This is a genomic window from Seonamhaeicola algicola (genome assembly GCF_007997385.1).
Classification (GTDB): Bacteria; Bacteroidota; Bacteroidia; order Flavobacteriales; family Flavobacteriaceae; genus Seonamhaeicola; species Seonamhaeicola algicola.
In genome coordinates this window covers 461370-519040 of sequence record NZ_VOSC01000012.1, presented here as the reverse complement: position 1 = coordinate 519040, position 57671 = coordinate 461370, and the positions used below count along the sequence as shown (strand labels likewise).

52 protein-coding genes (2 of these 52 cut by a window edge) are annotated in these 57671 nt (G+C 32.0%); 26 read left to right on the top strand and 26 right to left on the bottom strand.

What is annotated here, in order from left to right; translation table 11 throughout:
- From FUA26_RS04745 to FUA26_RS04730, 4 genes are all read left to right on the top strand, one after another.
- Window positions 1–198 carry the 3' end of a metal ABC transporter ATP-binding protein gene (locus tag FUA26_RS04745; RefSeq protein ID WP_147132260.1) on the top strand. The gene continues 558 nt to the left of window position 1, outside the view, so 198 of the gene's 756 nt are visible here — the last part of the coding sequence; its start codon lies beyond the left edge, outside the window; its stop codon occupies window positions 196–198.
- Window positions 199–217: 19 nt separating this feature from the next.
- Complete coding sequence (locus tag FUA26_RS04740; RefSeq protein WP_147132257.1) at window positions 218–1345, top strand: metal ABC transporter permease; 1128 nt, start codon at window positions 218–220, stop codon at window positions 1343–1345.
- Window positions 1338–2498 (top strand): metal ABC transporter permease, encoded by a 1161-nt coding sequence (locus FUA26_RS04735; RefSeq protein WP_147132255.1) that lies wholly within the window; start codon window positions 1338–1340, stop codon window positions 2496–2498. The genes FUA26_RS04740 and FUA26_RS04735 overlap by 8 nt, the downstream gene beginning before the upstream one ends.
- A gap of 117 nt (window positions 2499–2615) precedes the next feature.
- The gene (locus FUA26_RS04730; RefSeq protein ID WP_147132252.1) at window positions 2616–2975 is read left to right on the top strand and encodes a YraN family protein; all 360 of its coding nucleotides are present in this window, start codon (window positions 2616–2618) and stop codon (window positions 2973–2975) included.
- A gap of 5 nt (window positions 2976–2980) precedes the next feature.
- Here FUA26_RS04730 and FUA26_RS04725 read toward each other — a convergent pair whose 3' ends face one another.
- Together FUA26_RS04725 and mfd are read right to left on the bottom strand one after the other, a co-directional pair.
- Window positions 2981–4312: a TlpA family protein disulfide reductase gene (locus tag FUA26_RS04725; RefSeq protein WP_147132249.1), complete on the bottom strand. Its 1332-nt coding sequence runs from the start codon at window positions 4310–4312 to the stop codon at window positions 2981–2983.
- Window positions 4313–4331: 19 nt separating this feature from the next.
- On the bottom strand, window positions 4332–7688 hold the full coding sequence (gene mfd, locus FUA26_RS04720) for a transcription-repair coupling factor (RefSeq protein WP_147132246.1): 3357 nt from the start codon (window positions 7686–7688) through the stop codon (window positions 4332–4334).
- A 245-nt stretch (window positions 7689–7933) separates the two neighbouring features.
- On the opposite strand from mfd, the gene FUA26_RS04715 reads away from it, so the two are divergent.
- Window positions 7934–8365, top strand: coding sequence for a tellurite resistance TerB family protein (locus FUA26_RS04715; RefSeq protein ID WP_147132243.1), 432 nt, complete (start codon window positions 7934–7936; stop codon window positions 8363–8365).
- Between the two features lie 77 nt (window positions 8366–8442).
- Here the strand turns inward: FUA26_RS04715 and FUA26_RS04710 are convergent, their stop codons facing one another.
- From FUA26_RS04710 to FUA26_RS04670, 10 genes are all read right to left on the bottom strand, one after another.
- A complete protein-coding gene (locus FUA26_RS04710; RefSeq protein WP_147132240.1) occupies window positions 8443–10077 on the bottom strand; it encodes a sulfatase family protein in 1635 nt (544 codons plus the stop codon).
- A 217-nt stretch (window positions 10078–10294) separates the two neighbouring features.
- Window positions 10295–12094 carry a RagB/SusD family nutrient uptake outer membrane protein gene (locus FUA26_RS04705; RefSeq protein WP_186826856.1) on the bottom strand — a complete coding sequence of 600 codons (1800 nt, stop codon included), beginning with the start codon at window positions 12092–12094 and terminating at the stop codon, window positions 10295–10297.
- A 13-nt stretch (window positions 12095–12107) separates the two neighbouring features.
- Window positions 12108–15482: a SusC/RagA family TonB-linked outer membrane protein gene (locus FUA26_RS04700; protein ID WP_186826855.1), complete on the bottom strand. Its 3375-nt coding sequence runs from the start codon at window positions 15480–15482 to the stop codon at window positions 12108–12110.
- Between the two features lie 216 nt (window positions 15483–15698).
- Window positions 15699–16811, bottom strand: a complete 1113-nt coding sequence (locus tag FUA26_RS04695) for a FecR family protein (RefSeq protein ID WP_147132232.1) — start codon at window positions 16809–16811, stop codon at window positions 15699–15701.
- A 102-nt stretch (window positions 16812–16913) separates the two neighbouring features.
- Complete coding sequence (locus FUA26_RS04690; protein WP_186826854.1) at window positions 16914–17501, bottom strand: RNA polymerase sigma-70 factor; 588 nt, start codon at window positions 17499–17501, stop codon at window positions 16914–16916.
- 197 nt (window positions 17502–17698) lie between these two features.
- Entirely contained in the window at window positions 17699–18067 is a 369-nt protein-coding gene (locus FUA26_RS04685) for a cupredoxin domain-containing protein (protein ID WP_147132227.1), read from the bottom strand.
- 32 nt (window positions 18068–18099) lie between these two features.
- A complete protein-coding gene (locus FUA26_RS04680) occupies window positions 18100–18648 on the bottom strand; it encodes a carboxymuconolactone decarboxylase family protein (protein WP_147132224.1) in 549 nt (182 codons plus the stop codon).
- A 129-nt stretch (window positions 18649–18777) separates the two neighbouring features.
- Window positions 18778–18936, bottom strand: a complete 159-nt coding sequence (locus tag FUA26_RS15655; RefSeq protein WP_186826853.1) for a hypothetical protein — start codon at window positions 18934–18936, stop codon at window positions 18778–18780.
- Between the two features lie 91 nt (window positions 18937–19027).
- Window positions 19028–19870: a helix-turn-helix domain-containing protein gene (locus FUA26_RS04675; RefSeq protein ID WP_147132222.1), complete on the bottom strand. Its 843-nt coding sequence runs from the start codon at window positions 19868–19870 to the stop codon at window positions 19028–19030.
- Between the two features lie 35 nt (window positions 19871–19905).
- Window positions 19906–22029, bottom strand: a complete 2124-nt coding sequence (locus tag FUA26_RS04670) for a Tex family protein (protein WP_147132221.1) — start codon at window positions 22027–22029, stop codon at window positions 19906–19908.
- A gap of 267 nt (window positions 22030–22296) precedes the next feature.
- On the opposite strand from FUA26_RS04670, the gene FUA26_RS04665 reads away from it, so the two are divergent.
- From FUA26_RS04665 to FUA26_RS04645, 5 genes are all read left to right on the top strand, one after another.
- Window positions 22297–23826, top strand: coding sequence for an alpha-L-fucosidase (locus FUA26_RS04665; RefSeq protein ID WP_147132218.1), 1530 nt, complete (start codon window positions 22297–22299; stop codon window positions 23824–23826).
- A gap of 162 nt (window positions 23827–23988) precedes the next feature.
- Window positions 23989–26427 carry an MORN repeat-containing protein gene (locus tag FUA26_RS04660; RefSeq protein ID WP_147132215.1) on the top strand — a complete coding sequence of 813 codons (2439 nt, stop codon included), beginning with the start codon at window positions 23989–23991 and terminating at the stop codon, window positions 26425–26427.
- Window positions 26411–27427, top strand: coding sequence for a hypothetical protein (locus FUA26_RS04655; RefSeq protein ID WP_147132212.1), 1017 nt, complete (start codon window positions 26411–26413; stop codon window positions 27425–27427). The genes FUA26_RS04660 and FUA26_RS04655 overlap by 17 nt, the downstream gene beginning before the upstream one ends.
- Before the next feature lie 10 nt (window positions 27428–27437).
- On the top strand, window positions 27438–28439 hold the full coding sequence (locus FUA26_RS04650) for a hypothetical protein (protein ID WP_147132209.1): 1002 nt from the start codon (window positions 27438–27440) through the stop codon (window positions 28437–28439).
- Between the two features lie 58 nt (window positions 28440–28497).
- Window positions 28498–29118: a hypothetical protein gene (locus tag FUA26_RS04645; protein WP_147132206.1), complete on the top strand. Its 621-nt coding sequence runs from the start codon at window positions 28498–28500 to the stop codon at window positions 29116–29118.
- Window positions 29119–29197: 79 nt separating this feature from the next.
- Here the strand turns inward: FUA26_RS04645 and FUA26_RS15650 are convergent, their stop codons facing one another.
- From FUA26_RS15650 to metG, 5 genes are all read right to left on the bottom strand, one after another.
- A complete protein-coding gene (locus FUA26_RS15650) occupies window positions 29198–29374 on the bottom strand; it encodes a hypothetical protein (protein ID WP_186826852.1) in 177 nt (58 codons plus the stop codon).
- A 143-nt stretch (window positions 29375–29517) separates the two neighbouring features.
- The gene (locus FUA26_RS04640; RefSeq protein WP_147132204.1) at window positions 29518–30213 is read right to left on the bottom strand and encodes an OmpA family protein; all 696 of its coding nucleotides are present in this window, start codon (window positions 30211–30213) and stop codon (window positions 29518–29520) included.
- Between the two features lie 12 nt (window positions 30214–30225).
- Window positions 30226–30696 carry a lipocalin family protein gene (locus FUA26_RS04635; protein ID WP_147132201.1) on the bottom strand — a complete coding sequence of 157 codons (471 nt, stop codon included), beginning with the start codon at window positions 30694–30696 and terminating at the stop codon, window positions 30226–30228.
- 235 nt (window positions 30697–30931) lie between these two features.
- Entirely contained in the window at window positions 30932–32869 is a 1938-nt protein-coding gene (locus tag FUA26_RS04630; RefSeq protein WP_147132198.1) for a hypothetical protein, read from the bottom strand.
- 18 nt (window positions 32870–32887) lie between these two features.
- Complete coding sequence (gene metG / locus FUA26_RS04625; RefSeq protein WP_147132195.1) at window positions 32888–34972, bottom strand: methionine--tRNA ligase; 2085 nt, start codon at window positions 34970–34972, stop codon at window positions 32888–32890.
- 333 nt (window positions 34973–35305) lie between these two features.
- Here metG and FUA26_RS04620 point away from each other — a divergent pair, with 333 nt between their 5' ends.
- Both FUA26_RS04620 and FUA26_RS04615 read left to right on the top strand, forming a co-directional pair.
- On the top strand, window positions 35306–36334 hold the full coding sequence (locus tag FUA26_RS04620; protein WP_246109069.1) for a S66 peptidase family protein: 1029 nt from the start codon (window positions 35306–35308) through the stop codon (window positions 36332–36334).
- Between the two features lie 45 nt (window positions 36335–36379).
- Window positions 36380–36634, top strand: coding sequence for a hypothetical protein (locus tag FUA26_RS04615; protein ID WP_147132194.1), 255 nt, complete (start codon window positions 36380–36382; stop codon window positions 36632–36634).
- Window positions 36635–36711: 77 nt separating this feature from the next.
- On the opposite strand, the gene FUA26_RS04610 is transcribed toward FUA26_RS04615, so the two are convergent.
- Window positions 36712–37479 (bottom strand): TerB family tellurite resistance protein, encoded by a 768-nt coding sequence (locus tag FUA26_RS04610; protein ID WP_147132191.1) that lies wholly within the window; start codon window positions 37477–37479, stop codon window positions 36712–36714.
- Window positions 37480–37620: 141 nt separating this feature from the next.
- Between FUA26_RS04610 and FUA26_RS04605 the strand changes: the two genes are divergently transcribed.
- The 5 genes from FUA26_RS04605 (at window position 37621) to FUA26_RS04585 (ending at window position 40999) form a co-directional block, all read left to right on the top strand.
- Window positions 37621–38031, top strand: coding sequence for a BrxA/BrxB family bacilliredoxin (locus tag FUA26_RS04605; protein WP_147132650.1), 411 nt, complete (start codon window positions 37621–37623; stop codon window positions 38029–38031).
- Between the two features lie 100 nt (window positions 38032–38131).
- The gene (locus tag FUA26_RS04600) at window positions 38132–38542 is read left to right on the top strand and encodes a hypothetical protein (RefSeq protein WP_147132188.1); all 411 of its coding nucleotides are present in this window, start codon (window positions 38132–38134) and stop codon (window positions 38540–38542) included.
- 48 nt (window positions 38543–38590) lie between these two features.
- Window positions 38591–39328: a lysophospholipid acyltransferase family protein gene (locus FUA26_RS04595; RefSeq protein ID WP_147132185.1), complete on the top strand. Its 738-nt coding sequence runs from the start codon at window positions 38591–38593 to the stop codon at window positions 39326–39328.
- 12 nt (window positions 39329–39340) lie between these two features.
- On the top strand, window positions 39341–40333 hold the full coding sequence (locus FUA26_RS04590; RefSeq protein WP_147132182.1) for an acyl-ACP desaturase: 993 nt from the start codon (window positions 39341–39343) through the stop codon (window positions 40331–40333).
- Window positions 40334–40345: 12 nt separating this feature from the next.
- On the top strand, window positions 40346–40999 hold the full coding sequence (locus FUA26_RS04585; RefSeq protein ID WP_147132180.1) for an HD domain-containing protein: 654 nt from the start codon (window positions 40346–40348) through the stop codon (window positions 40997–40999).
- Here the strand turns inward: FUA26_RS04585 and FUA26_RS04580 are convergent.
- The gene (locus FUA26_RS04580; protein WP_147132178.1) at window positions 40996–41871 is read right to left on the bottom strand and encodes an AraC family transcriptional regulator; all 876 of its coding nucleotides are present in this window, start codon (window positions 41869–41871) and stop codon (window positions 40996–40998) included. The genes FUA26_RS04585 and FUA26_RS04580 overlap by 4 nt on opposite strands.
- Window positions 41872–42073: 202 nt before the next feature.
- Between FUA26_RS04580 and FUA26_RS04575 the strand changes: the two genes are divergently transcribed.
- The 3 genes from FUA26_RS04575 to FUA26_RS04565 all read left to right on the top strand — a co-directional run bounded on the left by FUA26_RS04575 (window position 42074) and on the right by FUA26_RS04565 (window position 44727).
- Window positions 42074–42667: a hypothetical protein gene (locus FUA26_RS04575; RefSeq protein WP_147132175.1), complete on the top strand. Its 594-nt coding sequence runs from the start codon at window positions 42074–42076 to the stop codon at window positions 42665–42667.
- Between the two features lie 411 nt (window positions 42668–43078).
- Complete coding sequence (locus FUA26_RS04570; protein ID WP_147132172.1) at window positions 43079–43675, top strand: hypothetical protein; 597 nt, start codon at window positions 43079–43081, stop codon at window positions 43673–43675.
- Window positions 43676–44130: 455 nt separating this feature from the next.
- On the top strand, window positions 44131–44727 hold the full coding sequence (locus FUA26_RS04565) for a hypothetical protein (RefSeq protein WP_147132169.1): 597 nt from the start codon (window positions 44131–44133) through the stop codon (window positions 44725–44727).
- Window positions 44728–44801: 74 nt separating this feature from the next.
- On the opposite strand, the gene FUA26_RS04560 is transcribed toward FUA26_RS04565, so the two are convergent.
- Complete coding sequence (locus tag FUA26_RS04560; protein ID WP_147132166.1) at window positions 44802–45875, bottom strand: PA0069 family radical SAM protein; 1074 nt, start codon at window positions 45873–45875, stop codon at window positions 44802–44804.
- A gap of 143 nt (window positions 45876–46018) precedes the next feature.
- Here FUA26_RS04560 and FUA26_RS04555 point away from each other — a divergent pair, with 143 nt between their 5' ends.
- Both FUA26_RS04555 and FUA26_RS04550 read left to right on the top strand, forming a co-directional pair.
- Window positions 46019–46603: a Crp/Fnr family transcriptional regulator gene (locus FUA26_RS04555; RefSeq protein WP_147132163.1), complete on the top strand. Its 585-nt coding sequence runs from the start codon at window positions 46019–46021 to the stop codon at window positions 46601–46603.
- Window positions 46604–46788: 185 nt separating this feature from the next.
- Complete coding sequence (locus FUA26_RS04550; RefSeq protein ID WP_246109078.1) at window positions 46789–47469, top strand: type 1 glutamine amidotransferase domain-containing protein; 681 nt, start codon at window positions 46789–46791, stop codon at window positions 47467–47469.
- 82 nt (window positions 47470–47551) lie between these two features.
- Here FUA26_RS04550 and FUA26_RS04545 read toward each other — a convergent pair whose 3' ends face one another.
- The 6 genes from FUA26_RS04545 to FUA26_RS04525 form a co-directional block, all read right to left on the bottom strand.
- Window positions 47552–48334 (bottom strand): enoyl-CoA hydratase/isomerase family protein, encoded by a 783-nt coding sequence (locus FUA26_RS04545; RefSeq protein ID WP_147132159.1) that lies wholly within the window; start codon window positions 48332–48334, stop codon window positions 47552–47554.
- 12 nt (window positions 48335–48346) lie between these two features.
- Window positions 48347–49831, bottom strand: coding sequence for a sensor histidine kinase (locus tag FUA26_RS04540; protein ID WP_147132158.1), 1485 nt, complete (start codon window positions 49829–49831; stop codon window positions 48347–48349).
- 189 nt (window positions 49832–50020) lie between these two features.
- Window positions 50021–50569 carry a CopD family protein gene (locus FUA26_RS04535; protein ID WP_147132154.1) on the bottom strand — a complete coding sequence of 183 codons (549 nt, stop codon included), beginning with the start codon at window positions 50567–50569 and terminating at the stop codon, window positions 50021–50023.
- A gap of 5 nt (window positions 50570–50574) precedes the next feature.
- Window positions 50575–51594 carry a ferrochelatase gene (hemH, locus tag FUA26_RS04530; protein WP_147132151.1) on the bottom strand — a complete coding sequence of 340 codons (1020 nt, stop codon included), beginning with the start codon at window positions 51592–51594 and terminating at the stop codon, window positions 50575–50577.
- Window positions 51595–51655: 61 nt separating this feature from the next.
- Complete coding sequence (locus FUA26_RS15645; RefSeq protein ID WP_186826851.1) at window positions 51656–51817, bottom strand: hypothetical protein; 162 nt, start codon at window positions 51815–51817, stop codon at window positions 51656–51658.
- 216 nt (window positions 51818–52033) lie between these two features.
- Window positions 52034–52930 (bottom strand): helix-turn-helix transcriptional regulator, encoded by an 897-nt coding sequence (locus FUA26_RS04525; protein WP_147132148.1) that lies wholly within the window; start codon window positions 52928–52930, stop codon window positions 52034–52036.
- 191 nt (window positions 52931–53121) lie between these two features.
- On the opposite strand from FUA26_RS04525, the gene hemA reads away from it, so the two are divergent.
- The 4 genes from hemA to FUA26_RS04505 form a co-directional block, all read left to right on the top strand.
- Window positions 53122–54384: a glutamyl-tRNA reductase gene (gene hemA / locus FUA26_RS04520; RefSeq protein ID WP_147132146.1), complete on the top strand. Its 1263-nt coding sequence runs from the start codon at window positions 53122–53124 to the stop codon at window positions 54382–54384.
- Window positions 54377–55951, top strand: coding sequence for a hydroxymethylbilane synthase (gene hemC / locus FUA26_RS04515; RefSeq protein WP_147132143.1), 1575 nt, complete (start codon window positions 54377–54379; stop codon window positions 55949–55951). Before hemA ends, hemC begins: the two co-directional genes overlap by 8 nt.
- A 67-nt stretch (window positions 55952–56018) precedes the next feature.
- Window positions 56019–57044 (top strand): uroporphyrinogen decarboxylase, encoded by a 1026-nt coding sequence (hemE, locus tag FUA26_RS04510; protein ID WP_147132140.1) that lies wholly within the window; start codon window positions 56019–56021, stop codon window positions 57042–57044.
- A gap of 147 nt (window positions 57045–57191) precedes the next feature.
- Window positions 57192–57671, top strand: the 5' portion of a protein-coding gene (locus FUA26_RS04505; protein WP_147132137.1) for an EI24 domain-containing protein. It continues 276 nt past the right edge of the window; the window shows 480 of its 756 coding nt (coding positions 1–480); its start codon is at window positions 57192–57194; its stop codon lies off the right edge, out of view.

Below are 57671 nucleotides of genomic sequence, written 5' to 3'. Positions count from 1 at the left end.
ATTTTAAAAGCCTTACGAAAAGCCGGAAAAACAGTAATTGTTGTGCATCACGATTTGCAAACTGTTCCCGAATATTTCGATTGGGTAACCTTTTTAAACGTAAAAAAAATAGCCACAGGCCCAGTAAAAGATATATTTAACGACGATTATTTAACAAAAACCTATGGTATTAACTATAAAGTAAGTTTGCAGAAATAAATCTATAAAAAATAATTAATTGAACATTAAAGAATACATAGAACTTCTTTTTACAGACTACACACTGCGTACCATAACATTGGGCACAGCCATTTTAGGTGCGGTAACAGGTATGTTGGGCAGTTTTGCAGTATTACGAAAACAAAGTTTGTTGGGCGATGCTATTTCTCATGCTGCATTACCAGGTATAGCCATTGCTTTTTTATTAACCGGAACAAAAGATTCAAACATTTTATTAATTGGTGCTTTGGTTAGCGGCTTAATTGGCACGTTCTGGATTCGAGGCATTGTTAAAAAAACGCATTTAAAATCCGATACTGCTTTAGGTTTAATTCTATCCTTGTTTTTTGGTTTCGGTATGTTACTACTCACGTTTATTCAAAAACAACCCAATGCCAATCAAGCAGGATTAGATAAATATTTATTTGGTCAAGCCGCAACACTTGTTGAAAGCGATGTATGGCTTATGGCTTTAGTTTCAGGTATATGTTTACTGGTATTATTGTTTTTCTGGAAAGAGTTTAAAATACTTTTATTTGATGCCGATTATACCAAAACACTCGGTTTTAATACCAAGTTTATCGATGTTTTAATAACCTCGTTTATAGTTTTAGCCATTGTTTTAGGCTTGCAAACAGTTGGCGTAGTTTTAATGAGTGCTATGTTACTGGCGCCAGCAGCAGCAGCTCGCCAATGGACAAACAAACTAAGCACTATGGTGTTTTTAGCAGCTCTATTTGGTGCGTTTTCTGGTGTATTTGGAACTGCTATTAGCGCCACACAAAACAATTTATCTACTGGTCCGGTAATCGTTATAATCGCAGGTGTTTTTGTACTATTTTCGTTTGTATTTTCACCAAGCCGCGGATTACTATTTAAACAAATACGATTTATAAAAAACCGTCGCGATTTACAGCTTCATAAAACCCTAACGTTTATGTTTCATATCGCCGAAGATCACGATAATATTTCACATCCGCATGCTATTAAAATTTTAAATAATTTCCACGGATACACCCGCGGAACACTTCAAAAACTAGAAAAAAAGAATTTTGTAAAGTTAGATGGAAACATGTGGAGCTTAACCGAAGAAGGTTACAAAACGGCTTCAAATTTATACAATCAGCAAAACAAAACCAATGAGTAACGCACAATTAGAAATACAACTTATTGCAAGTATTGTTGCAATTGCTTGCGCTATTCCGGGTACATTTTTGGTGCTTCGTAAAATGGCCATGATAAGCGATGCTATTAGCCATTCTATTTTACCAGGCATAGTCATTGGTTTTTTTATTACCCAAGATTTAAATTCGCCATTACTTATTTTACTAGCTGCATTAACCGGCATTATAACCGTTGTTTTAGTAGAATACATTCAAAAAACGGGTTTAGTAAAAGAAGATACCGCTATTGGTTTAGTATTCCCAACCTTATTTAGTGCTGGTGTTATTTTAATTGCTAAAAATGCTAACGATGTCCATTTAGATGTCGATGCTGTTTTACTTGGCGAACTCGCCTTTGCACCTTTCGATAGAATGGTAATTTCTGGTGCAGATGTTGGTCCGAAATCCTTATGGATTATCGGTAGCATTCTAATTATTACCATCGCACTACTTTTTACCTTTTTTAAAGAACTTAAAGTAAGCACTTTTGATGTTGGTTTAGCAGCTTCACTTGGGTTTTCGCCGGCTGTAATTCATTACGGACTCATGACAGTCTCATCTATTACAACCGTTGGAGCTTTTGATGCCGTTGGAGCCATTTTAGTAGTTGCTTTAATGATTGCGCCACCCGCAACAGCCTACTTATTAACTACCAATTTAAAAAAGATGCTTTTGTACTCGGTTGGTTTTGGTGTGTTTTCGGCTATTTCTGGCTATTGGTTAGCACATGGTTTAGATGCTTCCATATCTGGCTCCATAACCACCATGTTAGGCATCATCTTTTTATTGGTGTATTTATTTGCTCCAAACAAAGGTGTTATTGCTGTTTTATACCGCGAAAAACAACAACGCACCGAAGTACTTTTACTAACGTTTTTATTGCATTTAAAAAATCATACCGATGAAAGAGAGCGCCATGTAAACCACTTAAACGAACATATAAATTGGCAAAAAGTAAGAAGTAAAACCGTGTTAGATTTAGCTTTAAAAAACAATATGATTAAGTTTAATAAAAACATTGTGTCGTTGACCGAAAAAGGCGACGCTTTTACTTCGCAAGCCATTGATTATATCATTACCAACGAAGATGCTCAAATTGAAGACATGAAAGATGATTTCTTTTTGTTTAGAGGATAATAATATCTATTCTTGATTTGGTTGGAGATATTTGATAAATTGTAAAACTATATTCAATTCTTAGAAGTATTAATTAGTTCTTCCTATTAAAAAAATAAAAATTTTTACCTTTATTTCATGGCACAACACAACGAATTAGGTAAAAAAGGCGAACAACTAGCGGTTGATTTTCTTATTGAAAACAATTACAATATTATTGAGCGCAACTACCGTTTTAACAAAGCCGAAGTTGATATAATTGCTTCAAAAAAAGACATACTTGCTATTATTGAGGTAAAAACCCGGTCTAACACAGATTTTGGTAATCCGCAAGATTTTGTAAAACCAAAACAAATAAAAAATTTAGTAAAAGCGGTTGATGAGTATGTAACCGTTAATAGCTTAAACGTTGAAGTACGTTTTGATATTATTGCTATTGTGAAAGACAACAAAACCTTTAAAATTGAACATTTAAAGGATGCTTTTTATCATTTTTAATGCTACTATTCTTCTTGAAAAAACTTTATAAAGGCATCAAAATCTTCTGGTTTAGCAATAATTTTTTTGTCTTTATCTAAAACAAAATAGGTTGGTGTGGCTGTTACAGCATAATCATCGCCTATAGGATTATCCCATTTTCCTTCACCGTAAACATGTATAAAATCTGGATAATCATAAGTTAAACTTTTCCATTTATAAGGTTCATTTTCTAAAGCTACAGCAACTACTTTTACATTTGTTTGAGACTTCATAAACTTTTGTAACATAGGAATTTCATCTAAACAATGTGAGCAAGCACTGCTCCAAAAAACAATAACATATTTATCTGAACCTTGAAGTTCAGTTAGTTTTTTAGTTACTTTTTTTCCGTTTTGTGTTATTTCAATATCAAAATCTGGTGCAACTTTACCAAGTGATAAATTTTCAAAAGTTATCAAACTATTTACAAGCTCTTGGTCATTTAAGGCTACTGCAATATCCATTAAATACGTTTCTGAAATATAATTAGCTACAGCTTCTTGGTTTAAATCTACCATTTGCTGCCATAAACTTACCAACAAAATACGTTTTACTTTGTTGTGTGCAGGTTTCATAGCGTTAGCTACCGTGTTAATGTTTGCTTTATAATTTTCAACTTCGTTTTTAGCATCGGTATTCATACCAAAAACATAGTTTAGCATTTTTTCTTCTAAAATATTAGAGCTTTGCAAGGTTTTGTTGGTAAAATCTACATAATCAAAATAATGCTTTTTTAAATTATTAATGTAGGTTTTTACATTTTCAAAAGTTGAGGGAATGTATGGCTTATTTGCTTTTATGAAGTTTAAAACTATAAGATCTTTAGCGGCTTCTTCATAGCTTTTTTGTGTTTTTCTTTGGGTATCAAAAATTTTAAGAAGTGCTAATGTATCTTTACTTTTTTCAGCGTAAAACTTGCCAATACTATGCGTAACCATAGACATGCTATTGGTGTATGATGTGAGTAATTTGTTTTCAACAGATTTTTGAAATTTTACGCCTGTTTCAGAGTTAAATGTAAGTTCAATATCTTCATTTTTGTTGTAAATAATATCAAAATTATAATCTTCTTGCGGTATGGCATACACTAACCTATACATGCCTTTTGTGGCTGTAGAGTCTAATTTTAACTGAAACGTACCATCTGTATTTACACTAGCATTTGTAATGTATTGTGAAACTGTTGGTGTTACTTTGTAAAGAAGCGCAATTTTATAATCTTCGGGAGGTGAAAACTTACCTTTAATTGTGTGTTGCCCCCAAACTATTGCGGGAAATATTAATAGTGATAGAATAAGTTTTAAACAGTGTTTCATATTATTTTTTAGGCAATAATTACGCCATAATTGGTTTTAATAATGTTAAAGCTTTTTGTACTGAGTTTACTGCATTAAAGGTAAGTATTAATCTTAAGCCTTGACGTGTTTCTTTCTCTTTCATTTTGCAAATATTAGGATGTGTTTGCACGTATTTTAAAACATTTGTAAACGTGTTACTTTGATAAAAACTACTTTGTTGGTTGCTTATAAAATACCCTATAAGTTTACCTTTTTTCATTATTATTTTTTCAAAACCTATTTTGGTTGCTAACCACTTTATTTTGACACTGTTTAACAAATCGGTCACTTGTGGTGGTAATTCCCCAAACCTATCAATTAAATCATTTTCAAACCTTGTTAGTTCTTCTTCGGTTTCAAGTTCATTAAGTTTGGTGTATAAACTTAATCTTTCTGCAATATTATTTATATAGCTATCAGGAAATAGCAATTCAAAATCTGTATCAATAGTTACATCTTTTACGTATGTTTTGTTTTCTTCGGGTGTATCATATAAATCTTTAAACTCATTTTCTTTAAGTTCTTCAATAGCCTCGTTTAATATTTTTTGGTAGGTATCAAAACCTATTTCATTTATAAATCCGCTTTGTTCACCACCCAACAAATCGCCAGCACCACGAATTTCAAGGTCTTTCATTGCAATGTTAAATCCGCTACCTAAATCTGTAAATTGTTCTAAGGCTGAAATACGTTTACGGGCATCTTCAGTCATGGCACTATATTCTGGTGTAATAAAATAACAGAATGCTTTTTTATTGCTTCGGCCAACACGACCGCGCATTTGGTGCAAATCACTCAACCCAAAATTATTGGCATTATTTATAAAAATGGTATTGGCATTGGGCACATCTAAACCACTTTCAATAATGGTGGTACTAACTAAAACATCAAAACCGCCATCCATAAATTGTAGCATAAGTTCTTCTAGCTTTTTGCCTTCCATTTGCCCATGGCCCACGCCTATTTTTGCATCGGGCACTAAACGCTGAATCATGCCTGCAACTTCTTTTATGTTTTCAATACGGTTGTGAATAAAAAATATTTGTCCGCCACGTTCAATTTCATAGCTTACGGCATCACGAATGGTTTCTTCGTTAAAACGAATAACATGACTTTCAATTGGGTAACGGTTTGGTGGCGGTGTTGTAATAACCGATAAATCACGCGCTGCCATTAAACTAAACTGAAGCGTTCTTGGTATTGGTGTTGCGGTTAATGTTAACACATCAACGTTTTCTTTTATGGTTTTTAGTTTTTCTTTTACGGCAACTCCAAATTTTTGTTCTTCGTCAACAATTAAAAGACCTAAATCTTTAAATTTCACGTTTTTGTTTACCAATTGGTGTGTGCCAATAATAATATCTACACCTCCTTTTTCTAACTGCTCTAAAGTTTCACGTTTTTGTTTGGCAGTTCTAAAACGGTTTACATAATCTACCGTTACAGGAAAATCTTTTAAACGTTTTCTAAACGTGCGTGCATGTTGGTATGCTAAAATGGTTGTAGGCACCAAAACGGCTACTTGTTTACCATTATCTACCGCTTTAAAAGCAGCACGAATGGCTACCTCTGTTTTACCAAAACCAACATCGCCGCAAATAAGTCTATCCATTGGGCGCTCGCTTTCCATATCGGCTTTAATATCGGCCGTTGCGGTACTTTGGTCTGGTGTGTCTTCATAAATAAAAGACGCTTCTAATTCATGCTGCATATAACTATCTGGCTTGTATTGATAGCCTTTTTCGGTTTTACGCTTTGCATAAAGTTTTATAAGGTTAAAAGCAATGTGTTTTACTTTTGCTTTTGTTTTTTGTTTTAAGGTTTTCCAAGCATTGCTACCTAGTTTGTATACCTTTGGTGGCTTGCCATCTTTACCATTATATTTTGTTATTTTATGAAGTGAATGTATGCTTAAATACAGCACATCGCGCTCTCCATAAATAAGCTTTATTGCCTCTTGTTTTTTGCCTTCAACATCAATTTTTTGAAGTCCGCCAAAACGCCCAATACCATGATCAATATGTGTAACGTAATCTCCAATATCTAAATTAGTAAGCTCCTTTAAAGTTATGGCTTGCTTTTTGGCATAACCATTTTTTATACTGAATTTATGGTAACGTTCAAATATTTGATGATCGGTGTAACAAACTATTTTATTTTCATGATCTACAAAACCTTGATGTAGTGATAAAATTACTGTGTTATATGGTGCGACTTCTAAATTTGAATCATCAAAAATATCATGAAAGCGTTTAGCTTGTTGTTCACTAATACAAGCTATGTAATTTGTATAACCGTTGTTGTGGTTTGTATTTAAATCTTCAATTAACAAATTAAATTGTTTGTTGAAAGATGGTTGTGGTGCGGTATTAAACGCTAGGGTTTGATGCGTTTCTTTTGTTGAATTAGTAAAAATATTTTGCGTACCAAACTCTAATATTGAAAATTCTAAAAGTTGACTTTTTAATAATGCTGAATTACAAAATAATTCTTGTGGTTTACTATGTTTAATATCGGGCGAAAGGTTTGTAAATGCAGCCTCGGCTTTTTCAAAAAAATCATCAATTCTAGAAAAAAGCATATTGGCATTTTTTATACCAACCACTGTTTTTTGAGCTATGTATCTTAAAAAACTTTGGCGTCTTTCTTCTAAAAGTTTATTAGCAACATTAGGTATAATGTTTATTTTTTTAATTTGATTTATAGATAGTTGAGATGCTACATCAAATGTTCTAATACTGTCAACCTCATCACCAAAAAACTCTATACGGTAAGGTTCATCATTTGAGAACGAAAACACATCTACAATACCACCACGCACAGAAAACTCACCAGGTTCTGTTACAAAATCTACGCGTTTAAATTTGTATTCAAACAATACTTCATTTACAAAATCTATTGATAAGTTATCGGCTACAGCAATTTTAAGGGTGTTACGCTCAAGCTCTTTACGGGTAACTACTTGCTCAAAAAGCGCATCGGGGTAGGTTACTATTAATGCTGGTTTTTTTTGTGAATTTATACGGTTTAAAACCTCGGCACGTAATAGTACATTGGCGTTATCTGTTTCTTCTATTTGATACGGCCTACGGTAACTGCCTGGATAGAAAAGCACATCAGTTTTATCGCAGAGTTGCTCAAAATCGTTTAGGTAATGTGCGGCTTCTTCTTTATCATCAAATACTAATAGAAATGGTTTTTTTGCCTGCTTAAATGCGTTGGCAATTACAAATGATAATGATGAGCCTACAAGGCCTTTTAAATGTGTTTTTGATTGTTTTTGGGCAATAGCATCTTGCAGATTATGCGTTTGCAAAACCTGTAAATAGGCTTGAGAAATATGGGTTTTACTCACCTAATTATGTTTTTAAAACTGCAAAGATAAGGCTTGTACTTTATTTTAAGTAATATACGGGGTTAAAATACATGGGTTATTGGGTTATGTTTGCGTTAGGGATTGAGCGGTGTGTTTGAGCTCGCTGACGCAGGAGGCAGCGAGTAGCGAAAGCCCGCCCGCAGGGAACGCCCAAAAAATTGTTTTTTTAAGCTACATTTATTAAAAAAATATGTAGGTTTGCAGCACTTAAAAAATTGATAATTATGTCGTTTTCAGATTTATTTGACAGTGGTTTTAAAAAGCGTAATGAGAGCCATTTTGCTTCTATTGTAAGAGTTGCCATGGCCGATGGTGTGATTACTGATGATGAGCGTGCTTTTTTAGATAGATTAGCTAATAGATTGGATATTAGTGAGGTTGATTATAAAATTATTTTGAAGGATTATGCTAAACATCCTATTAATCCGCCGGCGTCTTACGATTTGCGTTTAGAGCGTTTATATGACCTTGTTAGAATGGTTTATGTTGATGATATTCATGGTGAAGCTGAAGATACTTTACTTAACAAAATTGCAGTAGGTTTAGGTTTTCATGCGGTTAATGTTAAGTATATTATTGATAAGGCCTCAACGCTTGTTAAACAAGGGGCTGACCTTGATACGTTTGTTGATGCTATTAAAAATATGAATAGATAGTTTTTTAAACTTTAAAATAATAAAAAAGCGAAACCAAATAGGTTTCGCTTTTTTGTTTGCTTATTGTTGATTAAAGTTTAGTTCCAGCTTTCATCAATTACTTGTTGTATTTGTGGGTATTGAGCGTCATTTTCTTTTACTTCCTCTCTTAACTTTTTAAGCCTGCTTTTTAAATTGGTAATTATTGAAGCATATTGTGGGTCATCATACCTATTATCCATTTCATTGGGGTCTTTATTTAAATCATAAAACTCCCAAGCTACTGGTGTAACAAAATCTGACATTGATTCTGGGTTGTGTGCCCATTTTTGTTCACCGGAATCTCTATTTACTAAATAATCGCGCCCATAGAAAAAGATAAGTTTATAGTCTTTAGTTCTAATACCAAAATGAGCAGGGTTGTTATGCTTGTGTGCCATGTGCATCCAGTACCTGTAGTATGTGTCTTGTTTCCAACCCTTGGGTTCTTGGGTTGTTTCTAAAATTGATTTAAAACTTGCTCCTTGCATATAATCTGGTGTTTTACCGCCTGCCATATCTATAATTGTTGGTGCAAAATCAGTATTATTTATTATGGCATTTGACCGTGAACCTGCTTTTATTGTTTTTGGATAGCGTACTAAAAATGGCATTCTTTGAGATTCTTCATACATCCATCGTTTATCAATATAATCGTGTTCACCTAACATGAAACCTTGATCTCCGGTGTACATAATTATTGTGTTATCTAAAAGGCCTTCTTCTTCTAAATAATCTAATAGGCGTTTTACATTATCATCAACACCTTTTACACATCTTAAATAGCGTTTTAAATATTCTTGGTATGCTAATTCTTTATACTTCGGGTCTGGTATATTGGGGTCTATATTCATATGCATTCCCATGTTTCTTATTACATTTCTATGCCCTATGGATGAGCCTATTGTATCAGTTAATGAGTTATTAATACCGCGGGTAGCAATAGAGCCGTTATTTGCATTATACCACATACTTGACGGCTCTGGGATAACATGATCTTTTAAATATGTTTCATATCTGGGTGCATATTCAAAAAAATCATGGGGTGCTTTAAAGTGGTGCATTAAAAAGAAAGGCTTGGTTTTATCTCTTTTGTTTTTAAGCCAATCTAAAGATATATCTGTAATTACATCTGATGAATGCCCTTGATATTTTGTGGCATTAACCTCTCTAACTAAATCGGCTTCAAACCTAATTTTTGTTTTTGTACCACCATCTCTACTGTAAAGGGTTGGATTAAAATAATCACCTTGACCTGGTAAAACGTTATAATAATCAAAAGCTTCTGGCGCATGTTTTAAATGCCATTTACCTACCATGGCTGTTTGATAGCCTTGTTTTTTTACTTCAATTGGCAAATATTGTTTATCTGCTGAAAGCGCTCCACTTAAATCTACAACACCATTAACCTGCCCGTATTGACCTGTTAATATACTGGCTCTTGATGGTGTACAAATGGAATTAGTACAAAAAACATTTTCTAATAAAATACCTTCTGTTGCTAACCTATCTATAGTTGGTGTTGGGTTTAATGATGCTAACCTTTTACCATAAGCACCAATGGCTTGCGAGGTATGATCATCTGCCATAATATAAATAATGTTTGGCTTTTCTATTATAGTTTCGTTTTTACATGAAAATAGTACTGATGCTAGTACTATTGGCATTAGGTTTTTTAGTGTTTTAAACGTCATTGTTTTACAAGTTGATTATTAATTTAAAGATATAACTTATTTAATTTTTAAAGCCGTTTTTACAATATTTATAAATGCACCGAAGCAAAACACTCCGGTGCATTTTCAAACTAAAACTCAAAAGCTAACTTATATATTAATGCTTTTGAATTTTAGGAGGATTTTATTGTTAAAATAATTTTAATAGTGAAAACAATATTACATTTAAATTTGACATTTACTCATAACCTGGATTTTCAACTAAAGCAGGACTTCTCTGTATTCTAGCCAGCCCAATAGGAAAATAATAATGGTGCTCTTCAAATATTCTATCCCAACTATCAGTAGCTGTTCCTGTTGTAGTATGAATTATTTCATACATTCCTGGGTTATCATAATCTTTTCGCCATCTAACACCAGTATACTTATTGCCTTTACTAGCTCTACGATCTAACTCTATGTGAGCTATACGCCACCTGCGCAAATCCCAATAACGATGCTGCTCAAATGCTAATTCTACAGCCCTTTCATTTTGAATAACTGACCAATTTATGGTTAATTTATCAGGCATATTTACACGTCTTCTAATTCTATTTAACGCCTCTAAACCTTCACTATCACGACCTAAAGCATACGCCGCTTCTGCAAGATTTAAATACATTTCTCCTAAGCGGAAAACCATATAATCAGTTCCACCTTGCCCTCTTGAAGGGCCTACTAAAAATTGTTCGTTACATCTTTTTCTATTGAACATTCCTGTTCGTTCAATATCTCTTGACGGACCTTTTGCAGGAACATCAATACCGTCAATATTTGATGTTTCTAAAACGCCATTAACATACAAGCCCTCATGCATCCATACAGTTTGACCACCGTATTCAACTTCTGGTAAGAAAATATTGGCTCTACATCTAGGATCTTTTCTTCCTATAAAGTTATCCATATCATGAAATACACCTGGTACTAATGTAGACCTATCAAGTGTGCCTGGTGTACCATCAATGTATTCATACATTTCGAAAGTTTCTAGATAGGTATTTAAAAATGTAGTTCCACTCACTACTGCCGGTGCACACCAGCGCTCCCAATCTTCTGGCCTTGCGCCTTGTCCTCCAAAAACCTCAGTGAAGATGGCCTCATTATTGTTTCCTAATTCAGCATCTTTAGTAAACAAATCATAATATAAGTTTTCAGCTTCTTCAAAAGAGCTAGGATTATCTCCATACAATGTAAACGGACCTTCATTAATTATTTTTTTAGAAGCATCATAGGATAATTGCCAATATTTATCTGGATTGCTGATTCCTAACAATCCGTTTAATTGCATATTGCCAAACTCTCCAATACTGCCCGCATACAACATTGCCCTACTTTTTAAAGCTAATGCAGCCCAATGGGTAGGCCTTCCTCCTTGTTGCATTTTATCAGCCAAAAGTGACACTGCTAAATCACATTCTTCAGCAATAAAGTCATAGGTTTCTTCTTCAGAATTTCTAGGTATCTGCAATTCATCTAAGGCTAGGTCAAAGCTTTGTGGCTCAGTTATAATTGGTACGCCTCCATAACGTTTCACTTTTTGAAAATAAACCCAAGCTCTTAAAAAATGTAATTCGCCTATTCTAGTATCTGTATATTCTTGAGGCAATGTGTTACCTTCGCTTTTTAATTTAAAAATTACTTCATTAATTTCTCTTACTAAAGCCCAGTCCCAATATTCATTGGTTCCCTGCCCGCCAGTACCTAGCTCTGTAAATAAACCACGAGTAAATTGATAGCCCCCTGGCCACCCTCCAAATGTTCTACTGTAACCACCAGCACAGGCATCTACAACCAACCTACTTGGGTTTAAATCATTTGAGCCAGGTAAGAATCTTGCTCTAGCAAATAAATTTGCTACAACTAAATCAGTCAAAGTCTCGTCGTTAAAAACGCTATCTTCAGAAAAACGACCAACAGCTGTTCTTTCTAATGGATCTTCACATGATAAGACTATAATGCCTAATGTGAAAATTGCTATAAATAATTTTATTTTTTTCATAATATTTTTTTTATTATAATCCAACATTAATACCTAAACTTACATTTCTTTGAACAGGATAAGTAGCTATACCATCTTGACTTCTGGCCTCGGGATCTATATTAAAAATATTCTTTTTTTGTAGAGTTAAAAGGTTATAACCCGCAAGATAAATTCTTGCATTTTTAACATTAATTTTATTTAAAAAACTTTGAGGAATTGAATATCCGAGTGTTAAAGATTTTAATCTTGCATAAGTTGCATCTCTTTGGTAAATATCTAATGTTGCATCATTATGTTGGTTAAGACCTATTGTACTTGGAGCGGGTAGTTTAGCTGCAGAGGGATTATCTGGATTCCAACTATGATCTACTTGATATTGAAATGGTACAAAACCAATACTAGTTGTAGCAGCTAATTCAAGATCATTAGGTACTACATCAAAATTTGTAGCTCCTTGCCATAACATAGCAAAATCAAACCCTTTGTATTCTAAGTTTACGTTTAACCCAAAAAACCATTCTGGAGTTTGATTCCTACCAATTACTTCTTGATCTCTAAAATCAATAATATTATCTCCGTTTCTATCAACGTACTTAACATCTCCTAATTTAGGTTCACCTAATTGTGGGTATTCTAAACCATCATTATCTATTTCTTCTTGTGTATCATAAAATCCATCTGTTCTATAACCAAACCTACGATTAACCCATTGGCCAGTTCTTTGATTTAACCTAGCATCGTCAGGATCATCTAAATCAAACTCTCTTTCTATTACTTTTACAAATTTTTCTCGTGTCCAAGTAACATTACCGGATATATTAATGTTTAAGTCACCTATGGTGTTTTTATGCGTTAATACTAGTTCAAAACCTCTATTATCTCGTTCTTCAAGATTTTCTCTTGGTAAAACGGCTCCAAAGGTATCTGGAAGAGCATCTTGTCTTGTGGCTAAAAGCCCTGTTCTTTTTCGATAAAAAGCGTCAAACTCTATTCCTAATGCACTATTCCAGAATGTTGCATCTAAACCTAAATTGTAAGTAGTCATTTCTTCCCAAGTTATATTAGGATTAGCAAGTCCTTCTGTTCTAAGTGTTGTTAAAAACTCCTGCCCTTCATAGAGATATTGCTGGTTAATTGCATTTCTTAAACTATAACCACTTAAGTAATCAAAATTAGAGATGTTATCAAATCCAAGGCTAGCTACAGAAGCTCTTATTTTTAAAAAGTCAACTGTTGAAGAATCGCTCAAGAAATCTTCTTTAGACATTACCCATCCTAATGAAATCCCTGGAAATAACCCCCAACGTGTTTCTGTTGGAAATTGTATGTTTGCATCTAATCTATATAACGCTTCTAATAAAAACTTTTCTTTATAGTCATAATTAACGCGACCAATAAAAGCAGATCGTCCGTTTTGAGAAAAGTTGTCACCAACTTGCTGTTCTCCAATAGCTGCGAATAAAAACGGTTGATCTATAGTTAGCGGATTATTTCTTAGTGCATAAAAGTTATAAGTATCTGTATAAATATTTTCATAAATGGCTTTTGCAGATAAATTATGGACTCCAAAAGTACGGCTAAAATCTAACCCTACTTGTGTTGTTATTCTACTAAAATCATCATTAGAAACCCTAGTATCTGCTATATTTGTAGTAAAAGACTCTGTGCTTTCTCCAGTAACAAAATCATGATCATAAGTTGTAAAGGGTGTTCTAATTTTTCGGCTTAAATTACTTGATCTTTGAAATGCAAGCTTTCCAAAAGCACTTAAACCACTTACAGGAATATCGTAATCAAAATTAGCAATTAAATCAAACTGTTTTCTTTTATCAAGAAAAAATCCTGTGATAGAACTATTGGAATAGGCTACTGCACTTTGTCCTAACGGATGAGATGCTGTTAATAAACCATCTGGATTTCTTTGAATTGCTGGGTTTGATGATGCTATAAACCGAAAAATTCTACGGTAAGCATCTTCTCCATTATCAACATTTACAGGTGTTTCTGTTTCTTGTTCTCTATATTTTAGATTAAGACCTACTGTTAATCTATCTGAAATATCAGCATCTAAAGTTAAACCAATATTATATCTTTCAAACTTACCATCACCAGACTCTAATAAAGAGTTTTGTTGTAAAGCTCCAACAGACCCAAAATACTTAACTTTTTCAGTTCCACCTCTTACGTTAACATTATGTTGATGCATCATAGACCAGTCTTTAAGAACAACATCTTGCCAATCTGTACCTTTAAAGCCTTCTTCTGTACCAGCTTTAAACCTTACAATATCTTCATTAGAATAAGTAAGGTCAGCTTCCGCTACCCCTTCTAACCTCTCTGCTCTTTGAACATAATCTGCGTAACTAGCAGCATCAGCTATTTCAGGTAAAAATGTTGGTTGTTGAAATGTAATACTGCTTGAAAAATTAATTTTGGGCCTTCCTATTTTACCCCTTTTGGTTGTTACAAGAATAACTCCATTACCAGCTCTAGCTCCGTATACTGCTGCAGAAGCATCTTTTAAAACAGATATAGATTCAATTTCATTAGGGTCTAGTTGTTGGTAATCTCTTGGTACACCATCAACAATTACTAAAGCGTTACCAAACCCTCTAATTCTAACATTTGCTTGGTCTCCTCCAGGTTGACCATCATTTTGTGTTACCACTAAACCTGGTAAACGCCCCGCTAGAGACTGTGTGGTATTAGTTGTTGGAGTTTGAACTAAGTCTTTAGATTGAACTGTAGCAACTGAACCTGTAATAGTTGCTCTTTTTTGCTTTCCATAACCTACTACCACTACCTCGTCTAATTTTGCAGAGTCTTCAATCATTACTACATTAATAGTAGATTTATTGTTAACAGGAATTTCTTTTGTAACATACCCTAGGTATGACACCACTAAAATGGCATTTGTGTTTTCAACATTTAAAGTATAGTTACCATCAAAATCTGTTTGTGTACCATTACTTGTTCCTTTTTCTAAAATATTAGCTCCGGGTAGTGGTACACCGTTTTCATCTGTAACAATGCCTTTTATTGTTATTTTTTGAGGTTTTAAAACACTTGTATTTAAGTTATTTATATTTACTGCAGGTTTATCTTTTTTTTCTATTAAATAAACACGCTTTTTTATAACGTTATAATCGGTTGTGGTAGTTTTAAAAACCGACTCTAAAATGGTTGTTATTTCTTGTTTATTTACGTTAACAGAAACTTTTCTGTTTAAATTAATGTCTTTTAGTTTATATATGAAACGAAATTGAGTTGATGCTTCAATTTCATCTAACAATTCACTAACTGTTACATTATTTAGCTCTAATGTAATTTTAGTTTGTTGTGAATAGGTATCATTTGCTTGAAGTGTCATAAATGATACGAAAAAGAAAAGGACACTTAGCTTCATTTTTAAATCGAATTTTAGTGAAGGACAAAATCGGCCCCTAATTGTAGGAGATTTTTTTTTCATACTTTTGTGATGTTAAATGTGGTTAATCTATTATTTAGTTTAATTGCGTCATATCATCGGGAAATGTTGCAGCATTTTCCGATTTTTTTTTATTCTTCTTAAGAACAAAAACGACTTTAGTTAGTAATTGTAATTTTACATAAGCCTGTTGTTTTAGTTTATAATTATTTTATGTTCTGTTATTGTATAATCTATATTATAATTTTGCTTAATCTCCTGTAAAACAACGTGTATTGGTGGGTTTTTACCAAAGCTTGCATTAAACTTATCAAAAGATATGCTGGTGTTATTATTAATGATTTCTACATTATAATGACGTTCTAGTTTTTTTAGAATATTGTGAAAAGTCATATCTCTAAAAACCAATTCACCATCCATCCATGATGTATATATACTTGTGTTAACTTTACTATTAACTATGGCTTTATTTTGTTTATTAAACGTTGCTTTATAACCTGGTTTTAGGCGTTTTACATCTTTATCATTAACAACTTTGTGGCCTGTGTAAAGCCCTACTGAACCTTCAACTAAAACCACTTCAGTTTGTGTATCTTCAGTATAAGCTTGAACATTAAATTTTGTACCATAAACTTTTACATTAAGCGCTTTTGCATTAACTATAAAAGCTGATTTGGGATTTTTAGCTACATCAAAAAACACTTCGCCATCAACAAACACTTTTCGTTCTTTTCCTTTTATAAAGTGTACAGGGTATTTTAATGATGACCCTGAATTTAAAAATGCCGTAGTACCATCAGAAAGTACTACCTCAAATTTCTTTCCGTAAGGTATTGTTAAGGTATTATATACTAAGGTTTCTATCTTTGCTTTTGTGTTATTGTACTGTAGTTTAGTTTTTTGCTGGGTAACAACAGTATTGCCTAGGTTACTTTTAATAGTTGTATTTGTATTTTCATTTAAAACTTTAATTGTTCCGTCATCTAATTTTAAGGTAATTACTTTAGCAGGATCTACTGTTGGTGTTTTATCTGAATAAAATATTACTTGCGATAAAACCAATGCTACTATTAAAATAGCTGCTACTGATGATACTATGGTTAAAACCTTTGTTTTAGGTTTTATATTATTTTGAATATCATTCCATAAAGTATCCTTAATGCTGCTATTATTTTTTTTAAAATCTTGTTTTTTATTAGCTAATACAAGCATTTTTTTTTGATATGTTTCAATTAGCATCTTTTCATGGTTATTTAATGTACCATGAATAGCTTTGTTTAAAAGTTTTCTAAACTCTTTTTCTTTCATAATTAATGCTTGTATTATTATGTTCTAAAAAACAGACATGTACTCCCGCTGCATTTCGAGTTTTAACATTTTTTTAACATTTTAGAAGTGTTTAAAAACTGTCTAGAAATTAGACAAAAGCACACATAAAAGAGAAAGTAACGATGTTAATGTGTGTTTAATAGATTTTGTAGCTATAGAGATCTGGTTTTCAACCGATTTTTTTGAAATACCTAATTTAATAGCTATTTCATCATTGGTGTAATGCTTTAATCGGCTTAACTCAAATATTTGGGCGCAACGTTTTGGCAAATTATTTAGCGCCATTTTAATAACACTTAGTTTTTCATCAAAATCTATTTGCTTTTTCACATCAGGCTCAACAGATAATTTTAATGAATTGATAACTTGCTTTTCTAATCTGGTAAATTTTTTGCTTTTTAAAAACTTAAAAGAAGCATTACGTACTGCTACATATATGTAAGCATCAAAGTTTTTTATGTCGAGCTGTGCTCTATTTTGCCAAAGTTTAACCCAAATATCTTGTACTATATCTTTGGCATTATTATCATTACCTACAATAGATTTTGCATTTGTAAACATAGACTCCCAATACAAATCAAATAATTTTTTATAGGATTTGCAATCGCCTTGTTTTATACTCAATAGCAAAAATTCTGCATTAGTAATATGCTTAGTTGGTAATGGCAATTTTATAGTTGTTTAGTTTAGTTGTGTTGCAATAAATGTACATTTAAATTAAACTTTCACAAAAAAAATGCTGTATTTGGTGCCATATTTCTAAATATTGAATTATTTTTTTTAGGAAAATACCCACGCACCCAAATTAAAAAAACCTCAAAAAACATTTGTTCTTTGAGGTTTTTAATATACTAACTGTTAACTTGTTACTTTACTGTTAGCGTATATTGTGGTGTTGGGTTTAACGGACAAAAGTATACGTATTCACCTTTTGTTAATTTTGTTGGGTTAGATTTTTCTACCTTTCCGTCTTTTACAACTTGTGTAACATAAGCTGTTTTAATATGGCTTTCTGCATTACTAGCATCTGCTCCTTTTTTTACTAAAACCAAACCTACATCTTTACCTACGTTATTGTTTGCAATGGCAAAAACATAAGTACCTGCGTTTACTGTTACAGATTTTTGTGTAAACTCACCTTTAGTTTGTTCTAAAGTAATGGTTTTTACCTCTTGTGCGTTTACATTTACTATAAATGCTAAAGCTACTACTATAATTGATACTACTTTTTTCATCTTTCTGTTATTATTATTTTGGTTCAAATTATTTATACGTTTGCTGTTTCAAGTTCTTGAGCTAAAGGAAAATCTATAGCTACTTCGGTTAAATTGTGTAAAGTATTTGTAACAGTAATCATTGCATAAGCCAATGTTAAATCTACTAAGTTTTCTTTGGTGTAACCTGCATTAAAAAAGGCTTCCTTTGAAACTTCAGACGCTTTACCGCCATTTTCAGCAACTTCTTTAGCTAATACTGCTAAAGCATTATATTTGGTATCCCATGAAGCTTTTCCTTGTCTAAGTTCTAAAATTTGCTCGTCTGTAAAACCTTTTAATTTACTTGTTGCAGTATGCGCAGACTGACAATATTTACATGCGTTTACCTGACTTACCGCTAAGTCTATCACCTCTTTTTCTTTAGCCGAAAGCGATAATTTTGTGTCTGAAAATTGTAAAAAAGCACCTAAAGCAGTTTTTGAGTGTGCCATAGTAGCGTATAAATTTGGCACAAAGCCTAATGCTTTTTGCAAATTATCAAAAATTGCTTGGTTGTTTTCTGTTACTTCCTCTCTTGTTGGTACATTAAATGTGCTCATAATTATTAATTTTAAATTGTTGTGTTTATTGTTTTAAATCTTGGTACAAAGTTGCAACATGCTTAGAAGTTACACCATGTAAACATATCCCGATGACATGTCATTTTTTCCCTTTGCTTTATTTAATGCTTAATTTTTATTTATAAATGGACGTTCTGCATCACAATAAAAATCATGTATATGCTTTTGTTCACAATGTGTTTTAGCACTAATAGTATTAAACACTTGTTGTTTTTTTCCTCTGAATATTTCAATTAAATTGAATATTGATATGTGTTTTAAATTCATCGCTTTGTTGTTTTATAATTACAATGCAAAGATGAATTAAAAGGAAAGGCATAACCATAGACGAAACACCCAAGTGTTTGTCAATTTTTCCCTAAGAAGTAGTTTCTAATTGCTTTTTGAAGTCTGATGGTGAAACGTTAGTGTATTTTTTAAACAAACGGCTTAAATGTGAAGCATCTTCAAACCCTAATTCAAAAGCTATTTCTTTAGCCGTTTTATTTGTATACATTAACAAACGTTTAGCTTCTAAAATAATACGTTCATGAATTATTTTTAAAGGACTTTTATTGAATTTTGAGAAAGAATTTGATAACGTTTTAGCCGATTTAAATAAAGCATCGGCATAAAACTGTACACTATGTTGTTCTCTAAAATGTGTTTCTACCAACACATTAAAAGCTCTTAGCAGTTCGGTTTTAGTATCTTGTTTATTAGTATCAATATCCTTTTTATCCTTTAGCAAACGTGTGGTTTTTATAATAAATCTTGCCATGAGCATTCGCAACATTTCTGCCTGAATATTGTCTTTAGTTTCTAATTCATCCAGAAAAATATCATGAAGTATGTTAAACTTTGTTTGCTCCTTTTCGTTTAACGTTATTATGGGGTTTGGCTCATTTCCAAAGAATAAAATACCCGCACAACCAACCTCTTTATCGTGGTCTTTTATGCAGTAAAACTCTCTGTTAAAAAAATATACTCTTAAATTTTCGCCATTTACAAACTTAAAATATTGCACATTGGTTAAGGCTAAAATACTATGTGGCGCCAAGGTAATTGGTATGCTATCTACCTCTACATTAGCCTCAACTTCATCTGTACAAATAAAGGCGTAAACCTCTAACGGTTTTGCTGTTTTAAAAGGCTGCAAAAGCGTTTCGTTTCCTATTTTTAATAAAGCGTTTGTAGTAAACTCGGTAAATGCATGTATCATGTACACTCAGTCTAAAAACACAATAAAACATTACATTATTTGTGTAATTTTAATTGAATACGCTTTCGCGGAAAATCTACCTCTAAAACCTTAACAATAACTTGCTGATGCAAACTAATGTGTTCGTTTACATCGCTTACAAAACCTTCGGATAAATTTGAAATATGAATTAAGCCGCTTTCCTTTATTCCAATATCAACAAAAGCACCAAAATTGGTAACATTATTTACAATTCCTGGTAATAATTGCCCTTCTTGCACATCGGTTATGGTTTTTATGTTTTGATTGAAAGTAAACACTTTGGCTTGCTCACGAATATCTAATCCAGGTTTTTCTAATTCTTTTACAATATCTTGAAGCGTTGGCAACCCTACTTTATCTGAAACATATTGGTTTAAATTAATATTTTTTAAAACCGAAGCATTACCAATAAGTTCGCTAACGGTTTTGCCTTCGTTTTTGGCAATGGTTTTTACAATATGATAACTTTCTGGATGCACCGCAGAATCGTCTAACGGATTTTTAGCATCTTTAATACGAAGAAACGCCGAACCTTGCTCGAAAGCCTTTCCGCCAAGGCGTGGTACACTTTTTAAATCGGTTCGCGATTTAAATGCTCCGTTCTCATCACGATAAGTCACAATATTTTCAGCAAGTTTTGGGCCAATGCCAGACACATAACTTAACAAACTTTTAGAAGCTGTATTTAAGTTTACGCCAACAGCATTTACACAATGTTCAACAACGGTATCAAGCTCGCTTTTTAATTTAGTTTGATCTACATCATGTTGATATTGCCCAACACCAATACTTTTAGCATCAATTTTAACCAATTCTGCCAACGGATCTTGTAAACGGCGCCCAATAGACACGGCTCCTCGCACCGTTACATCGTAGTTTGGAAACTCATCGCGTGCAATTTTTGATGCTGAATAAATACTTGCTCCTGCTTCGCTAACCACAAATACTTGCATATTGTTTTTAAACCTAATTTTACGCACCAAAGCTTCGGTTTCGCGTGAGGCTGTTCCGTTTCCAATAGCTATAGCTTCAATTTTATAAGCTTCAGCTAAGGTGCTAATTTTTTTAATAGCACCTGTGCTATCATTTTTTGGTGGATGCGGATAAATGGTTTCATTGTGTTTTAATTGCCCTTGCGCATCTAAACACACAATTTTACAACCTGTACGAAATCCTGGATCTATTGCTAAAACACGCTTTTCTCCTAACGGCGAACCTAGTAATAATTGTTTTAAGTTTTTAGCAAACACAGTAATAGCAGCTTCATCGGCTTTTTGTTTAGCTTGTTGCAACGCTTCGTTACTTAAAGATGGCAACAACAAACGTTTGTAAGCATCTTTTATGGCTATTTCTATTTGTTCGGCGCAGTCGTTATTCGATTTTATAATACGTTGTTCAATCTTGTTTAACGCTCTGTCGTCATCAATTTCAATTTTCACACGAATAAAACCTTCTTTTTCTGCTCTAAGAATGGCGAGTAAACGGTGCGACGGAATTCTGCTAAGCGATTCTTCCCAATTAAAATAATCTTTAAATTTTTGGGCGTCTTCTTCGTTTTCTTTTGTTTTTATAACCTTTGTTGAAATAATAGCGAAACGCTCTAATTGATGCCGCATGTTATTACGAATATCGGTACGCTCGTTTATCCATTCGGCAATTATGTGGCGCGCGCCTTCCAGAGCGTCTTCAGCAGAACTTACATCACCTTTTACATAACGAAATGCCACAGATTCTACATCTCTTGCATTTTGGCTCATTAATATTTTGGCCAAAGGCTCTAAACCTAACTGGCGTGCTTTTTCAGCCTTCGTTTTTCGGCTTTTTTTGTAAGGCAAGTATAAATCTTCCAGCGCCGTTAAATCTGTTGCTGAAGTTATTTTCTTTTCTAAATCTGAAGTTAAAACACCTTGTTCATCTAAAGCTTTTAAAATGGCTGCTTTTCGTTTTTCTAAAGTTTCAAATTGTTCTTTATATTTTACAATATCACCAATTTGTACTTCATCTAAATTTCCTGTGGCTTCCTTACGGTAACGAGAAATAAACGGTACGGTACACGCATCATTAAGTAAATTAATGGTGTTTTGTATGGCCCTTTCAGGTAATTGTGTATGTGTATATATGTAGTTTAGTAATTGCATGCTTTTGACTTTTTGAAACACACGCAATTTAGAAAAGAAACTCTTTTTTTACATTATTAAAGCCATTTATGTCTAGTTAAAAACTAGACATTTTTGCTTTTAACTGATAATCAGCATTGTTTTACAGCGTTAATGAACAGTAAAATCTAATCAATCTTCAGTAAAATAACCATTAGTTCTACTTTTAAAAACGATTGTTACTCTTAAAACGTTTAATATTAATTTAATTTGCCATGTATTCTAACCAAATGTAAATAAACTTAAGAGATGAAAAATTTTTTAAAAATTTTAGCTGTTGGTGTTCTATTGGTTTCTTGTAAACAAGAAGAAAAAATAGCCATGGCTAATGAGAGTGACTCAAATAAATTTGAGCCTAATTGGGAATCTTTAGCAAAACACACTGCAGACCCTGAATGGTTTCATGATTCAAAACTAGGTATATACTTTCACTGGGGTGTATATAGTGTTCCTGCTTATGGCTCAGAATGGTACCCATACAGGTTATATAGAGTAAATGAGTACCCTGACTATAAAGAATACCATGAAAAAAATTATGGCAAATTAGAAGAGTTTGGTTACCATGATTTTATACCAATGTTTAAAGCTGAAAATTTTGATGCTGAAAATTGGGCCGAATTATTTAAAGCAGCTGGTGCTAAATTTGCTGGTCCGGTAGCGCAACACCATGATGGTTTTGCTATGTGGGATAGTGAAATAAACCCATGGAACTCTGCCGACATGGGACCGAAAAAAGATATTACTGGTGAAATTTTAACAGCAATAAAAAAGCGTGGTTTAAAAACAATGACCTCTTTTCACCATGCTAGATTAAGACAACGCCATGATGGAGACTCTACTAAATGGGATACTTACAATAGCCATTTTGCTTACCATCCAGATTACCCAACATCTTCTGAAGATGAAAAACTTAAAATGTTTTATGGTAACATGCCACAAAAAGAATTTGACCAATATTGGTTAGATCAGGTAAATGAAGTGGTTGATAAATATTCACCAGACATGTTATGGTATGATGTATGGTTAAACCATGTAGCTGAAGATAAAATACAAGAAATGTCTGCACATTTTTTAAACAATGGTTTAAAAACAGGACAAGAGCCTGTATTAATTGCTAAGCATGACGATTTACCTAAAACTATGAGTGTTTTAGATATTGAACAAGGTGGTAAAAAAGATGTTTCTGAAACCGTTTGGATGACCGATATTACTGTTAGCGATAAAGGTAGCTGGTGCTATACACATGGGCAAGTATACAAATCTCCAGAGTTATTATTAAGAAATATGATTGATGTTTGGAGTAAAAACGGTGTTGTATTGTTAAACATATCACCAATGGCCGATGGTACCATTAATAAAGAACAACGTGATCTTTTAACTGGTGTTGGTTCATGGTTAGAAACTTATGGTGAAGCTGTTTATGGCACAAGACCATTTCATATATATGGTTTTGGACATGCCAAAGCTGAAGATGGTGCTCATGGCGGGCAATCTGCTAAAGTAGAATACACAGCTAGCGATGTACGTTTTACTACGTCAAAAGATAAAAAATCCCTTTATGTTTTCTTACTTGGTAAACCTAAAGCCGGTACTAAAATTAACTTAGGTAAACTTAACAATATAGGCTACGGGCCAGCAACCCCTGTAAAACGTGTTGTTGAGTTAAAATCTGGAAAAGAAGTTACATGGGAAAGAACGGAACGTTCACATTCATTTGTTATTCCAGAAGATGTTGAACTAAGTGAATTAGCTAATGTTTTTAAAATGGAGTTAGAATAAACTAAACACTAATTTTAGATATAAAAGCGCTTGATTTAAAAAATCAAGCGCTTTTTGTTTTATATAGTATGTAGCTATAAAATTAAAAATATACGATGTTTATCGTATTTCTTCACACTTCATTAAAAAGTAGTTTTGTTAACCTCAACAACTCATATTTTTATGAAAACACTGAAAGCTTTAAGTTTCTTAATTACATTATTCTTAGCATTCAATGCTTATTCTCAAAAAGTAGATTTTGTAAATGCACCTAAAAACCCTTTACCATTAGGAGTTAATTTAGAGAAAACACAGCTTAAAGGCGATGTTTTTCAACATAATTTGACATTTTATGACACTAATGGAAAAAGGCTTGATTTAGAAAAAAGAAAGCATATTTCTTACGACCAGTTGAATAGACCTATTTCTATAACCTACCCTAACGAAACTATTAAAGAATATAAATACGATGCTTCTGGTAATCTAATATATGATGATGGAATAATTTATAAATATGACAACCAAAACAGAATAATAAAAGCAAACTATAATTGGGAAATTGTGGAATACAGCTATACAAAACAAGGCGATATTATTATAGTAACTATGACACATAAAGCAAAAGATAAAGCACCAACTACCCAAATAGAATACTATAACAAGGGTGTATTAACAGCAAGAAAGAAAGGCAAAGAGCGTAAAAAAACTTTCTTTAAATATAAGTACGATGAAAAAGGCAACTTGATTGAAAGCATGGAAACAGATGCAGCAGGAAATTTAATAAATCAAGATTTATCTAGCATTATTTACCATAGTGAATATAAAGAGTTTAATAAAAATGCAGTACTTAAAAAAACCACTGGAGATTTAAATTTAAAAGGTGGAGTAGCTATACCTCATTTGTATATTAATGGTAAATTAGACTTTACAAATTTGTGGAATAAATTCAATAACGATTATATATTCTATAATCCGCTTACTTCTAAATATTACGTAGCAAAAAATGCTTTTAACGAGTCAATTGCTCTTAACCAAAACATTCCGTTTAAGCCTTTAATAGAGGGAGAAAACATACTTATTAGTGATGGTAAAACTGTATTGCTAATAGAGCAAGGAACGTCAACAATGTTTGCAAATAGAGAATGGAAGTACGAAGCTAAATATAAAAACATCATAGTCAGAGACACAAAAAGTGGCGATGTTTATTTTGTTCCAAACGCTTTGGGAAAAGATACTAACGAAACTAAAGCCTATCATGCTATTTCTATGAATACAAAAGATAGCGAAGTGTGGTACATACCAAACACAACAAAAAAAGGAGTAAATCTTTATGTTAAAGGAGAAGAAATTAAAGGTTATGGAGTAGCAGGTTATATTGATGGCTCAGTAGATTTTGTGATTACTACAAACGGGAAACCTACTTATGTTTTAAGCAACTATAGCAATTCTAAGCCACAACAATTTAGTAAAGGCCGTTATTTTAATGCTACAGTTGATAAAGTTTCAAGCACATCAAATACAAATTCAACTACATCACAAAACAAATCATCAACCGCTTCTTGTATTACAGGAAATTGTGCAGACGGCTACGGAACATATATTTATGAAAGCGGTGCTAAAGTAGAAGGTTTTTTTAAGAATGGGAAACTTGACGGTTACGGAGAGTTTATTTACGCTAATGGCGACACTTATAATGGTAATTACCTTGTCGGTCAACTCGATGGTTATGGCATTTATCACTGGAAACAGAAAAACTTACTGTATTATGGCCATTGGAAAGATACAAAGCAACACGGTTACGGATATTTTGTAAAAAATGGAGAAACAGTTGAAGCTGGTATCTATAACGAAGGGAAATTGGTAACCAATCTTTTAACCGACTTTTCTAACGGCAAGTCTAGTGGAAATTGTCTCGGTAATTGTACCAATGGCTATGGGTCTATCACCTACAATCAAGGTGATGTTTATGAGGGATTATTTAAAAACGGTAAGCCATACAAAGCTGGTACTTATATGTGGACTAACGGCAATAGTTATATGGGTGATTGGGACGAAAGTGGTAAAATAAATTACACAGGCCAATTTTTTACAGATACCTATGTTTATAAAGGTGCTTTTGCACACAATGGATTTATTACAGGTCTTGGTGTAAAACTAGATAAAAAAACAAACACTAAAAGCTATGGTGAGTTTAAAAGCGGGAAATTGGTTGTAGATTATGCCAATAGCCATACATCCGCAGCCACTACAACAAATAACAGTACTGCCTCAAAACAAGCAGAAAAAGCTATGCTAAACTCAGCAAATTTATTAATAAAATTATACTACAAAAGTAATTCTGAGTTTAAGAAAATTGTAGTTAAACAACATAATAATTTTACACAAACAATGAGCATTGATAAGTTAAATAAACTACATGCATTATTTATTAAACACCTATTTCAATTAGATAAAGTAGTCGCTCATAGATATTTATTATACTTACCAAACCCTTATGCAAATGCCAATACAGGCAAAATTTTAACCGAATTAAGTAATGAAGAACGAACTTTCATGCGAGAAGAATCTAAGCGGTTTTCTAGTCAATATAAATTAAAAGAACAATATGTACCTAAAAATTAAAATACTTTTAACTAGCCTATTACTACTTAGTTTAAATACAATTGCACAATCTGTAACAAATATAAATGCAAAAGATTACGGATTTGAACCAAACACCAAACAAGTAGAAATTACAACCTACAATATTGATAATGACAGTGCAGTGGCGTTAGAAATTAGTAGCTACAGCTTTAACAATGAAGGTAATATTGAAAGCTATGAGCACCGAAATAAACAAAACAAGTCTTGGGAAAAAGAAAAAAACATTTATAAAAAGGGAAAATTACACAAAAGAACTTGTAAGCATACTAATTCTACTCTAAATAAAAAGCATTACTACACTTATGATGACAATGGCAACTTAATCAATGAGCAAATTCGTTTAAATAACGGAAATACGAATACTGTGAAATTTGAGTATAAAAATAATTTACTTCACAAAGTTAGCAGTAGTACCAATGAGAGTATAACTACATATCACTATAGCCAAAAAGGGCATTTATTTAAAAAAGTATACTCTAAGAAAGGAACTGATAAAACAAATGTTATTTCCAATCACTTTTATTTAGAAGATAAAGAAATTTTCTCTTATACAGCGCCAAAAAACCATTATAAAGCACATATCTATAATGAAAACGTATACATTGGTTTTGAACTTATGGACGACGAGCGTATTAAAAGCAGACTAGATAGAGGCATTCAACGATTTAACAAAGAAGCGCCTAAAGATAACCTTCCGTTCAATCTACAAAAGCATTGTAACCAAACTTGGCAGTTTTACAATAAAAATTTAGACAAAGCAGTCCCTTTTGAAATAAAAATTCACAAGTATAAAAAAGATGCTTCGGGTAATAATATAAAGTATGCAGAAGCACTAGTAAACATAAAAACAAAAACCATTACAAGTATTAGTTTTTACAAAACAACCTTTAAAAACAATAATGTTGTAGGTAGTACAGCTTTTGATAGTAAAGCATTTTCTGAATTTAACGAAGATATTAAGTTTATAAATATTCCATAACATTTATTAAATGACAGCTAGCAATTTTGAAATAAAGCCACTATCCTCTCAAGACAGAAACAAACTTAAAAAGCAGTACCTATTTGCTATTTTATTTTTACTTGTAGCAAGCGCTATATTTTATTTTATATATGCCTTTGTTATAAAACCAGATAACTTTAGCACAATTCCTATTGTAATGTTTTCTATGTTCCTGTTATTCTTTGCTGGTATTTTTTCTTATATATTTTGGAATACCTACATCGATTTAAAACGAGGTGTTAAGCACTGTTACACAGGTATCATTAGCGATAAACGTATAGATAAACACACCACTAAATCAAGAAGTTATAATACAGGATTAGGAACAAATACAAGACACAAGTCTAACAGAACATATTACTATATAAGTATTGATAACAACGAACATAGTGTACCATATTCAGAATATGCAAAAGTAAGCGTAAATGATAAAGTATATTTAGAATCTAGCCCTAAAAGCAAAGAGGTTTTAGCGTTTACTGTTTTAGAAAAACATCTAAATTCGGCTAATAACATTACCAATTCATTGCATGTTATTCCTTTTAAAAGTAAAAGTATTACCAAACCTATGCGCCAACAAGAAATTGAATTAGTAAAAAAGTTAGTTTTCAAAAAAATTAGAAAAAATACAATCTATTTTCTGCTAAGTGCCATGTTACTTTTTGTGCTTTGGACGGGTTTTATTTTGTTTCTAATTCCATTAATAATTGCGTTTATATATTATGCCATTACGGCACTCATTCAGCTAAATCAATATACTAAATTTAAACGGAATGGATGTTTAAAAACAATTAGTAAAGTGCAGGTAATAGATAAATTAAAAACAACCTCAAACAAACATTCTACTGGTTTTAAAATTAAAACTAACAACGGCATTATTAATGTTACTGCACTTGTTTATAATAAAATACAAGCCTCTCAATATATAAATTTACATAAAGCATCTATTATAAATATTATGTATGACGTAAGTTTTGATGAACATATATAGATTGAACACAGTACAAAAAACAACATTCTAAATTTTACCAACAGAAAATATTAACCTTATGAATAGCTTTTTTTCTCTTATAGATAAGCCGTTAAAACATTATGCACAATGGGATTTTTTAGTGTTTATGCTACTTACTGCTTTATCTATTGGAAACGGACAAACCACTGTGTTTTATGTTATTTTCTTTTTTTGGTGGAATGAACTTATTAGATTAATAATCGATAGATTACTTTATAAAAGAAACAAAAACGCTGTAATTGTAAGTAGCAAAACGTCTATTATAAGTTCATTATTTCAAATGGGTGTTTATTTTGTTTTTATTGTAGTTTTCTTTGCGTTTATGGCTAACTGGAATAACGATGTACTTATTTTCACTAACATGAAAATATTATTTTTCAGAAATTGGTTTTTTAATATTAATCTTTTATTTCTTCTTGTAGAGCGTATTATACTTCACCGCACACAACAACCTTTAAAAATAAGTTTTGGAGTTTTTACACCAAACATGTTAGTTCTACATGCTTCCATTATTTTAGGCGTAATTATTATGTTGTTTGTGGTTCGTAATTTTCCTGAAACATTTACACCAACAAATTTATTGGGTTCAGTACTTATAATTTTACCTTTTATATTTATTAGAGGTATGGTTCAATATTTTAAATCTAAGTATAGTTAAGTTTCATTTTCTTATAATAGAAAATAAAAAACTGTATGATTAAAAACAGTTAGCAGAAAACGAAGTACTCTATAATTTTTTAAGCTACTTTTTTAAGCAAATCAAAACAAGGGCATTTGCCACAACGCTTTTTCTCACTTTTTTTATATTTTTCACAACATTTACTTTTCACTTTTTTGGCATTAATAATACCAGCCTCATGCAAACTTTTAAGTGCTTTTTTTTGTTGCTTCTTGTCTAATTTATTTTTACCCAAAACTTATATTGTTAAAATACAAACCGTTGCAAAGATATTCTATTTTTAATAAATCTAAATAAGATTAATTGTTAAAATTATCTTTAATCAAAAAAAAGAGGTGCTTAAACACCTCTTTTTTCATAATAAATCAATTAAATCTATCACCCTTTAACCTGATTTTCTGCTTCTTTAATCATTTTTTCATTTGGTAAAATAGCTACGTTAACCCTACGGTTTTTTGCTCTACCTTCGGCAGTACTGTTATCATGCATTGGCTGTGTTTCTCCAAACCAATTGGTTGTTAAACGCCCGTTGCTAATACCATTTCCAGCTAAATAATTTGTTACTGCGTATGCTCTGTTTTTTGAAAGTGTCATGTTATAATCTTCAGCACCTTGGCTATCAGTGTGCCCAACTACTAAAATATTTGTATCAGGATATTCTTTAAAAACACCTATTAACTTATTTAAAGTAGCTTGAGATGCTGCGTTGATATTATACTTATTAGTATCAAAATAAACACCACTTGATTCATCAAAAGTTACAACAATACCGTTATCTACACGCTCAACTTCAGCACCTGGTATTTCCTCTTCAATTTTTTGAGCTTGCTTATCCATTTTATTACCAATAAGCACACCTGCTCCACCGCCAATTACTCCACCAATAACGGCACCTAACTCGCCATTACCGCCTTTACCAACATTATTGCCTATTATAGCTCCTAAAATGGCACCACCAGTAGCACCAATTACAGCACCTTTTTGTTTATTATTTGCATTTTGAACCGATTTACAGTTTGTTAAACCAAAGGTTAACACCACTGTAAACAGAAGTATTGATATTTTCTTAATCATAATTTTTAGTTTTTATTGTTTAGTAAAATTCATTGAAATTGTAAACGGCTTACCTTTTACATTAACCGTTTGTTGCCACTGCATCATGGAATCAGACAAAGCCGTTAAACTCAACCTAAAACCTGTATTGGTTTCAGATTTATACTTTTCAGAAGTAGGTTTTAAAAGAAAATCATACAAACCAGTTTCTGCATTTACTTCGTCTATTGTAAACATGAAATACCGCTCTCCAGATGCACAACTTAAACCGTTAATTGAATATATACCAGTGTTATTATTTGGTACAAATTGCCATGTACTACCTTCAAAACAGGCTTTATCTGCATCATTTAAAAGTGTTACATTATAGGTACCTGCTTCACTGTAATCTATATTATTTAACACCCAATTTCCTTTAATTACTTTTTTTGAAGTTCTTACTGTTTTTGAAGTTCCGCAGGAAAGAACTGTTATTGAAAGACATAGTAAAATTAATTTTTTCATTATGCTGTTTTTGTTTTTGGTTACTGTTTATATATACGATATTGGTATAGTTTCAGATTGTGATTTTAAGCAACTTTGATTTTAACATTACTTTTAGAAACACATTTAAACCAATACAGAACAGCATGTTATAACAAAAACAATAGCTATTTTAGGTTTGAATATTTAACAAACATTAACAAAAAAAAGAGGTTACTTTTTCAAGCAACCTCTTTCATTTAAATATATAATTTTATTAATTTTTACTTAAACCAACTCGAAGAACTACAGAGCCAATACCACCTACTTTTCCATCAGAAAATGAAATTTCAATATCATTATGTTCTTTAACAAGTTTAGGGTTTATCTTTATAATTTTTGTTGAACCATATTCAGTTTCAGTTTGAAGATAATCTGCAATACCTTCAATAGGAACATTTAATTGCTCACCATTAAATACTACATTTATTTGTTTACCGGCATTATCATTATCTCGCCCTACAGATATTCTTAATGTTGCATATGCTGCTTCATTATACTCTGAAACTTTTATAGGAAAATTAATCTTTTCGCCTGCCATTAAAATTTTTTGTCCTACTTTACTATAATAAGGCTGTACATCAACTTGGTTTTTAATTTTAATAGTACTATTGTATGTTAATTTTATAACTACCGACTCTCTTCCCTCTAAAACAAAATCATCAAGGCTTTGTAGTGTCTCCTCTTTAAAATACGGCGTAAAGTCTTTATTTTGGCCATGTTTTTTAACCTCAATACTTTTAAATGCATTATTGGTAAAGTTAAAATCTATTGTTTCCGTTTTAGCTCCTAGGTTGTTTAAAACCACAAAAACATGCTTGCCATCTAAAAATGTTTGATACTGAATATCAGGATTTTCACATTCTGACAAAATTCTTTTTCCGTTTATTTCAGAAAATAATTTATAAAAATTAAAGTTAGCTGTTTCTTGCCAAGCATTACCCTTTTCATAATTTTTTGGCACAAGCAAGGTTGCATAGTATTTAGGATTCCAGCCAACAGTTTCTAATAAAATAAATGGCACCGCTTTTCTTATAATGTGCGGATTATTCATAAATGTCATTGTGTTAGAAATGGCACTTCTGGTCATTAACCTATCAGTTATAGACCTTCTTGTCATTTCATATTTGAAATTTTCCTTTTTTGGTCCAATTAACTTTGTTGCTAATGCTTGTGGCACTAAGTTAGTTTCTTCTTTTGAAAGATACCCACCATGCTCACTAATAACCATTTGCACTTCCTTATCAAAGTTATTAATGGTATAATTTTGAATGGCGTCTAAAACTCCTTCAAGCGGTAAACCTGTGGTGACTCTTCCTGAAAAATCTTTTTTCTGTTCACTCCATTGTAAGAAGTCATAAATGTGAAATGAATAAAAGTCTAGTTTAGCATTAGTATTATCAATAAAAGCTCCAAAATTATTTAAATTAGAATAGTTTTTTTTATAAAAATATCCTACTGAATAACATGGGCCACCAATTAAAGTTTCAATATTTTCTTGCTTAACTTTTTCGTGTACTTTTAAATGGAGATTAGCAAATTTTTGTTCTTTTAATAACGACCAATGAGGCTCATTTACTATTTCATAAGTAGCTGGCCTATTAAAATCATTAAAACCATATTTTAAAATAGTAGTTACTAATTCTGCTGCTGCCTCATTATTTACAGGGTATTGTTCATCTTCTTTTTTAGGCGCACCATATTTTTCCATAAAATTTGGATATGCATTATGGCCTTCATGGTTTGCTACATCTAAATTATTCCATCTTAATTTAAATGATTTGCTAGCACTATTATCTGGTTTAATTTTTAATTTTAGTCTTTCTATGTCAACATAACCAGGTCTATTTGCATCTTCAATTACAGAGTTTCCGTATTTAACTTGGCTACGTACCATACCTAAATCTCTACCAAAATTAATTTTGTAATCATCTAAATACGTTTTTAAAAGTTTAGAATTACCTACTGCTTTTTCAAAATTTTTACCACCTGATGAAATATTAAAATATTTTTGTCTGTTTAACTCTAAATGGCCTTTTATTGAATTAGTTGTGTGCGGATCTACAAATATTTTTACTTGACTTGATGCCGAACTGAAAATTAAAAACCAAATTATAAAGAATAGTGGTTTCTTAGTGTAATGTGTTAATAGCATTATATAATTGTTTAGTGTTTAGCTTATTTGCAAACCGTTATTTACTTTAGCATCATCAGGGTTTACAAACACTAATTTACCTTCAGGAGTTTCGGTCATTAAAATCATACCTTGGCTTTCAACACCACGTAAAGCTCTTGGTGCTAAATTTACCAAAACGGTTACTTTTTTTCCTATAACCTCTTCTGCAGTAAAACTTTCAGCAATACCTGATACTATGGTGCGTGTATCAATACCTGTATCAACTTTTAATTTTAAAAGCTTTTTTGTTTTTGGCATTTTTTCTGCTTCAATAATAGTTCCAACACGTATATCAAGTTTTGTAAAATCTTCAAAAGTAATAGTATCCTTTTGAGGTTCAACTTTTTTATTGGCAGCCTCATTAGCCTTTTTACTAGCTTCTAATTTATCTAACTGTTCTTGGATGGTTTTATCTTCAATTTTAGAGAATAACAATTCTGCTTTTCCAATTTGATGACCTTCGGGTAATAACACATCTTTATTTGGAATATCATTCCAGTGGTTCTCAATACCATTTTCCTTCGTCGAATCACTCGAACTGACATTTAAAATGTTCTTTAACTTCTCCGAAGTAAATGGTAAAAAAGGTTCGCATAAAGTAGCTAGGGCACTAGCTATCTGCAACGCTACATACATTATAGTTTGTGTTCTTGCTTCGTCTTCTTTTATTTTTTTCCAAGGTTCCTCATCTGCCAAATACTTATTTCCTAAGCGTGCTAAATTCATTAATTCTTGGCCTGCCTCTCTAAAACGGTAACGCTCTATAGAACTTGCAATTACACTTGGGTATGCCTTAACAGCCGCAAGTGTTTCTTCATCAACTTGAGTAAATTCACTTGGTTTTGGTACAATACCTTGGTAGTATTTATTGGTTAAAACCACTACACGGTTTATAAAATTTCCAAAAATGGCAACTAACTCGTTATTATTTCTTGCTTGAAAATCTTTCCAAGTAAAATCGTTATCCTTTGTTTCAGGTGCATTGGCATTTAATGCGTAACGCAATACATCTTGCTGGCCAGGGAAATCTTTTAAATACTCTGGTAACCAAACGGCCCAATTTTTTGAGGTTGATAGTTTGTTGCCTTCTAAATTTAAAAATTCATTAGCAGGTACATTTTCGGGTAAAATATAGCTACCCTCTGCTTTTAGCATACTTGGAAATATAATACAGTGAAATACAATATTATCTTTACCAATAAAGTGAACAAGTTTAGTATCATCACTTTTCCAGTATGGTTCCCAATTTTTTCCTTCGCGTTCAGCCCATTCTATAGTTGATGATATGTAACCAATTGGCGCATCAAACCATACGTAAAGTACTTTGCCTTCGCCACCTTCAACAGGCACGGGAATTCCCCAATCTAAATCGCGTGTTACGGCTCTTGGGCGTAAACCATCGTCTATCCATGATTTTACTTGTCCGTACACATTTGGTTTCCAATCTTTTTTATGTCCTTTTAAAATCCATTCTTTTAAAAAATCTTCATGCTTATCAAGTGGTAAAAACCAGTGTTTTGTTTGTTTTAAGGTTGGTGTATTTCCGGTTATTGCAGACTTAGGATTAATTAAATCGGTTGCATTATGGCTTGTTCCACAATTTTCGCATTGGTCTCCGTAACTTTCTTCATTACCACATTTTGGGCATGTTCCAATAACAAATCTATCTGCTAAAAATTGTTTAGCTTCTTCATCATATAACTGTTCTGTAGTTTCTTCAATAAATTCACCTTTATCATATAATGTTTTAAAAAAATTAGAAGCTGTTTTATGGTGAATAGGTGCCGATGTACGTGAATAATTATCATAACTAATACCAAAGTCTTCAAAAGATTGCTTTATAATAGCATGATATTTATCTACAATATCTTGTGGTGTTACACCTTCGTTTTTTGCTTTAATAGTAATAGGAACTCCGTGTTCATCACTACCACCAATAAAGGCAACATCATTGCCCGTTAAGCGTAAGTAACGCACATAAATATCGGCTGGAACGTATACACCTGCTAAATGCCCAATATGAATTGGCCCATTAGTGTAAGGCAATGCGGTTGTAACTGTATATCTTTTTGGTTTATTCATTGTAATTTTATCGCGTTTCTGTGTCATTGCGAAGGAGGCACAACTGCAGCAATCTTTAAAAATTTAAGATTACTATTAAACAGATGCCCTCTCTTTACTCGGAATGACGAGTCTTTCAAAGCAACAAAAGTACATATTTTAAGGGCTTTTTACGAAAAAAAATACCTAATAAATGAATGACGTATTACGAAGTAATCTTTTAATAATAAAGGGTGTGATTGCTTCACTTTTGTTCACAATAACACACTTTACTACTTTTTAAACAGCCTAAAGTTCAACTTACAATTTTTAATTTGCCATAAAGGCTCCTAAAAATTGAGTTTCACTAAAAAAATGTACATTTACAATATGTATAGAAACCTGCTAATTTTGTATGTATTTTGCGCTACTTTTTTCTTAGGAAAAAATACCATTATTGCTCAAAACGAACCTTTAAAACAAGTATTAAATTTGACACAACCACCCTACTTAAAAGCTGGTGATACAGTAGCTATTGTTGCACCTGCCGGAATTTTAAAAAATAGAACTGCTGAAATTGAAAGTGCTAAAAAACTGCTTAAAAGTTGGGGGTTACACGCCCAGGTTGGTAAACATATTTTTAACCAAGAACACCATTTTGCTGGAACTGATGATGAGCGTTGTGAAGATTTTCAAAACGCATTAAACAACCCAAACATTAAAGCTATTTGGTGCGCTAGAGGCGGTTATGGTTCTGTTAGGATTTTAGATAAATTAGATTGGTCTAACTTTAAAGAAAACCCTAAATGGATTATTGGTTATAGTGATATTACAGCCATTCATAACCAAGTGCATAACTTAGGCGTACAATCTATACATGCCATGATGTGCACAAGCTTACAAGATACACCAGAAACCATTACCGAAACTATAAACACTTTTAAATATTCACTTTTTGGCCAACCTTTACACTATACCTTAAAAGGCTCAAAATACAATAAAACAGGTAGTGTAACAGCTCCTATTGTTGGTGGTAACCTAACTATTTTACACACCATGCTAGGCTCTAAAACTAGTATTGATACGTCTGGAAAAATTCTTTTTATTGAAGAAATTGGCGAATATAAATATCATATAGACCGTATGTTACAAAGCTTAAAACGCGCAGGATATTTTAATAACTGTAAAGCTGTAATTATTGGCGATATGACAAAAATTAAACGTAATACAACACCTTGGGGAAGCTCTATAGAACAGCTTATTTTAGATGTTCTCTCCGAATATAATTTCCCGGTTGTATTTAATATGCCTGCTGGCCATGAAAAAGACAATAGGGCACTAATACTTGGTAAATTAGCTACATTAACGGTTAAAAATGAGCATTCAACTATTATTTTTAACTAAAAATCAATTTTATCATAGCATTGTACTGAATTTAAACCCCTATCTATGATGAAAAAATTACAATTATTATTTACAGTTATAATGTTAAGTGTTGTTTTTACAGCAAAAGCAGACACTATTAAAATTGCTAATTTAAACTTAAACAACCCTGATGTTAGAAAATGCTTATTAGAATCTACACAAAGTGAAGGTTGGAAATTAGCATCGGTTTATTTAAATGATGATAACAAATTAGTATATGTTTTTGATAAAAACGATTCAACAAAAATTTATACTAGCAAAGAAGTTTTTACTAAATAGTTTAGTTTTTTAAACAACATAAAAAAATCCGTGTAAAAGCATTTTTACACGGATTTTTATTTTTTTAAGAACATTAATTAAAACTTCAATTCTTTTTGCAAATGCTCATAAGCATCTTGCACTTGCCTAAATTTTTCTTCGGCACCTGCTTGATGTTCTTTGCCTAAATGAATAACTCTATCTGGGTGATATTTTTTTGCCATTTTTCGGTAAGCGCGCTTAATATCATCAACACTTGCGCCTTTTTCTATTTCTAAAACTTTATAAGCATTTTCACTACTGTTATAAAACATGGCTTTTATGCTTTCATAATCTCTAACACTAATACCTAAATAGCCCGCTATTATTTGTATTTGGCGTTCTTCATCTTCAGTAACAACACCATCGGCTTTAGCTATTCCAAATAGAAAATGCATTAATTGCAAGCGCGACGGATGATCCATCATTTGCTTTATTTGTAAACACACTTGCCTTGTAGATACGCTTTGTTTGCTTATGTTTTTAAATAATTGAAATGCATGATTTGCACGCTCTTTACCATACATTGTTGCAAATTGTTGGCGTACATAATCTAGCTCTCTTTGGTCTTGTTTACCATCGGCCTTTATAACTATTGATGCTAAAATAAGTAAGCTAACTTCAAAATCGCCCGATTGTGTTTGGGGGCGTTCTGCTCTACCATTATACGTTGGCCTTTTTTGTTGTTTTCCTTCACCTAAAAACGTATCGGTATTACCGTTTGACATTGCATCAACAATACTTCCTAAGGCAACACCAATAATGGCACCAATGGGGCCACCAAAAGACCACCCAAGCGCACCACCAATCCATTTTGAAACACTCATAATAATTATAAATTTTATTTATTGGTAAATATAATATTAGTTAGTTGATTGCACGCGTATTTTGTTACACAATTGATATCTTTGCAATCCAAAAAGTAATTTTTGGCAACTAATAAATTGTTAATTAAAAAAATTGAAAATATGTATCCAGCAGAATTAGTAAAACCAATGCGCGAAGACTTAACAAATGTTGGTTTTGAAGAATTACAAACTGTAGAAGCAGTTGATACTGCCTTAGCTAAAGAAGGTACAACATTAGTGGTTGTAAACTCTGTATGTGGTTGTGCTGCAGCAAACGCACGCCCAGGTGCTAAAATGAGTTTAGAAAACAGCAAAAAACCAGATCACATTGTTACTGTTTTTGCAGGTGTTGATAAAGACGCTGTAACTAAAGCTAGAGAATATATGGTGCCGTTTCCTCCAAGTTCACCAAGTATGGCTTTATTTAAAAATGGCGAATTAGTACACATGCTAGAGCGTCATCATATTGAAGGAAGACCTGCTGAACTTATTGCTGATAACTTAAAAGACGCTTACAACGAGTTTTGCTAATAAAACTTTAAGCTTATAAATTACAAACCGCGATTATTTTCGCGGTTTTTTTATACCAAAACGCAACCTTTTTATAATTATAACATCATTAAAATAAAAAATGTTTGCTAGTAATACGTTTAAATTTGTAGCCTTAATTTTTGTTTTATCAATTGTTTTTCTTGCTGGGTGTTTAAGTGATGATGATAATCAAGTATCATCATACAACAGCGAATTAGAAACTCTAACACAGTTAAAAAACGATATTGAAACCATTGCAGAAAGCTCAGTTTGTAATGAAACTTCAACATGTAAAATAATTGCCTTTGGTAGTAAACCTTGTGGTGGCCCATGGAGTTATTTGGTGTACTCAACATCAATAAACATACAAGATTTTGAAACCAAGGTGGAACAATACAACCAACTTGAAAGCATATTTAATGCTAAATGGGGCGTGGTTTCAGATTGTGCTGTAATATTACAACCCAAAGATGTTACTTGCCAAAATAATGTTTGCGTTCCTGTGTATTAAATACCTTAGTTTTATTTTACTTCTTTAAAAATTCATGTACTTTTGGGCATGGTAAAAATTTTATCGTACCCAATAACCGTTATTTACTACTTGTGTTTTTTTATAACACTTGTTATATTTCACCCTATACAATGGTTTTGCTTTAATATATTTGGGTATAAAGCACATAAATTAAGTGTAGATGCACTTCAGTTTTTTTTAATTACATGTACGCATATTTTAGGCACACGTATTACGTTTAACAACAAACATAATATACCAACCAATACCCCAATAATTATTGTTGCTAATCATCAAAGTATGTATGATATATCGCCAATAATGTGGTATCTGCGCAAACATCATGTAAAATTTATAAGTAAAAAAGAACTTGGTAAAGGCATACCTAGTGTATCATATAATTTACGTCATGGCGGTTCTGCTTTAATTGACAGAAAAAACCCCAGACAATCTTTACCTGTTATTATGAAATTTGGTGAATATATTGAAACCACCAAACGCGCTGCTGCAATTTTTCCGGAAGGCACCAGAAGTAAAACAGGCCAACCAAAACCTTTCCAAACCAAAGGTTTAGAAATACTATTTAAAAAAATACCATCGGCACTTATTGTGCCAATTTCAATAAATAACTCATGGAAAATGTTTAGATACGGAAAATTTCCTATGGGTTTAGGTACACACATAAAATTTAAAGTGCATGCTCCCATAAAATTAGCTGACCATGCTGATAAGCAAGCACTAATAAATGAAATTGAAGCTACTATAAAACAAGATATTCACCCTTAAAATAAAACTAAAATGTCGTTAAAAAATGTGCGTTTAGAGGTTATGCAGTTTTTAGAAAAAGATGTTGACGCATTAATTCAAAAATACTTAATACCTATTGATAAAATATGGCAACCAACAGATTTTTTACCAAACTCTGAAAGTGATACCTTTTTTGATGAAATTACTGAAATACGCGAATTATCTAAAGAGCTACCTTATGATTTTTGGGTGGTTTTAGTTGGTGATATGATTACTGAAGAAGCCTTACCAACTTACGAGTCTTGGCTAATGGATGTTGAAGGAATTGACCAAGTAAATAACCCCAGCGGATGGTCTAGATGGATAAAACATTGGACGGGAGAAGAAAACAGACACGGCGATGTGCTAAACAAATACCTTTACCTATCTGGTAGAGTTAACATGCGCGAAATTGAAGTAACCACACAACATTTAATTTCTGATGGTTTTGATATTGGCACAGACAGAGACCCTTATAAAAACTTTGTATACACAAGTTTCCAAGAGCTTGCCACATACATTTCGCATAACAGAGTTGCTAAAATTGCTAAAAAACATGGCAATAAAAGGTTAGCAAGAATGTGCCAAATGGTTTCTGGTGATGAAATGAGACACCACAACGCCTACTCTGAATTTGTGGAGCGCATTTTTAAAGTAGACCCCAGCCAAATGATGATGGCATTTCATTACATGATGAAACAAAAAATTACCATGCCAGCACATTTTTTAAGAGAATCTGGCGATAAAATAAGTACTGCTTTTGAAGAGTTTTCAAACACGGCACAACGCATTGGTGTTTACACCTCAACAGATTATGTTGATATTCTTAAAAAATTAATTGACCGCTGGGAAATTGATAAAATAACAAACCTAACAGATGAAGCAGAAAAGGCAAGAGATTATTTAATGAAACTGCCCGATAGAATGTACCGTTTGGCTGAAAGAATGAAAATTCCTGAAAATTCATTTCAATTTAAATGGGTAGAACCTGCTATTGCTAAATAATTTCAAATTTTTATGACTTCAGAAGCTATAATACAAAAAACTAAAACCTTTGTAGAAAAAACCCTTTCTGGAGCCGAAGGTGGTCATGATTGGTTTCACACCCTTAGAGTTTATAACAACGCCCTTTTAATTGCAAAAAATGAATCTGTAAACATATTTATTGTTGCATTGGGCGCGTTGTTACATGATATTGCTGATAGTAAGTTTCATAATGGCGATGAAACAATTGGCCCCAAGGTAGCACGCGAATTTTTATTTAAATTAAATGTAGACTCGGCAGTTATAGAGCATGTTGTAAATATTATTGAAAATATATCATTTAAAGGTGGTAATGAAGCACAAAAATTTACATCGGCAGAATTAGATGTTGTACAAGATGCTGATAGGCTAGATGCCATTGGCGCTATTGGTATTGCCCGAACTTTTAATTACGGCGGATTTAAAAACAGGCAATTATACAACCCTAGCATACCCCCTAATTTAAACATGACCAAAGCGGAATACAAAAATTCTACCGCACCAACCATTAATCATTTTTACGAAAAATTACTGCTTTTAAAAGACCGCATGAATACCCAAACAGGTAAAAAACTAGCCATTGAAAGGCATCAGTTTATGGAGCTGTTCTTAAAACAGTTTTATAATGAATGGAATGGTAAGGTTTAACCTATTATCTGCTTAATTTCTTTTCGGTAATTAGAAGCACTTTTACCAATTACCTCATTAAATTGCTTGTTAAAGTGTGAAAAATTATTAAAACCACACTCAAAACAAATATCAGCAATACTCATTTGGCTTTCATTTAATAGTTTTGTAGCATGTACTATACGTATTTCATTTACTACTTGTGTAAATGTTTTACCTGTTGTTTTCTTAAAATAACGACAAAAAGCAGGTACTGTCATACTAACCTTATCGGCAATGTCTTCTAAAGCAATATGTTCTTTAAAATTAGCATTTACAAATTTGTATATGGTTTTAATTTTATCAGTGTCTTGTGGTTCAGCTTCAAACACAAAACCATCGGCATTTAAAATAGTATAATCATCGGTTGTTGCTAAATATTGTAGAATTTCTAATAACTTTAAAATTCTATTAAAGCCATTATAGTTTTCTAAATCTTCAATTTTAGATCCAACAACATCTTTAGTTGCTCTATTAAATAGAATACCATTTTTAGCTTTTTCAAAAAGTATGCCTATTGCATTGGCTTCAGGCACCGAGTTAAAAAAGTCATCGCCTAAAAAATCTGGTCTAAACTGTATGGTTGTTTCAATACCAGCAGCTGTTAGCCTATCGGTAAATCCGTTATGCGGTAAATTTGATCCTATTAATATAAGCTGACTATTATTAAAGTATGATAAATGGTTTCCAATGTGTGTTTTTCCTTGGCCTCTATTCACATAAATTAATTCTAATTCTGGATGAAAGTGCCAAAACATTTCGCCCCTGTCTAGCTTATCATTATGCTGTTTTACCAGTACAGACTCTCCAAATGATGGCGAAAGCTTTTTAAATGTAGGTTTCTTTGTAATCATAGTGGGATGATTTTTATGCAAAATTAATATATATTATGCATACATTATATATTTTATTACCCCAAATATATGCAAAATTAACTTAACAGTGATTTAACATATTGTTAACGGTTAAAATAGCATATAAACTTGCTAAAATTGATGTTTTCCACCCTTTACAACTGCCATATCTTTGTACCGTTATCAAACAATAACACAAAACATGAACACATTATTAAAACATACTAGAAAAGGATTTATAATAGTAGCAATGGCAGCTTCTGTTATTAGTTATGCTTCTAATGATAATACAATAGTAAAAGATGCTGCTAAAACAGCTATTACTTTAAATAATGTGAAAGAAGGTAATTTACTTACCATTAAAGATGCTTACGGCGTAACTTTATATAAAGAGTTAATTAAACAAGATGGTATTTATACTAAAGGTTTTGATTTAACTGCGCTACCAGAAGGCAACTACTTTTTTGAATTAGAAAAAGATGTTGAAATAAAAACCATTCCTTTTTCAGTTAATAATAACAAAGTAAACTTTAAAAGCAACAGTGAAACAATATATCATAAACCAGTTGTTGTTGTTAAAGAAGATTTAGTTTATGTAACTAAACTTTCGCCAAAAGGAGAAGCTTTTACTGTTAATGTTTATGGCATTGACAATGGAAATTCAGAAGAATTATTATACACCGAAACAATAACAGGTACTCAATCTATTGAAAAAATATATAGACTTGAGTCTGGTAATTATAAAATAGTCTTTAATTCAAATAATAAAGATTTTACAAAATTCATTAATAATTAGTTTAATGTCTTATTTAGTTTAGTTGGTAAAAGTGGGCTGTGGTGGCCCACTTTTTTTTGTCTATGCTTTTCTAATTACTTCAAAATTATTGCTCACAAAATTTCTGCATTTTAATTTTCATTACACTAATGCTTAACTTTTTAAAAGGTATAGCATTTATACTTCAAAAAGAATACTAATCTATTTCAGCATAAGCTTCAAAAAAAAATTATTAATAAAAAGTTGTAGTAACAACAACATGTGTATAGTACTAAATATATGCAAAATTAACATGCCAATACACCATATTAACCTGGTTATAAAAAGCGAATAAAAACAGGGTTAAAATAGCATATAAATTAGTCAAAATCAATGTTTTACACACTTAAAAGCCGCCCTATATTTGCAGTGTAAACGTTAATAATCCAGATCATGAAAAACGTATTATCACACACAAAAACAGTAATTGTAATGGTAGCAATGTTAGCTACGGTTATAGCAAATGCAAACGAGATTTCTTTAATTAAATTTGGTAAAGATTTAAGAGGAACTGCATTAACAATTGAAAATGTAAAGGAAGGAAACCTATTATCTATTAAAGATATTTACGGCATAACTTTATATAAAGAAGTAATTGAGCAAAGCGGCTTATACACAAAAGGTTTTGATTTAACTGATTTACCTGATGGAAACTACTTTTTTGAATTAGAAAAAGACATGGAAATTAAAACCATACCTTTTACCGTAAATGCAACAAAAGTTACTTTTAATAAAACTGAAGAAACTACAACTTTCAAACCATTTGTTAGAGAAAGTAACGGTTTAGTTTATGTAACTAAATTAGCCTTAAACGCTGAACCTATGGAGATTACTGTATATGGTTTAGATGAAAATGATGCTGAACTTTTATTAGATGAAACAATTGAAAACACAAAAAACATTGAACGTGTTTACAAATTAAGCGCTGGTAAATACAAAATGGTTTTCAATTTTGACGGTAAAGAATACACCAAGTATATAAATAATTAATATAAAGTTTATTAGTTCTTATTTTGTTTAGTTTTGATAAAGCGAGCCCTTTTGGCTCGCTTTCTTTTTTTTATATAATTCTATTTAATAACTAACTAGCATAAAAGTTTACTTAAAATAATACAGGTTAAATTTAAATTACTTCACTTTTAATTTATTAAAAACTTCAAAAATTAAACTCTCGCTTTATAAACCTAATACAATTAAAGCTCTATTTAAACGTTTTTAACAACTGCTTTTAAACCATGCCATTAGCTTACTATTTTAAGTTATACCATGGCACACTTGCACTATGCAATATGTACATTTTTAACACCAAGTTATGGCATATTGACTTAACATAAACTTAGCATATATTTAACAGATAATATAGCATATAAATTAGTCAAAATCAATGTTTTACACACTTATAAACCACCATATATTTGCAGTGTAAACGTTAAATTATCCAAATCATGAAAAACGTATTCACACACACTAAAAAAGTAATCTTAATGGTAGCAATGTTGGCTGCGGTTATGGGTTATGCAAACGAAATTTCTCTAATTAAATTTGGTAAAGATTTAAGAGGAACTGCATTAACAATTAACAATGTAAAAGAAGGTAACCTATTATCTATTAAAGATATATATGGAGTGACATTATATAAGGAAGTAATTGAGCAGACTGGTATGTACTCAAAAGGTTTTGATTTAACCGATTTACCAGATGGCAACTACTTTTTTGAATTAGAAAAAGATATGGAAATTAAAACCATTCCTTTTAACGTAAAGGACACTGTAGTTTCATTTAACAAAAATGCCGAAACAACTACTTTTAAACCTTTTGTAAGGCAAAAAGACGATTTAGTATTAATTACTAAACTGGCTTTAAATGGCGAGCCTTTAAAAGTAAGTGTTTATGGTGTTTACAACACAGTAACAGATCTTTTATTTAATGAAACTATTAAAGATGAAAAAACCATTGAGCGTGTTTACAAATTAGAATCTGGTAAATACAAAATTGTTTTCAACTTTGATGGTAAAGAATTCACAAAGTATATCAATAATTAATAATAAGTAATTTAAAATTCTTATTTAGTTTAGTTTTGCAAAAACGGGTCTTAAAAAAAGACCCGTTTTTTTATTTAAAACAATTTTAATTGACCTTGTTTGTACTGCTCATACAAACTAGTGTTTAGTATTGGCATACCTTTATTTTTAAAATATTTTAACCTAGCTAATTTTACTAAACTATTTATTTGTTCGGCTATTTTACCTTCACCACGCATACGTGTTCCATATCTGCTATCATTTAAACTTCCACCATGGCAATTTTCTATTTGATGCAAAACTTTATCTGCCCTATCTGGCATTGTTTTCTTTATCCAATCTGTAAAAATAGTACCAATAGCACCGTTTAACCTAACAATGGTATGGCCAATTGAAAGCGCACCGTTATCAAAAGCTGCTTTTGCTAACGGTAATATTTCATGGCTGTTAATTGATGGTATAATAGGCGCAATCATAACATTAACAGGTATGCCATTATCACTTAACACTTTAACCGTTTCTAATCGCTTTTTAATAGTTGCTGTTCTGGGCTCTAAAACACGCCTAATATCTTCAGTTAATGATGTAATTGATATGTTTACGCTAATTAAATTATCATTAGCAAGTGCTTTTAAAACATCTAAATCTCTTAAAATTAGTGCGTTTTTTGTAATAATTCCAACGGGATGTTTATATTTTAAAAATATGTGTAAACATTGGCGTGTAATTTCAAATTGCTTTTCGGCTGGCTGATAACAATCTGTGTTACCAGACATTACAATGGTTTTAGCTTGCCAACTTTTCTTTTTTAAAAGTGCTTCTAATAATTTTGGCGCTTCTTTTTTTACTAAAATACGCCTTTCAAAATCTAAACCAGCGCTGTAACCCCAATACTCATGAGAGTTTCTGGCGTAACAGTAAATACAACCGTGCTCACAACCCTGATAGGCATTCATAGAATACGCCATACCAACATCAGTGCTTTCAACTTTGTTTACAATAGTTTTAGGAAACACCTCTAAATATTTGGTTTTATTTTTATCGGGTAATTCACCTTCTTTTTGGCAATATTCTAAGAAATCATTGCGGGTTTCATGGCTAAATTCAAAGAAACGATTAGGGACGTTTAGCTGAGCGCCACGTCCTTTTATAGCAGGTTTGGGGTTCATATAAATAATTTAAAAAATATTGGGAATACCTAGACTTTATAAAATTACACATTATTTAAGTCCAAAAATGTTAAAGTAAAATTGTGTTATTAACAACTATGTATTTTGGCAAGCTTTAACTAACTTTCAATAAAAATTTAAGCATGTGTAATACCACACAAATTGTACAAAAAATATTTAAAAACATTACACTAACTAATGATGAGTTACATTTAATTGCAAACACTTTTGAAAAAGTTTATTTAAAAAAAGATGAAACACTTTTAAAAATAAATACAACCGTAAAAAACCAATACTACGTTTACAGTGGATGTTTAAGAACTTTTTATATTGATAAAACTGGAAAGGAGCATACACTACAATTTGCTATTGAAGATTGGTGGATAAGTGATTATACAGCCTTTTTTTCATCGGGAAAAGCTATAATGAATATAGAAAGCATACAAAATGCTACATTACTAAAACTATCTAGAACGCAAATGGAGCATTTATTAGAGAACATTCCTGCTTTAGAAACCTTTTTTAGAAAAAAAATGGAGCGTGCTTTTTCTAGTTTTCAAAAGCGTATTCTATCAAACTTAGCATTATCTGCACAAGAACGCTACGTTGCATTTGTAAATACCTATCCAAATATAGAACAAAGCGTAAAAAACTATCATATAGCTTCATATTTAGGCATAACCACCGAAAGTTTGAGCAGAATTAGAAAGACTTTAGCAAAAGGTTAATTTATTACCATACATCAATTTTTTTGTGTTAACTGCTTTTTACTTTTGTATAAATTAATTTAGAAATGAAAAAAGCACTTTTAATTTTTACAACGGTAAGTGTATTATTTGCCTGCAATACAAAGGCTAAAAAAAACACTATTGCCAATGAAAAAGAACATAATAACACTAAAAAAATTACAAAAATGAAACATGTATTATTTGTATTAACTAGCCATGATGAACTAGGAAACACAGGGCATAAAACAGGTTTTTGGATTGAAGAATTTGCAGCACCTTACTATTTACTTAAAGACCAAGGTGTACAAATAACCATTGCATCACCAAAAGGTGGGCAACCTCCAATAGACCCAAAAAGTAACGAAAAAGATTTTGAAACCCCTGCAACTGTTAGGTTTAACAATGATAAGGAAACACAAGCCATATTAGCTAAAACTGTAAAATTAGAAACCGTAAACCAAGCAGATTATGATGCTGTTTTTTACCCTGGAGGCCATGGCCCGTTATGGGATTTAGCTGAAAATAAAAATAGTATTGCCTTAATTGAAGCCTTTTACAATAACAACAAACCCGTAGCTGCAGTTTGTCATGCACCTGCTGTATTTAAAAACACTAAAAATACTAATGGCGAACCTTTAGTGAAAAACAAAAAAGTAACAGGCTTTACTAATACTGAAGAAGCGGCTGTACAATTAACAGAGGTTGTACCATTTTTAGTGGAAGACATGCTTAAAAATAATGGTGGTGTGTATTCAAAGAAAGACGATTGGAATGCTTATGCTGTTGAAGATGGTTTATTAATAACAGGGCAAAATCCCGCATCATCAGAACTTGTTGCCGAACTACTTTTAGAAAAATTAAAATAAAAAAGTTGTTAAAAAGAAAAATAAAAAGGCTTTAGTTTAACTAAAGCCTTTTGTTTTTTACAAGCTACTTATATAACTATTTCTATTTACCCGGAAAATTTGCTTTACGCTTTTCTAAAAAAGCTGTAGTACCTTCAGTAAAATCTTCAGTGCCAAAACATGCACCAAAAGCTTTAATTTCAATATCAAAACCATTTACGTTAGTTTTGTGGCTAGCATTAACAGCATTAATAGCCTTAGCAATAGCCACCGATGAGTTATTGGTAATTTTACCTGCTATTTTTTTGCACAGATACAATATATCTTCTTGGGTAGTTACATGGTTTACTAAACCGTAATTATGCGCTGTTTTAGCATCAATCATACCTGCTGTCATAATCATTTCCATAGCGCGCCCTTTGCCCACTAATTGTGTTAAGCGTTGTGTACCACCATAACCAGGAATAACACCAAGAGACACTTCGGGCAAGCCCATTTTGGCATTATCACTTGCTACTCTAAAATGGCAAGCCATAGCCAACTCTAAACCGCCGCCTAATGCAAAACCATTAACAGCAGCAATAACAGGTGTAGTTAAGTTTTCAACAAAATCAAACAATATTTTTTGTCCGTTTGCCGCTAAGGCCTCACCTTCACTTACATTAAAATCTGCAAACTCACTAATATCTGCCCCTGCAACAAAAGCTTTTTCGCCACTACCAGTAATTATTATAACTTTGGTTTGAGCATCTTCATTTGCTAATTTAAACGCACTATGCAATTCTTGAATAGTTTCTTGGTTTAGGGCATTTAATTTTTTGGGCCTGTTAATAGTGATAGTTGTAATGTTATTACTGGTTTCTGTTAGTATGTTATTAAAATTCATGTTTAAATATTTTTAGGTTTTAGGAAATGTTACTTTAAACGTAGTTCCTTTATTTTTTTTAGTAGTAAAAGTTATAGAGCCATTATAGTTTTCTACTATATTTTTTACCATGGCCAACCCAAGACCCATACCACTAGTTTTGGTGGTAAATTTGGGTTCAAATACTTTATCTATGTTTTCTCCGGCAATACCAGTGCCGTTGTCTTCAATTGTTAAAACAATATTATTTTGATTTGTAGAAACATTTATTGCAATTTTTGGTGTTCTGCCTTCAGGAATGGCTTGTATGCCATTTTTAACCAAATTTGTAACTACACGTATAAGCTGTGTTCTGTCAAATTTAGCAATAATTTCTTCGGAATTTGATGAAAAAGTAATGTAACCTTCATTAAAAATATCTAGGGCTAACTTTATAATTTTAACTACGTTAAGTGTTTCATTTTGTTGCGCAGGCATTTTGGCAAAGTTTGAAAATGCCGATGCTATTGAGCTCATGGTATCTATTTGCTGAATGAGTGTTTTGCTAAATTCATCAACTTTTAAATGAATGGTTTCATCTTCTGGATCAAACTTGCGTTGAAAATTTTGCACCGTTAAACGCATAGGTGTTAATGGGTTTTTAATTTCATGCGCCACTTGTTTTGCCATTTCTCTCCAGGCTTGTTCACGCTCACTTTTGGCTAATTGTACAGCACTTTCTTCAAGTTCATCAATCATACTATTGTATGAGTTTACTAATATTGAAATTTCATCACTTGTATCATCAATTTCAATTTTTTTGTTGCGTTTTTCTAAACGTGTTGATATAATTTTATCACTAATAGCTTTTAATGATTTTGTTATAAATTTTGAAAGTAAAAACGCAATAGCAATAGCTGTTAAAAATATAACTACAAAGGCAAATGCTAAACGCTTTAAAAACTCTTCTAGCTCTTTATTTAAAAAATCGTCGTTTTCTAAATATGGCAGGTTTAAAATAGCAATGGGTTTAGATTGGTTGTCGGTTAAAAAGGTGTAAGATGATTGAAATGTTTCTCCGTTTTCATTGTGTTTATTAACATACCTGTGTTCTGCTATTTGAGACTCGTTGTTTATTTGTACGGTGTTAAAAATGGCATTTAATATTTCGGCATCTATACACGTTGTTTCTGCATCTTGTAGTAAACCTGCTTTTGATGAGAGGAGTAAGTTCCCCTCTAAATCGTATAAATTTATTTGTAGTTTGTGAATATCGGCTACGTTATAAATTTCGTATTTGTAGATGTAAGGTATATTTTCAGTTTTAATTTCCCAGGTGTTTTGACGACCGTTTAAAACACGTTTTAAATGGGTTTGTATGTTTTTTTCTTTACGCTCTAAACGCCCTTTATGATAGTCTTCACTTTGCTCTTTATATTGATAAATTGCTACTGCCGATATTAGTACAGATGCTAATAGCACTAACAGTATCATTGCCAAAAATATACGGGTGCGTAATGATAGTTTTTTGAAGTTCATTTTAGTTTTTGATGTTGCATAAATATAGCAATTATCGCACCAAACAGGCTAAAACTTATTTAAAAAAAGGAACTCAGCATATTGTTTGTGTTAGGGATTGAGCTATTTGTTTGAAATCCTTTTTACTTTAAAAAAAAGGAAAAAGATTGAGTAGCGAAAGCCCGACCCAATAGGGTAACACCCCAATTTTTAAGCTTCGGGATTTTTTTGCCGTATGCGTTTGTATATTTTAAAACCTAGCATTATTAAAATGCCTAAAATTAACATGCCTACTATGCCCCAAACCCAATTTATGCTGCTTTTTAAAATAACTAGAAATATGACGGCAAAGAGTATAAATGTGGCGCCCTCATTCCAGATGCGCATATAACTTGATGTTTTTTTTACGATATCATTTTGTAATTGTTTATAGTAAGCATGTGTAAAACCATGATATATAAACAGCAGCATTACAAAGGCTAATTTAACATGCATCCAGGGTTGTTGTAACCATGCCGGATTTATTATAAGCAGCCATACTGCAAAAATGGTACATAGTATTGCCGATGGCCACGTTATTATGTACCAAAGCCTTTTGGCCATTAGTTTTAATTGTTTGCCTAATATTTCTTTTTCGGGCGATGGTTTGTGGTATGCTTCTATTTGATATACAAATAGCCTTGGTATGTAAAACAAGCCAGCAAACCATGTTATTACAAATATAAGATGAAAGGATTTTATGTAGTTGTAATAATCCATTAACATTAATTTTTATACCAATTTGTTATCCATTTAGATAGTAAATTAACAAAAGCATCATTGTCATTTAAACAGGGAATGGTTGTAAATTGATTGCCTCCTACTTCATGAAAAATTTCTTCGCCTTCCATGGCTATTTCTTCAAGTGTTTCTAAACAATCGCTCACAAATGCTGGCGTTACAATGGCCATATTTTTTATGCCTTGTTTTCCTAAACGCTCAATAGTTCTATCTGTATATGGTTGCAACCAAGGATCGAACCCTAAACGCGATTGAAACGATGTTGAATACATGCCGTTTTTTAACTGTAATTTTTCGGCTACCAAACGGGTTACTTCTAAGCATTGGTGGCGGTAACAAAACTCATGGGCTTTACTTGGTGTTGCACAACAACTACCATCTATTTTACAATGTGATTTTGTTATATCACTTTTTCGTATGTGGCGCTCTGGCACACCATGATATGAAAACAGCAAATGTTCATATGGCTTATTTTTTAAGTGATTGCTTATTGAGTTTGCTAACACTTCAATATAATCTGTTTTGTTATAAAATGCAGGAACCGATTCTATTTTTAAATTTGGAAAATGCATATCTCTAAGCGCCTCGGCCTTTACTAAAATAGTTTCAGTTGTAGCCATGGCAAATTGCGGATATAATGGGAATAACAAAACCTCATCAACGCCTTTATCAACTAGCTCTTGTAAGCCTTTTTCAATAGTCATGCTGCCGTAGCGCATAGCTAAGGCTACAGGTACATCAACTTGCTTTTGAATTTTATTTTGAAGTCTTTCAGAAATTACAATGAGTGGCGAACCTTCATCCCACCAAATTTTTTTGTAAGCTGCAGCCGATGCTTTTGGGCGTGTTTTTAAAATTATGCCTCTTACAAGAAGCGCTCTAGCAACATAGGGAATATCAATAACGCGCTCATCCATTAAAAATTCACCTAAATATTTTTTTACATCTTTAGGTTCAGGGCTATCTGGTGAGCCTAAGTTTACAAGTAAAACACCTTTTTTCATGTTGTAAAAATACAACACAAATTATAAAAATGCACTTTGTATTATAAATTTAAACTATGATTTATTTCTGTTTATTATGGTAATAAACGCTGGGTCTATTTTCACTGTAATCACAATCTTGAAAAATACCACAAGATGTGCTTTGTCTAGCTAATGATTTTGTTTGCGTACTTTTGTTATGATATTTGTATAACGCTTCAATTTCAGGTGATAAAAACTTCATAATACTTGGGGTTTTGTATTTAAATTTATTGCAAATTAACTTCAATTTAAAAAAATATTAAAGCTAACACTAAAATAGCTTACAAATTGTAACTTTTTAACGTTTAAATACATGCTACTATAAAGCAGAATTTAAAAAACCGATTAAAGTTTTAATTGCAATGAACCAACAAAAACACTAAATATCAAGCAAATAACATATAATTTATTACACTTTTTATGATAAAGACATAATGTATTTTTTGGGTGTAGTGCCGTATTTCTTTTTAAAAGCAGCAATAAAATGGCTTGAAGTACTATACCCTACTTTTAACCCAACTTCGTTTACGTTGTTTTCACCAGATTCTAAGAGTTTTCTAGCAAATTCCATTTTATAATCAAATAGAAAACTAAAAACAGAATCGCCATAAATTTGCTTAAAACCTTCTTTAAGTTTTTTAATATTCAAGCCTATTTCATCGGCCAATTCTTGTAAACTTGGTGGCTCTGCCATACGAGATACTATAATATCTTTTGCCTTTCTAATTTTTACAACATTGGCTTCATCAATTAAAAATGGGCACTGCTCAATATTAGCATCTTCACTTCTATTAAAATATAAACTTAAAAGTTCATAAGCTTTACCTTTAAAATAAATATGCTTAATAGAGCTGTTTAAACTGTAGTTAATTAGTTGGTTTAAAACTATGGCCATTGATGGTGAAATTACACCATCTTTATAGTACTTTTTATCTCTATTTTCTTCATTTAAAAATGAAATATAATCGGCCTCTTGAGAAAACAAGCCGTGAAATTTTTTTATTGATATAAGTATTGAAACTATCCATGAATTTGGTTCAACCTGCAAGTCTATAGGTAATTCGCGTTGCGGATTGTAAAGTAATAATGAGTTTTCTTCATGAATATCTAAAACATATCTACCCTGATTAAAAACAAACTTAGTAGCACCCTTAATGCAAAAGTGAAACTGTATGTAACTGCTATCTATTTCTTTTGCAACATTTTGCATGGCGTTGGTTTCATTTTTATAGGTTAAAACCAAAACTCCATCATCTACACATGTTTCATTAAAAGTACCTGCAGCGATATTTTTTTCATCTATTTGATTATTCATAACACAATATTATTTAGATCCATTCTACATTAAACGCTTTTAAACCTGCCATTTTACCTCAAAAATATGACATTTATCATATTTTGCCTCAAAATAGCTTTAAAAAACTTATAACGATACTAAAAGTTCTTTGAGCGTTATTTTTTTTTGAGCGATGCTTTTATTTTTGCTCCCCACAGTTAGGTAATAAAATGCAAAAGTATAACATATCAAAAAGTAAAAACTTTTATGCCATTGGTTTAAGTTACAAAAAAGCCGATGCCGTTATACGTGGTCATTTTAGTTTAAGTGACGATTCTAGGCTTAATTTACTACAACAAGCTAAAGATAATCAAATTGAAAGTTTGGTAGTAACATCAACCTGTAACCGTACCGAAATTTATGGTTTTGCCGAACACCCTTTTCAGCTCATAAAACTACTTTGTGATAATACTGAAGGCACTGTTGATGAATTTCAAAAAGTAGCATACGTATATAAAAATAAAGAAGCCATAAGCCATATGTTTAGGGTAGGCTCTGGTTTAGATAGCCAAATTTTAGGTGATTTTGAAATTATAAGTCAGTTAAAATCTAGCGCCATTTTATCAAAAAATAATGCACTTTTAAATCCGTTTTTAGAGCGTTTGGTAAACGCTGTAATACAAGCAAGCAAACGCATTAAAACTGAAACTGAAATTTCATCGGGCGCTACATCAGTATCGTTTGCATCAGTTCAATATATTTTAAAAAATATTGAAAACGTTTCAACTAAAAACATACTTCTTTTTGGTACGGGTAAAATTGGCCGAAACACTTGCGAAAACTTAGTTAAGCACACCAAAAATGAGCATATAACACTAATTAACAGAACTAAAGATAAAGCCGAAAAAATTGCTGGAAAGTTCAATTTAATTGTTAAAGATTATGCTAATTTACAGGAAGAAATATCAAATTCTGATATTTTAATTGTTGCTACAGGAGCTCACAGGCCAACTATTGATAAGCATATTATTCAGTCTGAAAAACCATTACTTATTTTAGATTTATCTATTCCGAAAAACGTAAACGAAAACGTAAACGATTTAGACAATGTTACATTGGTACATTTAGATTACTTATCACAAATGACCGATGAAACCTTAGAAAAACGTAAAGCACACATACCGCATGCCGAAGCCATAATTAGCCAAGTTAATACAGAGTTTAACAGTTGGTTAGAAACGCGCAAGTTTGCACCTACAATAAAAGCGTTAAAATTAAAATTAGCAGATTTTGCAACTGCTGAACTTGATACCCAACGCAAAAAATTATCAGACTTTAACGAAGAACAAGCCGCTTTAATTAGCAAAAATATTATTCAAAAAATAACCAATCATTTTGCGCATCATTTAAAAGACGATAGCAACGCAACCGATGATAGTTTAGAGCTTATTAAAAAAGTGTTTCAGCTAGAAGAACAATCTCAAAATGTTTAAAACCATAAAAATTGGCACACGCGATAGCGAATTAGCGTTATGGCAAGCCAAAACCGTACAACAACAACTTGAAAATTTAGGGTATAAAACAACATTAGTTCCAGTAAAATCTACCGGAGATATAGTACTAGACAAACCACTTTATGAGCTTGGTATTACAGGTATTTTTACTAAAACCTTAGACATTGCCTTAATAAATAACGATATTGATATTGCTGTACATTCATTAAAAGATGTACCAACAATTTTACCAAAAAGCATTACGCAAGTTGCTGTTTTAAAACGCGGTAACGTTAATGACACACTTGTTTTTAAAAACAATGAAGAATTTTTAAGCGCTCCAACAGCCACCATTGCTACAGGTAGTTTACGCAGGCGTGCACAATGGTTAAACCGCTACCCAACACACACAGTGGTAGATTTAAGAGGCAATGTAAATTCACGTTTAGAAAAATTAAAAAACAACAACTGGAACGGCGCCATTTTTGCCGCCGCTGGTATTGGCAGAATAGGTTTAAGACCCACAGAATCTATTAATTTAGATTGGATGATTCCTGCACCTGCACAAGGCGCTATAATGATTGCTGCTTTAAAAGAAAACACTTTTGCCATTGAAGCTTGCCAACAATTAAACCACGAAGAAACTGAAATTTGTACCACTATTGAACGCGAATTTTTAAATAAACTTGAAGGCGGTTGTACGGCTCCTATAGGCGCTTTGGCAAGAATTAAAGATGACGAAGTAAACTTTAAAGGCATACTTTTAAGTAAAGACGGAAGCAAAAAAATTGAAGTAAAGCGTGTTGAAAAACTTGGCAATCATGATAAAATTGCAACCTACGCATCAAGTTACATTATTGAGCGCGGTGGCAAACGTTTAATGGATGATATTAAAAACGAAGGCAAGAAAACCAACGTATATTCCACAAAAACATTAACCGAAGATCAACGCTTATTACTAAATGATAAAATAAAAGTAGAAAGTTCAGATTTTATAAAAACCAACCCCAACCGCATACCAAAGCACGTAGTAAAAAACAGCATAGACAACGTAATTATTACCAGTAAAAATGCCGTTGATGCATTATTAACCAATTTTTCAAAAGAAGAATTACAGTTTAAAAACATATACTGTGTTGGTCGCCGTACAAAACGTTTAATTGAAAATAAAATTGGAACCGTAAAGCACATTGAAAAAAACGCCAAAGCTTTGGCTAATTATTTAGTGGAATATATTGAAGGCACCGAAGTTACATACTTTTGCAGTAATTTAAGGTTAGATGATTTACCAACAATTCTAGAAAACAATCACATAAAAGTAAATGAAGTTGAAGCATATCAAACCAAATTTGATGCAACACAACTTGATGATACCGTAGAAGGTGTTATGTTTTACAGCCCTTCAACAGTACAAAGTTTCAAACAAAAAAACAGCAACAACGTAATAGCATTTTGTATTGGTGAAACCACGGCAAAAGAAGCAAAAAAACATTTTACAGATATTAGAATAGCTAAAGTACCAACCGTTGAAAGCGTTATTGAATTAGTGAATGAACATTATACATAAGTGTTTCTTGTTATTAGTTGTTGGTTACTTGTTAACAAACAACCATTAACAAACAACCAACAACAATATGATAAAAAACGATTTATTTTTAAGAGCATTAAAAGGAGAAACCGTAGAACGTCCACCAGTATGGATGATGCGTCAAGCAGGTCGTTACCTTCCTGAATTTATGGAAATTAAAGCCAAATACGATTTCTTTACACGTTGCCAAACGCCAGAATTAGCAAGCGAAATTACCGTACAACCTATTCGCCGTTACGGTATGGATGCAGCTATTTTGTTTAGCGATATTTTGGTAATTCCGCAAGCCATGAATATTGAGGTACAAATGAAACCTAATTTTGGTCCCTATTTACCAAATCCAATACGTACACAACAAGATGTAGACAATGTAATTGTACCAGACGTTACAGAAGCATTAGACTACGTATACCAAGCCATAAAAGCAACCAAAGAAAAACTTAATGACGAAATTCCGTTAATAGGTTTTGCAGGTTCACCATGGACAATTTTATGCTACTGCGTACAAGGACAAGGCAGCAAAAACTTTGACAAAGCCAAAAAATTCTGTTTTACAAATCCAGTTGCAGCACACCAAATGCTTCAAAAAATAACCGATACAACCATTGCTTACTTAAAAGAAAAAGTAAAAGCAGGTTGTAACGCTGTGCAAGTGTTTGATTCTTGGGGCGGAATGTTAGCTCCAGATGATTATCAAGAATTTTCATGGCAATACATTCAACAAATCATAGATGCCTTAAAAGACGATGCTCCTGTAATTGCATTTGGTAAAGGTTGCTGGTTTGCGTTAGACGTTATGGCAAAATCTGGCGCATCTGCTTTAGGTGTAGATTGGACTTGCTCTCCAAGAAACGCACGTTATTTAACTGGCAATAACATTACTTTACAAGGTAATTTTGACCCAACACGATTATATTCTTCACCAGAAAAAATTAAAACTATGGTGACCGATATGATTAACCAATTTGGTAAAGATAAATACATCGTTAATTTAGGTCATGGTATTTTACCAGACATACCTTTAGAAAACGCACAAGCATTTATAGATGCTGTAAAAAACTATAAAGCTTAAAATTTTTAGGGCGTTACCTACTTTTTTAGTAACAATTAGTCATAAATTTCAACTAATAGACGTAAAAAAGTAGGTCGCGCTTTCACTACTCGCTCTCTGCGAGGAGCTCAAACAGACCGTTCAATCGCTAACGCAAACAAAGAACGCATGGTAAAAAATATTATATCAGGGATAAAAGCTTATTTTGGAGCTTTCGGTTTAATTTCAAAACTAAAACTCTGGAAATATTTTGCTGTTCCTATGTTAATAAGCTTCATAACATTTATACTTATTTTTGGTTTGGCTTATAATTTATCTGATAATATTGGGCAATTTATAGCCAAAATCTGGATTTGGAATTGGGGCCATGAAACCTTCACAACCATAAGTTCATTTATTGGCGGACTCATTGTTTTAGTTATAGGCTTAATACTTTTTAAACACATTATCATGGCGCTCTCTGCCCCATTTATGAGTCCTGTTTCAGAAAAAATTGAAGCACACATAACTGGCAAAACAGTACATTACCACCGTAACACTACGTTTAGCGAACAGTTATGGCGAGGTATACGCGTTAATGTTAGAAATTTAGGCATGGAACTCTTGTATACAATACCACTTTTACTTTTAAAATTAATTCCAGTTGTT

Excerpts from the sequence above, each read along its gene's own strand:
- FUA26_RS04585 (WP_147132180.1), top strand. The coding sequence starts at position 40,346 with ATGACTTCAGAAGCTATAATACAAAAAACTAAAACCTTTGTAGAAAAA.
- hemC (WP_147132143.1), top strand. The coding sequence starts at position 54,377 with ATGTTTAAAACCATAAAAATTGGCACACGCGATAGCGAATTAGCGTTA.
- hemA (WP_147132146.1), top strand. The coding sequence starts at position 53,122 with ATGCAAAAGTATAACATATCAAAAAGTAAAAACTTTTATGCCATTGGT.
- FUA26_RS04550 (WP_246109078.1), top strand. The coding sequence starts at position 46,789 with ATGAAACATGTATTATTTGTATTAACTAGCCATGATGAACTAGGAAAC.
- FUA26_RS04710 (WP_147132240.1), bottom strand. The coding sequence starts at position 10,077 with ATGACGTTTAAAACACTAAAAAACCTAATGCCAATAGTACTAGCATCA.
- FUA26_RS04660 (WP_147132215.1), top strand. The coding sequence starts at position 23,989 with ATGAAAACACTGAAAGCTTTAAGTTTCTTAATTACATTATTCTTAGCA.
- FUA26_RS04595 (WP_147132185.1), top strand. The coding sequence starts at position 38,591 with ATGGTAAAAATTTTATCGTACCCAATAACCGTTATTTACTACTTGTGT.
- hemE (WP_147132140.1), top strand. The coding sequence starts at position 56,019 with ATGATAAAAAACGATTTATTTTTAAGAGCATTAAAAGGAGAAACCGTA.
- FUA26_RS04580 (WP_147132178.1), bottom strand. The coding sequence starts at position 41,871 with ATGATTACAAAGAAACCTACATTTAAAAAGCTTTCGCCATCATTTGGA.
- FUA26_RS04630 (WP_147132198.1), bottom strand. The coding sequence starts at position 32,869 with ATGCTATTAACACATTACACTAAGAAACCACTATTCTTTATAATTTGG.
- FUA26_RS04650 (WP_147132209.1), top strand. The coding sequence starts at position 27,438 with ATGACAGCTAGCAATTTTGAAATAAAGCCACTATCCTCTCAAGACAGA.
- FUA26_RS04560 (WP_147132166.1), bottom strand. The coding sequence starts at position 45,875 with ATGAACCCCAAACCTGCTATAAAAGGACGTGGCGCTCAGCTAAACGTC.
- FUA26_RS04570 (WP_147132172.1), top strand. The coding sequence starts at position 43,079 with ATGAAAAACGTATTATCACACACAAAAACAGTAATTGTAATGGTAGCA.
- FUA26_RS04715 (WP_147132243.1), top strand. The coding sequence starts at position 7,934 with ATGTCGTTTTCAGATTTATTTGACAGTGGTTTTAAAAAGCGTAATGAG.
- FUA26_RS04680 (WP_147132224.1), bottom strand. The coding sequence starts at position 18,648 with ATGAGCACATTTAATGTACCAACAAGAGAGGAAGTAACAGAAAACAAC.
- FUA26_RS04700 (WP_186826855.1), bottom strand. The coding sequence starts at position 15,482 with ATGAAGCTAAGTGTCCTTTTCTTTTTCGTATCATTTATGACACTTCAA.
- FUA26_RS04525 (WP_147132148.1), bottom strand. The coding sequence starts at position 52,930 with ATGAATAATCAAATAGATGAAAAAAATATCGCTGCAGGTACTTTTAAT.
- FUA26_RS04670 (WP_147132221.1), bottom strand. The coding sequence starts at position 22,029 with ATGCAATTACTAAACTACATATATACACATACACAATTACCTGAAAGG.
- FUA26_RS04735 (WP_147132255.1), top strand. The coding sequence starts at position 1,338 with ATGAGTAACGCACAATTAGAAATACAACTTATTGCAAGTATTGTTGCA.
- FUA26_RS04645 (WP_147132206.1), top strand. The coding sequence starts at position 28,498 with ATGAATAGCTTTTTTTCTCTTATAGATAAGCCGTTAAAACATTATGCA.
- FUA26_RS04705 (WP_186826856.1), bottom strand. The coding sequence starts at position 12,094 with ATGAAAAAAATAAAATTATTTATAGCAATTTTCACATTAGGCATTATA.
- FUA26_RS04610 (WP_147132191.1), bottom strand. The coding sequence starts at position 37,479 with ATGAGTGTTTCAAAATGGATTGGTGGTGCGCTTGGGTGGTCTTTTGGT.
- FUA26_RS04730 (WP_147132252.1), top strand. The coding sequence starts at position 2,616 with ATGGCACAACACAACGAATTAGGTAAAAAAGGCGAACAACTAGCGGTT.
- FUA26_RS04575 (WP_147132175.1), top strand. The coding sequence starts at position 42,074 with ATGAACACATTATTAAAACATACTAGAAAAGGATTTATAATAGTAGCA.
- FUA26_RS04635 (WP_147132201.1), bottom strand. The coding sequence starts at position 30,696 with ATGAAAAAATTAATTTTACTATGTCTTTCAATAACAGTTCTTTCCTGC.
- FUA26_RS04675 (WP_147132222.1), bottom strand. The coding sequence starts at position 19,870 with ATGATACATGCATTTACCGAGTTTACTACAAACGCTTTATTAAAAATA.
- FUA26_RS04605 (WP_147132650.1), top strand. The coding sequence starts at position 37,621 with ATGTATCCAGCAGAATTAGTAAAACCAATGCGCGAAGACTTAACAAAT.
- FUA26_RS04665 (WP_147132218.1), top strand. The coding sequence starts at position 22,297 with ATGAAAAATTTTTTAAAAATTTTAGCTGTTGGTGTTCTATTGGTTTCT.
- FUA26_RS04565 (WP_147132169.1), top strand. The coding sequence starts at position 44,131 with ATGAAAAACGTATTCACACACACTAAAAAAGTAATCTTAATGGTAGCA.
- FUA26_RS04695 (WP_147132232.1), bottom strand. The coding sequence starts at position 16,811 with ATGAAAGAAAAAGAGTTTAGAAAACTTTTAAACAAAGCTATTCATGGT.
- FUA26_RS04600 (WP_147132188.1), top strand. The coding sequence starts at position 38,132 with ATGTTTGCTAGTAATACGTTTAAATTTGTAGCCTTAATTTTTGTTTTA.
- FUA26_RS15655 (WP_186826853.1), bottom strand. The coding sequence starts at position 18,936 with ATGAATTTAAAACACATATCAATATTCAATTTAATTGAAATATTCAGA.
- FUA26_RS04540 (WP_147132158.1), bottom strand. The coding sequence starts at position 49,831 with ATGAACTTCAAAAAACTATCATTACGCACCCGTATATTTTTGGCAATG.
- FUA26_RS04555 (WP_147132163.1), top strand. The coding sequence starts at position 46,019 with ATGTGTAATACCACACAAATTGTACAAAAAATATTTAAAAACATTACA.
- FUA26_RS04685 (WP_147132227.1), bottom strand. The coding sequence starts at position 18,067 with ATGAAAAAAGTAGTATCAATTATAGTAGTAGCTTTAGCATTTATAGTA.
- FUA26_RS15645 (WP_186826851.1), bottom strand. The coding sequence starts at position 51,817 with ATGAAGTTTTTATCACCTGAAATTGAAGCGTTATACAAATATCATAAC.
- FUA26_RS04620 (WP_246109069.1), top strand. The coding sequence starts at position 35,306 with ATGTACATTTACAATATGTATAGAAACCTGCTAATTTTGTATGTATTT.
- hemH (WP_147132151.1), bottom strand. The coding sequence starts at position 51,594 with ATGAAAAAAGGTGTTTTACTTGTAAACTTAGGCTCACCAGATAGCCCT.
- metG (WP_147132195.1), bottom strand. The coding sequence starts at position 34,972 with ATGAATAAACCAAAAAGATATACAGTTACAACCGCATTGCCTTACACT.
- FUA26_RS04655 (WP_147132212.1), top strand. The coding sequence starts at position 26,411 with ATGTACCTAAAAATTAAAATACTTTTAACTAGCCTATTACTACTTAGT.
- FUA26_RS04535 (WP_147132154.1), bottom strand. The coding sequence starts at position 50,569 with ATGGATTATTACAACTACATAAAATCCTTTCATCTTATATTTGTAATA.
- FUA26_RS04545 (WP_147132159.1), bottom strand. The coding sequence starts at position 48,334 with ATGAATTTTAATAACATACTAACAGAAACCAGTAATAACATTACAACT.
- FUA26_RS04725 (WP_147132249.1), bottom strand. The coding sequence starts at position 4,312 with ATGAAACACTGTTTAAAACTTATTCTATCACTATTAATATTTCCCGCA.
- FUA26_RS04640 (WP_147132204.1), bottom strand. The coding sequence starts at position 30,213 with ATGATTAAGAAAATATCAATACTTCTGTTTACAGTGGTGTTAACCTTT.
- FUA26_RS04615 (WP_147132194.1), top strand. The coding sequence starts at position 36,380 with ATGATGAAAAAATTACAATTATTATTTACAGTTATAATGTTAAGTGTT.
- FUA26_RS04590 (WP_147132182.1), top strand. The coding sequence starts at position 39,341 with ATGTCGTTAAAAAATGTGCGTTTAGAGGTTATGCAGTTTTTAGAAAAA.